Origin of the sequence: Leifsonia poae, assembly GCF_050632865.1 — a bacterium.
Classification (GTDB): Bacteria; Actinomycetota; Actinomycetes; order Actinomycetales; family Microbacteriaceae; genus Leifsonia; species Leifsonia poae_B.
The window spans coordinates 1-56,702 of sequence record NZ_JBODSA010000002.1 but is presented as its reverse complement, the minus strand read 5'-3'; the positions used below and the strand labels follow the sequence as shown (position 1 = coordinate 56,702).

51 protein-coding genes, 3 pseudogenes and 2 riboswitches (1 of these 56 running past the window's edge) are annotated in these 56,702 nt (G+C 70.7%); of the genes and pseudogenes, 25 read left to right on the top strand and 29 right to left on the bottom strand.

What is annotated here, in order from left to right; translation table 11 throughout:
* Window positions 1–494, top strand: the 3' portion of a protein-coding gene (locus ACRAWB_RS07460; protein ID WP_431352776.1) for a class I SAM-dependent methyltransferase. Its footprint begins 253 nt before the window's first position; 494 of the gene's 747 nt are visible here — the last part of the coding sequence; its start codon lies off the left edge, out of view; the stop codon is at window positions 492–494.
* 43 nt (window positions 495–537) lie between these two features.
* Window positions 538–1,610, top strand: a pseudogene (ychF, locus tag ACRAWB_RS07455) (redox-regulated ATPase YchF).
* A gap of 15 nt (window positions 1,611–1,625) precedes the next feature.
* Here the strand turns inward: ychF and ACRAWB_RS07450 are convergent.
* The 3 genes from ACRAWB_RS07450 to ACRAWB_RS07440 form a co-directional block, all read right to left on the bottom strand.
* Window positions 1,626–2,048, bottom strand: a complete 423-nt coding sequence (locus ACRAWB_RS07450) for a hypothetical protein (protein WP_431352775.1) — start codon at window positions 2,046–2,048, stop codon at window positions 1,626–1,628.
* 114 nt (window positions 2,049–2,162) lie between these two features.
* The gene (locus ACRAWB_RS07445; protein WP_431352774.1) at window positions 2,163–3,011 is read right to left on the bottom strand and encodes a hypothetical protein; all 849 of its coding nucleotides are present in this window, start codon (window positions 3,009–3,011) and stop codon (window positions 2,163–2,165) included.
* 4 nt (window positions 3,012–3,015) lie between these two features.
* Complete coding sequence (locus tag ACRAWB_RS07440; protein WP_431352773.1) at window positions 3,016–3,393, bottom strand: antibiotic biosynthesis monooxygenase family protein; 378 nt, start codon at window positions 3,391–3,393, stop codon at window positions 3,016–3,018.
* Window positions 3,394–3,489: 96 nt separating this feature from the next.
* Here ACRAWB_RS07440 and ACRAWB_RS07435 point away from each other — a divergent pair, with 96 nt between their 5' ends.
* Together ACRAWB_RS07435 and ACRAWB_RS07430 are read left to right on the top strand one after the other, a co-directional pair.
* Window positions 3,490–3,630: a hypothetical protein gene (locus tag ACRAWB_RS07435; RefSeq protein WP_431352772.1), complete on the top strand. Its 141-nt coding sequence runs from the start codon at window positions 3,490–3,492 to the stop codon at window positions 3,628–3,630.
* A complete protein-coding gene (locus ACRAWB_RS07430) occupies window positions 3,623–4,465 on the top strand; it encodes a CHAP domain-containing protein (RefSeq protein ID WP_431352771.1) in 843 nt (280 codons plus the stop codon). The genes ACRAWB_RS07435 and ACRAWB_RS07430 overlap by 8 nt, the downstream gene beginning before the upstream one ends.
* Before the next feature lie 9 nt (window positions 4,466–4,474).
* Here the strand turns inward: ACRAWB_RS07430 and ACRAWB_RS07425 are convergent, their stop codons facing one another.
* Complete coding sequence (locus ACRAWB_RS07425) at window positions 4,475–5,014, bottom strand: DapH/DapD/GlmU-related protein (protein WP_431352770.1); 540 nt, start codon at window positions 5,012–5,014, stop codon at window positions 4,475–4,477.
* Window positions 5,015–5,058: 44 nt separating this feature from the next.
* On the opposite strand from ACRAWB_RS07425, the gene ACRAWB_RS07420 reads away from it, so the two are divergent.
* On the top strand, window positions 5,059–5,520 hold the full coding sequence (locus ACRAWB_RS07420) for a phage tail protein (RefSeq protein WP_431352769.1): 462 nt from the start codon (window positions 5,059–5,061) through the stop codon (window positions 5,518–5,520).
* Here the strand turns inward: ACRAWB_RS07420 and ACRAWB_RS07415 are convergent.
* The 4 genes from ACRAWB_RS07415 to ACRAWB_RS07400 all read right to left on the bottom strand — a co-directional run bounded on the left by ACRAWB_RS07415 (window position 5,504) and on the right by ACRAWB_RS07400 (window position 8,804).
* On the bottom strand, window positions 5,504–6,160 hold the full coding sequence (locus ACRAWB_RS07415; protein ID WP_431352768.1) for an alpha/beta hydrolase family protein: 657 nt from the start codon (window positions 6,158–6,160) through the stop codon (window positions 5,504–5,506). The two genes, ACRAWB_RS07420 and ACRAWB_RS07415, sit on opposite strands and share 17 nt — an antisense overlap.
* 320 nt (window positions 6,161–6,480) lie before the next feature.
* A complete protein-coding gene (locus ACRAWB_RS07410) occupies window positions 6,481–7,173 on the bottom strand; it encodes an MgtC/SapB family protein (RefSeq protein ID WP_431352767.1) in 693 nt (230 codons plus the stop codon).
* A 48-nt stretch (window positions 7,174–7,221) separates the two neighbouring features.
* The gene (locus ACRAWB_RS07405) at window positions 7,222–8,532 is read right to left on the bottom strand and encodes an MFS transporter (protein WP_431352766.1); all 1,311 of its coding nucleotides are present in this window, start codon (window positions 8,530–8,532) and stop codon (window positions 7,222–7,224) included.
* 101 nt (window positions 8,533–8,633) lie between these two features.
* Window positions 8,634–8,804: a hypothetical protein gene (locus ACRAWB_RS07400; RefSeq protein ID WP_431352765.1), complete on the bottom strand. Its 171-nt coding sequence runs from the start codon at window positions 8,802–8,804 to the stop codon at window positions 8,634–8,636.
* Window positions 8,805–8,962: 158 nt separating this feature from the next.
* On the opposite strand from ACRAWB_RS07400, the gene ACRAWB_RS07395 reads away from it, so the two are divergent.
* Entirely contained in the window at window positions 8,963–9,340 is a 378-nt protein-coding gene (locus ACRAWB_RS07395) for a hypothetical protein (RefSeq protein ID WP_431352764.1), read from the top strand.
* A 1-nt stretch (window position 9,341) separates the two neighbouring features.
* The gene (locus ACRAWB_RS07390) at window positions 9,342–9,671 is read left to right on the top strand and encodes a hypothetical protein (RefSeq protein WP_431352763.1); all 330 of its coding nucleotides are present in this window, start codon (window positions 9,342–9,344) and stop codon (window positions 9,669–9,671) included.
* Between the two features lie 14 nt (window positions 9,672–9,685).
* On the opposite strand, the gene ACRAWB_RS07385 is transcribed toward ACRAWB_RS07390, so the two are convergent.
* From ACRAWB_RS07385 to ACRAWB_RS07370, 4 genes are all read right to left on the bottom strand, one after another.
* Complete coding sequence (locus ACRAWB_RS07385; protein WP_431352762.1) at window positions 9,686–10,621, bottom strand: NADP-dependent oxidoreductase; 936 nt, start codon at window positions 10,619–10,621, stop codon at window positions 9,686–9,688.
* Between the two features lie 35 nt (window positions 10,622–10,656).
* Window positions 10,657–11,835: an NYN domain-containing protein gene (locus tag ACRAWB_RS07380; RefSeq protein WP_431352761.1), complete on the bottom strand. Its 1,179-nt coding sequence runs from the start codon at window positions 11,833–11,835 to the stop codon at window positions 10,657–10,659.
* A gap of 86 nt (window positions 11,836–11,921) precedes the next feature.
* On the bottom strand, window positions 11,922–13,340 hold the full coding sequence (locus ACRAWB_RS07375; RefSeq protein ID WP_431352760.1) for an aspartate aminotransferase family protein: 1,419 nt from the start codon (window positions 13,338–13,340) through the stop codon (window positions 11,922–11,924).
* Window positions 13,341–13,365: 25 nt separating this feature from the next.
* A complete protein-coding gene (locus ACRAWB_RS07370; RefSeq protein WP_431352759.1) occupies window positions 13,366–14,862 on the bottom strand; it encodes a CoA-acylating methylmalonate-semialdehyde dehydrogenase in 1,497 nt (498 codons plus the stop codon).
* A gap of 93 nt (window positions 14,863–14,955) precedes the next feature.
* On the opposite strand from ACRAWB_RS07370, the gene ACRAWB_RS07365 reads away from it, so the two are divergent.
* Entirely contained in the window at window positions 14,956–15,792 is an 837-nt protein-coding gene (locus ACRAWB_RS07365) for a PucR family transcriptional regulator ligand-binding domain-containing protein (protein WP_431352758.1), read from the top strand.
* Window positions 15,711–16,640, top strand: coding sequence for a PucR family transcriptional regulator (locus tag ACRAWB_RS07360; RefSeq protein WP_431352757.1), 930 nt, complete (start codon window positions 15,711–15,713; stop codon window positions 16,638–16,640). Before ACRAWB_RS07365 ends, ACRAWB_RS07360 begins: the two co-directional genes overlap by 82 nt.
* A 573-nt stretch (window positions 16,641–17,213) precedes the next feature.
* Here ACRAWB_RS07360 and ACRAWB_RS07355 read toward each other — a convergent pair.
* Window positions 17,214–18,629, bottom strand: a complete 1,416-nt coding sequence (locus ACRAWB_RS07355; RefSeq protein WP_431352756.1) for an NAD(P)/FAD-dependent oxidoreductase — start codon at window positions 18,627–18,629, stop codon at window positions 17,214–17,216.
* Between the two features lie 159 nt (window positions 18,630–18,788).
* On the opposite strand from ACRAWB_RS07355, the gene ACRAWB_RS07350 reads away from it, so the two are divergent.
* The 6 genes from ACRAWB_RS07350 to ACRAWB_RS07325 all read left to right on the top strand — a co-directional run bounded on the left by ACRAWB_RS07350 (window position 18,789) and on the right by ACRAWB_RS07325 (window position 25,609).
* On the top strand, window positions 18,789–19,820 hold the full coding sequence (locus ACRAWB_RS07350; RefSeq protein WP_431352755.1) for a LacI family DNA-binding transcriptional regulator: 1,032 nt from the start codon (window positions 18,789–18,791) through the stop codon (window positions 19,818–19,820).
* Between the two features lie 175 nt (window positions 19,821–19,995).
* The gene (locus ACRAWB_RS07345) at window positions 19,996–21,300 is read left to right on the top strand and encodes an ABC transporter substrate-binding protein (protein WP_431352754.1); all 1,305 of its coding nucleotides are present in this window, start codon (window positions 19,996–19,998) and stop codon (window positions 21,298–21,300) included.
* A 79-nt stretch (window positions 21,301–21,379) separates the two neighbouring features.
* Window positions 21,380–22,363 (top strand): carbohydrate ABC transporter permease, encoded by a 984-nt coding sequence (locus ACRAWB_RS07340; RefSeq protein WP_431352753.1) that lies wholly within the window; start codon window positions 21,380–21,382, stop codon window positions 22,361–22,363.
* Window positions 22,356–23,195 carry a carbohydrate ABC transporter permease gene (locus tag ACRAWB_RS07335; protein WP_431352752.1) on the top strand — a complete coding sequence of 280 codons (840 nt, stop codon included), beginning with the start codon at window positions 22,356–22,358 and terminating at the stop codon, window positions 23,193–23,195. The genes ACRAWB_RS07340 and ACRAWB_RS07335 overlap by 8 nt, the downstream gene beginning before the upstream one ends.
* The gene (locus tag ACRAWB_RS07330) at window positions 23,192–25,132 is read left to right on the top strand and encodes a cellulase family glycosylhydrolase (protein WP_431352751.1); all 1,941 of its coding nucleotides are present in this window, start codon (window positions 23,192–23,194) and stop codon (window positions 25,130–25,132) included. Before ACRAWB_RS07335 ends, ACRAWB_RS07330 begins: the two co-directional genes overlap by 4 nt.
* An 81-nt stretch (window positions 25,133–25,213) precedes the next feature.
* Window positions 25,214–25,609 carry a hypothetical protein gene (locus tag ACRAWB_RS07325; protein ID WP_431352750.1) on the top strand — a complete coding sequence of 132 codons (396 nt, stop codon included), beginning with the start codon at window positions 25,214–25,216 and terminating at the stop codon, window positions 25,607–25,609.
* A gap of 9 nt (window positions 25,610–25,618) precedes the next feature.
* Here ACRAWB_RS07325 and ACRAWB_RS07320 read toward each other — a convergent pair whose 3' ends face one another.
* Entirely contained in the window at window positions 25,619–27,616 is a 1,998-nt protein-coding gene (locus tag ACRAWB_RS07320) for a cell wall-binding repeat-containing protein (protein WP_431352749.1), read from the bottom strand.
* A 62-nt stretch (window positions 27,617–27,678) separates the two neighbouring features.
* Window positions 27,679–29,157, bottom strand: coding sequence for a helix-turn-helix domain-containing protein (locus ACRAWB_RS07315; protein ID WP_431352748.1), 1,479 nt, complete (start codon window positions 29,155–29,157; stop codon window positions 27,679–27,681).
* Window positions 29,158–29,280: 123 nt separating this feature from the next.
* Between ACRAWB_RS07315 and aceA the strand changes: the two genes are divergently transcribed.
* Both aceA and aceB read left to right on the top strand, forming a co-directional pair.
* Window positions 29,281–30,588 carry an isocitrate lyase gene (gene aceA / locus ACRAWB_RS07310; protein ID WP_431352747.1) on the top strand — a complete coding sequence of 436 codons (1,308 nt, stop codon included), beginning with the start codon at window positions 29,281–29,283 and terminating at the stop codon, window positions 30,586–30,588.
* 22 nt (window positions 30,589–30,610) lie between these two features.
* Window positions 30,611–32,248, top strand: coding sequence for a malate synthase A (gene aceB / locus ACRAWB_RS07305; RefSeq protein ID WP_431352746.1), 1,638 nt, complete (start codon window positions 30,611–30,613; stop codon window positions 32,246–32,248).
* Window positions 32,249–32,261: 13 nt separating this feature from the next.
* On the opposite strand, the gene ACRAWB_RS07300 is transcribed toward aceB, so the two are convergent.
* From ACRAWB_RS07300 to ACRAWB_RS07285, 4 genes are read right to left on the bottom strand one after another with little or no spacing between them, the layout of a single operon-like run.
* Window positions 32,262–32,621, bottom strand: a complete 360-nt coding sequence (locus ACRAWB_RS07300) for a DUF488 domain-containing protein (RefSeq protein WP_431352745.1) — start codon at window positions 32,619–32,621, stop codon at window positions 32,262–32,264.
* 10 nt (window positions 32,622–32,631) lie between these two features.
* Window positions 32,632–33,576: a PfkB family carbohydrate kinase gene (locus tag ACRAWB_RS07295; RefSeq protein ID WP_431352744.1), complete on the bottom strand. Its 945-nt coding sequence runs from the start codon at window positions 33,574–33,576 to the stop codon at window positions 32,632–32,634.
* Entirely contained in the window at window positions 33,569–34,666 is a 1,098-nt protein-coding gene (locus ACRAWB_RS07290; protein ID WP_431352743.1) for an ADP-ribosylglycohydrolase family protein, read from the bottom strand. Before ACRAWB_RS07290 ends, ACRAWB_RS07295 begins: the two co-directional genes overlap by 8 nt.
* Window positions 34,663–35,235 (bottom strand): peroxidase-related enzyme, encoded by a 573-nt coding sequence (locus ACRAWB_RS07285; protein ID WP_431352742.1) that lies wholly within the window; start codon window positions 35,233–35,235, stop codon window positions 34,663–34,665. The genes ACRAWB_RS07290 and ACRAWB_RS07285 overlap by 4 nt, the downstream gene beginning before the upstream one ends.
* Before the next feature lie 107 nt (window positions 35,236–35,342).
* Here ACRAWB_RS07285 and ACRAWB_RS07280 point away from each other — a divergent pair, with 107 nt between their 5' ends.
* Window positions 35,343–35,894 (top strand): adenylyl-sulfate kinase, encoded by a 552-nt coding sequence (locus tag ACRAWB_RS07280; protein WP_431352741.1) that lies wholly within the window; start codon window positions 35,343–35,345, stop codon window positions 35,892–35,894.
* A gap of 48 nt (window positions 35,895–35,942) precedes the next feature.
* Here ACRAWB_RS07280 and ACRAWB_RS07275 read toward each other — a convergent pair whose 3' ends face one another.
* From ACRAWB_RS07275 to ACRAWB_RS07240, 8 genes and pseudogenes are all read right to left on the bottom strand, one after another.
* The gene (locus ACRAWB_RS07275; RefSeq protein WP_431353156.1) at window positions 35,943–37,427 is read right to left on the bottom strand and encodes an MDR family MFS transporter; all 1,485 of its coding nucleotides are present in this window, start codon (window positions 37,425–37,427) and stop codon (window positions 35,943–35,945) included.
* Window positions 37,428–37,589: 162 nt separating this feature from the next.
* On the bottom strand, window positions 37,590–38,327 hold the full coding sequence (locus tag ACRAWB_RS07270) for a DUF2382 domain-containing protein (protein ID WP_431352740.1): 738 nt from the start codon (window positions 38,325–38,327) through the stop codon (window positions 37,590–37,592).
* A gap of 76 nt (window positions 38,328–38,403) precedes the next feature.
* Window positions 38,404–39,117, bottom strand: coding sequence for a hypothetical protein (locus ACRAWB_RS07265; RefSeq protein ID WP_431352739.1), 714 nt, complete (start codon window positions 39,115–39,117; stop codon window positions 38,404–38,406).
* A gap of 125 nt (window positions 39,118–39,242) precedes the next feature.
* Window positions 39,243–40,382 carry a cysteine desulfurase family protein gene (locus ACRAWB_RS07260; protein ID WP_431352738.1) on the bottom strand — a complete coding sequence of 380 codons (1,140 nt, stop codon included), beginning with the start codon at window positions 40,380–40,382 and terminating at the stop codon, window positions 39,243–39,245.
* Window positions 40,379–41,232: pseudogene (gene nadC / locus ACRAWB_RS07255) on the bottom strand (carboxylating nicotinate-nucleotide diphosphorylase). Before nadC ends, ACRAWB_RS07260 begins: the two are co-directional and overlap by 4 nt.
* Entirely contained in the window at window positions 41,226–42,779 is a 1,554-nt protein-coding gene (gene nadB / locus ACRAWB_RS07250; RefSeq protein WP_431352737.1) for an L-aspartate oxidase, read from the bottom strand. Before nadB ends, nadC begins: the two are co-directional and overlap by 7 nt.
* A 1-nt stretch (window position 42,780) precedes the next feature.
* Window positions 42,781–44,076, bottom strand: a complete 1,296-nt coding sequence (nadA, locus tag ACRAWB_RS07245; RefSeq protein WP_431352736.1) for a quinolinate synthase NadA — start codon at window positions 44,074–44,076, stop codon at window positions 42,781–42,783.
* Complete coding sequence (locus ACRAWB_RS07240) at window positions 44,073–44,804, bottom strand: NUDIX hydrolase (RefSeq protein ID WP_431352735.1); 732 nt, start codon at window positions 44,802–44,804, stop codon at window positions 44,073–44,075. The genes nadA and ACRAWB_RS07240 overlap by 4 nt, the downstream gene beginning before the upstream one ends.
* Before the next feature lie 139 nt (window positions 44,805–44,943).
* Window positions 44,944–45,036: riboswitch (glycine riboswitch) on the top strand.
* Between the two features lies 1 nt (window position 45,037).
* Window positions 45,038–45,135: riboswitch (glycine riboswitch) on the top strand.
* 62 nt (window positions 45,136–45,197) lie between these two features.
* Between ACRAWB_RS07240 and gcvT the strand changes: the two genes are divergently transcribed.
* The 3 genes and pseudogenes from gcvT to gcvP all read left to right on the top strand — a co-directional run bounded on the left by gcvT (window position 45,198) and on the right by gcvP (window position 49,681).
* Complete coding sequence (gene gcvT / locus ACRAWB_RS07235) at window positions 45,198–46,373, top strand: glycine cleavage system aminomethyltransferase GcvT (RefSeq protein WP_431352734.1); 1,176 nt, start codon at window positions 45,198–45,200, stop codon at window positions 46,371–46,373.
* Window positions 46,374–46,375: 2 nt separating this feature from the next.
* Complete coding sequence (gcvH, locus tag ACRAWB_RS07230) at window positions 46,376–46,750, top strand: glycine cleavage system protein GcvH (RefSeq protein ID WP_431352733.1); 375 nt, start codon at window positions 46,376–46,378, stop codon at window positions 46,748–46,750.
* A gap of 16 nt (window positions 46,751–46,766) precedes the next feature.
* Window positions 46,767–49,681: pseudogene (gene gcvP, locus ACRAWB_RS07225) on the top strand (aminomethyl-transferring glycine dehydrogenase).
* 19 nt (window positions 49,682–49,700) lie between these two features.
* Here gcvP and ACRAWB_RS07220 read toward each other — a convergent pair.
* Window positions 49,701–50,495 (bottom strand): CPBP family intramembrane glutamic endopeptidase, encoded by a 795-nt coding sequence (locus tag ACRAWB_RS07220; RefSeq protein WP_431352732.1) that lies wholly within the window; start codon window positions 50,493–50,495, stop codon window positions 49,701–49,703.
* A 211-nt stretch (window positions 50,496–50,706) separates the two neighbouring features.
* Between ACRAWB_RS07220 and ACRAWB_RS07215 the strand changes: the two genes are divergently transcribed.
* The 3 genes from ACRAWB_RS07215 (at window position 50,707) to ACRAWB_RS07205 (ending at window position 55,228) form a co-directional block, all read left to right on the top strand.
* Window positions 50,707–52,497, top strand: coding sequence for an ABC transporter family substrate-binding protein (locus tag ACRAWB_RS07215; protein WP_431352731.1), 1,791 nt, complete (start codon window positions 50,707–50,709; stop codon window positions 52,495–52,497).
* Window positions 52,498–52,685: 188 nt separating this feature from the next.
* Window positions 52,686–54,218 carry an ABC transporter permease gene (locus tag ACRAWB_RS07210; protein WP_431352730.1) on the top strand — a complete coding sequence of 511 codons (1,533 nt, stop codon included), beginning with the start codon at window positions 52,686–52,688 and terminating at the stop codon, window positions 54,216–54,218.
* Window positions 54,218–55,228: an ABC transporter permease gene (locus tag ACRAWB_RS07205; RefSeq protein WP_431352729.1), complete on the top strand. Its 1,011-nt coding sequence runs from the start codon at window positions 54,218–54,220 to the stop codon at window positions 55,226–55,228. Before ACRAWB_RS07210 ends, ACRAWB_RS07205 begins: the two co-directional genes overlap by 1 nt.
* Before the next feature lie 29 nt (window positions 55,229–55,257).
* Here the strand turns inward: ACRAWB_RS07205 and ACRAWB_RS07200 are convergent, their stop codons facing one another.
* Window positions 55,258–55,884 (bottom strand): PH domain-containing protein, encoded by a 627-nt coding sequence (locus ACRAWB_RS07200; protein ID WP_431352728.1) that lies wholly within the window; start codon window positions 55,882–55,884, stop codon window positions 55,258–55,260.
* 47 nt (window positions 55,885–55,931) lie between these two features.
* On the opposite strand from ACRAWB_RS07200, the gene ACRAWB_RS07195 reads away from it, so the two are divergent.
* Window positions 55,932–56,702: ATP-binding cassette domain-containing protein (locus ACRAWB_RS07195; RefSeq protein WP_431352727.1), on the top strand; the 771-nt coding region annotated here is incomplete at its 3' end.

Sequence of the window (56,702 nt, the reverse complement as noted above, 5' to 3'; positions counted from 1 at the left end):
TCCCGGCGCACGAGGGCACCGGCGAACGCCTCCCGCTGCCGGACGCGTCCGCCGGGGTCGTCCTCGTCGCGCAGGCATGGCACTGGCTGGATGCCGAGCGGGCCATCCCGGAGGTCGCCCGCGTGCTCCGTCCCGGCGGCCGCCTCGGCCTGGTCTGGAACGAGCGCGACGAGAGCATCGGCTGGGTGCGCGAGCTGGGTGAGCTGATGGATGCGGGCTCCGCCGCGTTCGACGACGAAGCCGATCCGGTGCTCGCGCCGCCGTTCGGCCCGCTGGAGAAGCACGAGACCCGCTGGGTGCAGGCGCTGGACCACGAGGGCCTGCTCGACCTCGCCCGCTCCCGCAGCTACTTCATCACCAAGGACCCGGACGCCCAGGCCGCCGTCATCGAGTCTCTGCGGCGGCTCATGCGGGAGCATCCCGATCTCGCCGGGCGCGACACGTTCGAGCTGCCGTACGTGACCCGCTCCTACCGCGCCGCCCGCCTGGACTGACCGCGGGCGGCCGCGTCGGACCCGCCCCGTAGAATGGACGACCGTGGCTCTCACTATCGGAATCGTCGGGCTGCCCAACGTGGGCAAGTCCACCCTGTTCAACGCGCTGACCAAGAACGACGCTCTGGCGGCGAACTACCCGTTCGCGACCATCGAGCCGAACGTCGGCGTGGTGAACCTGCCCGACCCGCGGCTCGACCGCCTGGCCGAGCTGTTCCACAGTGAGCGCATCGTCCCCGCTCCGGTGTCCTTCGTCGATATCGCCGGCATCGTGAAGGGCGCCAGCGAGGGGAGGGCCTGGGCAACAAGTTCCTGGCGAACATCCGCGAGGCCGACGCGATCGCCCAGGTCGTGCGCGGTTTCAGCGACGCGGACGTCGTGCACCTGGCGGGCAAGACCGACCCGGCAGGCGACATGGAGACCATCAACACTGAGCTCATCCTCGCCGACCTGCAGACCCTCGAGAAGGCGGAGCAGCGCTACGAGAAGGAGGTCAAGGGCCGCAAGCTCGAGCCGATCGTCCTCGAGACCGCCCGCGCCGCGATCGAATACCTGAACTCCGGCAAGCCCCTGTCGACCTCCTCGATCGACCTCGAGCCGGTGCGCGAGCTCGGTCTGCTGACCGCGAAGCCGTTCATCTACGTGTTCAACGTGGACGAGGACGTCCTGACCGACGAGTCACGCCGCGCCGAGCTTGCCGCGCTGGTGGCCCCCGCGCAGGCGGTCTTCCTCGACGCCAAGCTGGAGTCCGAACTCATCGACCTGGACGCCGCCGATGCCGCCGAACTCCTGGCCTCCACGGGCCAGGACGAGTCGGGTCTGGACCAGCTGGCCCGCATCGGCTTCGACACCCTGGGCCTGCAGACCTACCTCACCGCCGGCCCGAAGGAGTCGCGCGCCTGGACCATCCCCAAGGGCGCGAAGGCTCCCCAGGCGGCGGGCGTCATCCACACCGACTTCGAGAAGGGCTTCATCAAGGCCGAGGTCATCTCCTTCGAGGACCTGATGGATGCGGGAAGCATCGCCGAGGCCCGCTCGCGCGGCAAGGCGCGCATGGAGGGCAAGGACTACGTCATGCAGGACGGGGATGTGGTGGAGTTCCGGTTCAACGTGTGACACCGCGAGCGCTACTCAGGACTGAGAGATCGTGACGTCGATCCCGGACCGGTTCGACGTCCGGGTCTTGTCCTCCGCGCCTGCGACCGGCCCGTTCGCCGTCCACAGGGTGACATACAGCTGCAGGAAGTAGCCGCCTGTGGAGATGGTGGCCCACCCTCTGAGGATCTGACCCTCCTCCACTGAACCCTCCCACCCGTTTCGTTTGGCTCGCTCGACAAGGGTGCGGGCTGCCGCCGTCGAGTCGTCGGTTGCGATCCTCAACGCGACCGTCGGTCCCTCGCCGCTCAACCGTTTCATCTGCCCGCGGTGCTGCTCGATGAGAATCACACCGGCGTGGGTGACGCCGAGCTGTTCGGCCGCCGCGTCGACGAGGTCGTATTCGTAGGGGCTCGGGATCCCCATGCAGCCTGTAAGCGAAGCGGCCAGGAGAACCATGACGGCTCCCGCGGCCGCGACATTCGCGCGTGCTGATCCCCCCGGCATGGGATCACGCTAGCGGCAGGCGGAGCCCGGCGATTCCCCCAACCCGAGGGTGACGCACGAGCCAGGTCACCCCAGATCCAGCTCCCGCCGCGGCCCCGCGAACCGATCCGCGAGGAACCGCCCGCTGACCAGCAAAGCCGCCGCGTCCCGCTCGATCGCGGCGTCCCGCATCGTGCGCGCCGCGGATTCGAGCGCGTCCAGCTGCATGGTCAGCGTCTGAGCCGGGGTGAGTCCGCTGGCCAGCACGTGCTCGGTGGCCCACTCCGCCGGCAGGGCGAGGTACGCACGGAGGGTGTCGGGGAGGTACAGCGTCGCCGCCACGCGCAGCATCACCTCCGGCTCACCCGACCCGGCCACCCGCGGCAGGGTGTCGGCGAGCAGGTCGCCGATGCGCCCGACCGCCGACGCCGCCTCGTCCGGGATGCGGCGCCGGACGCGCGCGGCCAGGGTGCGGAGGTCCTGCGCCAGCGTGGCGTCGTCGACGCGGATCTCCGAGCCCGGCGGGAGGATGCCCAGCGTCTGGAGTGCGCGCGCCGAGTCCGCGGAGTCCTCGGCGGCCTGCACCGCCATGGCGGCGACCAGCCGGGCGAAGGCGGTCAGCCATTGGCTGAGCGTGACCGTGCGGGTGGAGAGGACGACCGATCCGTACAGCTGCTCGACCGTCGGGGTCCAGTGGGGACCGGGCTCCCATCCGAGCGCGAGCGCTTCCGTCTCGCCCGCCAGACGGATCCGGGTGACGACGCCGGGCCGGTGCGCCATCCGGTCGGCCAGCGACCGCGTGAGTTCGACCGAGAGCGCTGTGGATGCGACATCGGCCGGCAGCGCCCGCGCGACGCTGTCGATGAGCTCGCGCAGAAGCGACTCGGGGTCGGAGTCGGGCCACGCCCCGCTCATCCTGTCGAACGGCATGCTCACCCGCTCATCCAAGCACTCCGGGCCCCGCGGCTGTTTCCCCACCCGTCCCCGCGGGCACATGGTCCAGCCCCAGCCCCGCCGTCCCGTATTCGCTGAGCACCTGCCCGATCACGACGCGGTACGGCCCGATCCAGTGCTCGTGGAGGCGCTTGGCCTCGCGGTGCGTATCCATTCCGACCAGCTGGTGAAGCGCGTCGAGGTCACTCCAGTAGTAGACCTCCGAGTGGAGTCCCGTGTCCGGGTTCTCCCACGCCTCCTCGCCGAGGAAGCCCGGGATCGCCCGCGCCCGTGACGCGATCTCATCGTTGAGGCGATGGAAGTCGTCATCGAATTCCTTCGCGCTGAAGATGAAGGTCGACGTGTAGACGGTCGCTGTGGTCATGCGGGCAGCCTAATGACCGGATGCCGTCTCGTGCCGACACCCTCTGCGGTCGTACCATTCGCGTGCGCCCACGATGCACCAGAGACGGGGGATGGCATGACGGACGAGACCGGCGACACCGACGACGACTTCCCGCTCGACGACCTCGGCCTGCTGCCGCCGTTGAACCGGGATAAGACCCCTGCGCCACCGCCCATCAGCACCAGCTACGGCGAGGAGATGCCGGACGATGCCTGAACTGCTCAATCGGTCGCCCGACGAACTGCTCGCCGCCATGGCCCAGTCCTTCGGAACGACGTGGCCCAACCCGTGGTGGCCGAGCGGGAACAGCAACTACGACGACTGCGCTGCGTGCGTCAGCTACTACCTGTTCGGCTTGAACTCCTCGGGGAACCCCCACTACACCTACGTCTCGCAGATCCAGCGCTGGGGACGCGACCGGGGCGTCTGGCACGACGGCTGGGAGGGCGTCCAGCGCGGCGACGTGGTGGCGTTCGACTGGGATGGCGACGGCGACCCGGATCACACCGAGATCGTGGTCGCCGTCTATCCGCGCTCCGGGACCGTCACCACACGCGGCACCAATTCGGGCCCAGGCGACGACCTGCACGACAGCAAGCGCTCCGTCGGGTACATCCTCAGCTACATCCGGCCGCCTTACCTGCAAGGAGATGAGTTCGACATGGCCTCACTCGACGACCTCAACCGCATCGTCAACGACGCCGTCTCGCGGGCGATCGCCGCGACGGCGAGCGCGACGTCCGCCCGCACCAGCGCGATCCGGCGGGAGGGACGCGGTCGGCTCTACTACTGTCCGACCCCGCCGGCCGGGCTGCCCCACTTCATCTGCATCTTCTGGGACCGCACCGCCAACAACATCCTCTACGCCAACGTGGACGCGGACGGCGGCGAGACCCAGGCCCGGCACTGGAACGAGCTGTACTTCCAGACGGCGGACACTGTGGAGCAGGCGAAGGCCAACGCGATCGACCCGGACCGGTTCCAGAAGCTGATCGACTTCGCGCTCGGCCGGGACTCGTCGTTCACGAACCAGCTGGCGACGCCGTCGTGACCGCGGCGGTCACCATGACCGCAGCACGTCCGCTTTCGGCCCCGCGACCAGCGTCCGCGGCGGCACATCGTCCGCGACGACCGCGCCCGCGGCGACCACCGCGTCCCGCCCGATCGTGACGCCGGGCAGGATGGTCGCGCCCGCGCCGATCCACACGTTCTCCTCGATCGTGATCGGGCCGCCGGTGAGCCACACGCGCCGGTCGTCGGTGTCCACCGGGTGGCCGACGGTGATGAAGGTGACGCGCGGCGCCACCATCACCCGTTCGGCCAGCGTGATGCCCGCGTAGTCGAGGAACGTGCAGTTCTGGTTGATGAACACCCGCTCCGCCAGCTCCAGCCGCAGCCCGTGGTCGGTGAAGAACGGCGGGTAGATCGTCACGCGCGGAGGCAGCGGGGCTCCGAGGATCTGCGCGAACAGCGCCGCCTTGCCGCCCTCGTCGTCGAACGGCAGCACGTTGAGGCGCGAGGTCAGCGCGGTCACCTCGAGGACGCGCTCGGACATGGCCTGGAACTCGGGGGAGTGGATGCGCATGAGCAGGTCCGACATCCCATGATCCTCGCACGCGGCCGAGGGGCGCTAGGTTGAGTGCCATGCCGTACGTCGTCGACTTCGTGACCGTGTCCACCACCGGCCTGGAGAGCTCTCCCGTCGCCGAAGCGCTCGCCGGGTTGCGGGCGAACGAGGCGCGGTACTTCCGCAACAAGTACGACCACGAGTTCACGGTCGGCACCGCGGAGGAGGAGGCCGACGCCGTCGCGCGGGTCGCGCGAGTGCTGAAGGAGGAGCGGGACATCGTCATCGCGTCCCCGGCGCTGGAGGCGACGCGGTTCGAGGTCGACGGGATCGACTGGACGTACGTGTTCTACGAGTCGGGGCTGTCCGTCAACCTGCTCTGGACCATCGAGGACGGCGGCAAGCGCGCGGTCGGGTTCAAGCTGTCCGACGGGATGGAGGTCCCGGAGGAGCTGGCCGCGTTCAAGTTCGCGCGGCAGCGGTCGAAGCTCGCAGGGACGATCCGCGGCTCCTACTTCGTCGTCAAGGGCGAGTACTGAGTCCGAGGACGAAGCCGGTCACGGTGTCGGCGACGAGGTCGCGGACCCCGCCGGCGCCCAGCGCGGAGCCCTTGAGTACCTTCATGCCGTGATCGGCGCCGGGCACCTCCACGACTCGGATGCCGACGCGGGCGTCGACCGCGGACACCACGTCCGACGCCGTCCCGAACGTGTCGCGGCCGCCCTGCAGCACGAGCACCGGGATGGTCGGCTCAAGCAGCTCGGCGAACCGCGACTTCTCGGGGCTCCCGGGCGGATGCAGCGGGAACGCCAGGCAGACCACCGCTGCCGCATCCACAGCCGTAGAGGTGCGGCAGGCGACGCGGGCTCCGGCGCTGCGGCCGCCGACGACGAGCGGGAGATCGCCCGCCAGCTCGCGCACGCGCGGCGCCGTCTCCAGCCACGCCGCATCCAGCGCCGCGGGCCGGGCGGCAACGCGTTTGCCGGCGACCCGCCACGGCTGCTCGTAGCGCACAACGGTGATGCCGCGCTCGGGCAGACGCGCCGCCAGCGCCGCGAGGTCGACCGCGTCGATGCCGCCGCCGGCACCGTGGCCGAGCCAGAGCACGGCGGCCGGGTCCGCCGCGGCGGCGACGGTCAGCCTGCCGGGTCCGAGGGCGGTGGGGACGTCCAGCTGCATGATCCGACGCTAGCGGCTCGTGCATCCTGCAGCGACCCGTCGGCCGACTCTTGCTTCCGCAGCGCAGCGGGCGGACCATGGAGGTGGCGAAGCGGGCGCCACGGGGTTGGATGGGGATGGTCGTATGGTCGCGGACGCACGGGTGTGCAAGGAGTGCGGGTCTCCGATCTCCGCAGAGCGGCGGTTGGTGCCGACGTTGCGGGGGTCCTGGGTGACGGTGACGGTTCCGGTCGGGTGCACGAACCCGTTGTGCCGGAATTCGTCGGCCCGGCGTCCGGTGCCGCCGGGAGGCGCGACGCTGGTCGCCTGACGCCCCAGCTTCACTCGCCGAAACGCTCGGTGCGGACGGTCGTGACGCCGTCCACCCCGGCGAGCCGGGCCACGAGCCGCTGCGTCTCCGTTGCGCCCGCGCGCACGCGAACGCGGAGTTCGAGTGCGCCCGTTTCGGGTCCGGGCGTCCGGTGCACGTCGTCGACGATGGTGTGCGCCTTCGACGCGGCGCACGCGTCCAGCACCCGGGTGAGCACGTCACCGGTGTCCTCCGCCTGGACGGTGAGGACGCTGCCCGCGGTCCGCCGGAGCAGGCGCTCGGCCGCGGGCAGGGTGCTGACCGCGACGAGGAGGAGCAGCGTCCCGGCGATCGCGAGCACCGGCAGTCCCGCCGCGCATGCCATCCCGACCGCCGCGGTGACCCAGATGGATGCGGCGGTCGTGAGCCCGACGACGTTGCCGCGGTTGACGAAGATGACGCCGGCGCCGACGAAGCCGATGCCGGTGACTACCTGCGCCGCGATCCGCGACGGATCGGTCGGCGCCAGGCCGAGCGCGGTGAAGCCGTAGGCCGACACCAGGGTGAACATCGCCGAGCCCACCCCGACGAGGATGTGCGTCCGGAGACCTGCGCTCTTCAGCCGGATCTCGCGCTCGACCCCGATGACGGCGCTGAGCACGAAGGCGAGCACCAGCAGCAGCAGCTGCGTCACCAGTTCGTCCCCGCCCAGGCCGAGCGTCATGCCCGGAGTCTAGGAGGGGTGCTCGGGCCTGGGAATGCAGGGAATGCGTCAGCCGGCGGCAGTCTCCGCGGTTGCCGGGCCCCGCCGCGGGCGCACGAAGGTCAGCAGCGCGAGATGCACGACGGCGAGCCCGGTCGCGACGCAGACCGCTGTCAGCCAGCTCGAGCTCGTCGTCCCTCCGCTGAACAGCAGCCCGAGCACGGTCGTCGCCACGATCGCGCCGACGTAGCGGGAGGTCTGGAAGATGCCCGCCGCCACGCCGCTGTCCTCCGGCCGCGCCGCCGAGTAGAGCGCCTGGTTCATCGACAGGCTGACCACGCAGTACGGGATGCCGAGGGCGGCGGTGAGGAGCAGCACCACCCAGGGTGCGGTGGTCGCGGCGGCGACCGCGAGCAGTGCAGCGCCGACGACCAACGCCCCGGCGCCCGCGAGCAGCGTCGGACGCAGCCCTGCCGAGCCGATCGACCGGGCCGCGAGCGGGGTGACCACGATGGTGACCGCCGCCAGCGGGAACATCAGTAATCCGGCGACGCCCGCGGTGTAGCCGCCGTGGGTCTGCAGGTACTGCGGCAGCCCGAAGAACGCCGAGTAGTAGACGACGTTGAAGATCGCGAACGACAGGTAGATCATCAGCAGCCGGCGGTTCGCGGCGAGCAGGCGCAGGTCGAGGAAGGGATGCGCGGTGCGCAGCTCCCGCCACGCGAACAGTCCGCCCGCGGCCGAGGCCAACGGCAGCAGCCACCACAGCGGAACGGGGTGGAGGTCGAGCAGGAAGACGAGCAGCGACGTCAGCGTCGCGACGAACAACAGGATGCCCGGGATGTCCGACTCGGCGAGGGTGCGCCGCAGCGGCACCTTATCGCGCGCCGCATCCCTCGGGGCGAAGAGCCAGACACCGAAGAAGGTGAGCGCGGCGAGCGGCACGTTGATCCAGAAGATCGCCTGCCAGCCGAGGAAGGTCACCAGCGCGCCGCCGAGCACCGGCCCGATCGCCGCCCCAGAGGTGTTGGCGATCTGGATGCGGCCCAGCAGGCGCGGAGTCTGGACGCCGGAGCTCGCGGACAGCGGCCCCAGCATCGCGATCGCCGACGGGAACGCTGTCGCGGTGCCGATCGCCAGCGCCACCCGGCCCAGACACACCGCGAGGAACGACCCCGAGAACGGAGTGAGCGCGCAGGCGATCGCGACCACGACCATCCCGAACAGGAACAGCCGCCGCGGGCCGAACCGGTCGGCGAGCCGGCCCATCAGCGGTTGACCGGCCGCCGACGCCAGGTAGAAGGATGTGATGACCCAGGTGACGGTGGTCACATCCACGTCGAAGTCACGCTGGAGCGACACCAGCGCGACCGCGATCATCGACGAGTTGAGGGGTTGAGCAGCGTCCCCAGGCTGAGTGCTGCGACCGCCGCACCGGTTCGCGGGCGTGCGGGATCGGCGGAGGGGTCACTCCCGCCACGCTACTCGTCGAGATCTTCTGTCGTGACCGGGATCGTGGAGCGGTAGGGGTAGGCCGGCATGGAGGAGTACTCCTCCTCGTCCGCCAGTTCGTAGACGTCGTAGACGAGCGCGCCGGCGAACGTGGTCGCGACGCGGATCTCCCCGGGCGGGCATCCGCCGATGAGGGGCACGACCACGACGCTGTCGAGGGTCCGGCCGTCCTCGTAGAGGGGGCCGCTTTGATGGTTCGCGTGAGAGCGTCCATGACCGGACTTTACGGCGGTTCGCGTACTCGCCTATTGACGGCGCGCGGCTGAGTGGAGAAAGTGTTGTCAGCGGAGGGAGACCAGTGGGAACCCTGATCTACGACGGAGCGGACGGGTTCACGTTCGACGACCGCGTCCTCGCCCACCTGCAGGCGGTCGTCCAGGCGAAGCTGCGACGCCGCGAGGGCTTCCTGTTGATCTGGACGGATCGGACGGCCGACCCGGTCGGTGTGCTCCGCTCGATCTGGATCGACCCGTCCATCTCGCTGCAGTTCGTGTTCGTGGGGCCGGAGCTGCCCGAGCTGAACCGCGAATGGCTCTCGATCCTCAGCGAGCGCGCCAACTCCAACGCGGGGTTGTGGCTCGAGGACGAGCTGCGGGCCGAGATCCGCGAGGAGGTCCCGGAGGGCACGTACCGCGCCAGCAAGGGCACGTCGGGGAAGCAGCGCGAGGGGGCGTGACATGGGTCGCCTGGTCTACGGGTACGCCGCGCAGGAGTACGAGTTCGACGACCGCACCCTGTCGCACGTCAAGATCGCCGTCGTCACGAAGCTGCGGCGGCACGAGAGCTTCCTGCTGAACTGGCAGGTGCCGGACCATCTGGGCGGTGGAAGGGTCAGCATCTGGATCAGCCGCGAGATCCCGCTCGCGTTCGTGTTCGCCGAGTCCGTGCCTCCCAAGCTCAACGAGCGGTGGATGGAGGTGCTGCTGCAGTCGAGTCAGCGCACCGGCGGCATGATGATCGTGTCGGAGGCGGAAGCCGAGGCGCAGCTGGCGCGGCCGGCGCAGTAGGTGGGCTAGGCGGGCTAGAGGATCAGCGCGAGCTTTCCGCCGGAGTGGCCCTCCTTCAGGAACGCCAGGGCCTCCGGCGCCTCCGCCAGCGGGTAGGTGCGTGCGACCGGGACCTGGAGGCGACCGCTGCCGGCGAGCTCCAGGAGCCGGGGGCGCGCGGCGTCGCGGAACGCCTGGCTCTCGGGCTGCGCGCCGAAGACGGCGTGGATGCCCTCCCGCTCGGCGCGCTGCGCATCCACGATGGTGACGATGCGCGTGCGGTCGGGGACCAGCTCCAGCGAGACGTCGAACGCCTCGGAGGTGCCGACGGTGTCGAGCGCGGCGGCGATGGGTCCCTGCGCCGCCTCGGTCACGCGCTCGGCGAGGCCCGGGCCGTACGCGACGGGCAGCCCGCCGAAGCGGCGGACGCGGGCGAAGCTCGACTCGCTCGCCGTGCCGATGACGCGGGCGCCGAGCTCCGCGGCCTGCTGCAGGATGCTCACCCCGACGGCCCCGGAGGCGCCGTGCACGAGGATGGTCTCGCCCTTCCGGACGTCGGTCACGTCGAGCATCTGGGCCGCGGTCGTGCCGACCAGCAGCAGGTTGGCGGCCTCCTCGTCCGCGAGGCGCGGAGGCTTGGCGAAGACGTCCTTCGCGGGCACGGTGACCTCGGTGGCGTAGCCGCCCTGGATGCGGAAGGCGACCACCGCGTCCCCGACGGCCCCGCCGCCGGACGCGATCTCGGTGTCCGGTCCGATCGCCGAGATGGTGCCGGCGGCCTCGTAGCCGATGGGCACGGGCAGGTGCAGGCCCGGACGCGGCGCCGACACGTGCTTGTAGTCGGCCGGGTTGACGCCGGCGGCCGTCACCCGGATGGTGACCTCACCCTGCGTGGGCGCGGGGGTGTCGACCTCCGCGAACTCCCACGTCTCCGGTGCGCCGAACTGAGTCGCTATCCACTGCTTCGCCATGGTGGGCAGTCAAGTCCTGTTGGCTGAGTGCGGGCTTACGACGCCGAGACCGCGTCCGTCGCCCGGCCGCTGTGCCGCGCGCGGCGGGGGCGGGAGGGCGCGAGCCGGAGCATCTGGGCGGTCGAGCTGTCGTCGAGCTCGACGAGGTCGCTGCGGGACTTGATGAAGTCGCTGAACGAACGGAAGCCGAGCGCCTTCTCGCTGAAGGACGGGTCCATGCGCTTCATCTGGCCCTTCACCGCCGAGCTGTGGAGCCAGGGGGAGTCGTCCTTCTCGTGGCCGAGCTGCAGGGCGCGGGCGAGGAGGCGGGTGGCGACGACCTGAGGGTCCTCCTGGGGCTCCTCGGCGGCCGCGTCCTCCTCCTCTTCGGTCGCGGCGGCACGACGGCGGCCACCACGCTTGCGGCCGCGGTCGGGCTCGGGCTCGGCGGCGGTGTCGGCGGGTTCGGCTGACTCGCTGTCGCCGGTGCCTGCGGCGGTCTCCGCAGCGACAGTGTCCGCCGCGGCGTCGGTGGCCGCGCTGCGGGATCCCTTGCGGCGGGAGGATGCGGCACGTGCGGGCGCGGCCGCCTGCTCCGCCTCGGGCTCGTCCGCTTCGGGCTCGTCCGCCTCCGGCTCGTCGGTCGCGGTCGCGTCCGCCGCCTCGTCGCGCGCGATGCCGGGCAGGTCGTCGTAGCTCACGAACTCGTCGCAGGCGGCGGCCAGGGACTTCGCGGTCGACCCGGCCACGCCGATCCCGATGACATAGCGGTTCAGGCGCTTCACCCGCTGCGCGAGAGGGACGTAGTCGGAGTCGCCCGCGACGATCACGACGTGGGTGAGTTCGGGAAGCCGGAACAGATCCTCGACCGCGTCGACAGCGAGCCGGATGTCGGCGCCGTTCTTCGCGTACGCGGCGGCGGGGAACAGCTGCACGAGGTCGACCGCGCGGCCGACCAGCTGGCCCCGGTACTCGGCGTTGACCGCCGACGACCAGTCGGCGTACGCGCGGGTGAGGACGAGCGTCCCGAAGGATGATGCGAAGTCGATGACGGCGCCGAGGTCGACGCGCGCCTCCGCCAGCTTCTCGGCGAACGACGCCTTCGGCTGGGTCGTGCTCGACTTGGGCCGGTCGCGCATGTAGCTGCCCCGGCCGTGCACCTGGTCGTACCGCGAGATGATGATGTTGTCGAAGTCGATGTAGACCGCGACGCGGCCGTCTCCAGGTTCAGTCACCCCTCCAACTTAGCCGCCGACAACAGTGAAGACGTCGCCCGAAGCGGCTTCGGACGACGTTTTCCCTGTGCTCGACGGCTGCCGGGTCAGCGGGCGTAGCGGTCGGCGACGGTGAGGGCCTGGTCGATGGCGGCGAGGCCGCGGCGGAGGTCGTCCTCGGAGATGACCAGCGGCGGCGCGATGTGGACGCGGTTGAAGTGCGTGAACGGCCACACCCCTGCGGCCTTGCACGCGGCGGCGACCTCGGCCATCGGCGCAGCGTCCGCACCGGCCGCGTTGAACGGCACCAGCGGCTCATGCGTCTCGCGGTCGCGCACCAGCTCCAGCGCCCAGAACAGGCCGCGGCCGCGCACCTCTCCGAGCGATGGATGCCGCGAAAGCCACGAGGTGATCTCCGGCTCCACAACCCGCGAGCCCAGGTCGCGCACCCGCTCCAGGATGCCGTCCCGCTCGAAGACCTCGAACGTCGCGACCCCCGCGGCGCACGCGAGCGGGTGCCCGGAGTACGTCAGGCCGCCCTGGAACGCCACGTCGTCGAAGAACGACGCGATCGCGTCCGAGATGACGACGCCGCCCAGCGGGACGTATCCCGAGTTGACGCCCTTCGCGAAGGTGATGAGGTCGGGGACGACGTCGAACGCGTCCACCGCGAACCACTCGCCGACCCGGCCGAAGCCGACCATCACCTCGTCGGCGATGTAGACGATCCCGTACCTGTCGCACAGCTCGCGCACGCCGGCGAGGTACCCGGGCGGCGGGACCAGGAGGCCGTTCGTGCCGACGATCGTCTCGATGATGATCGCCGCGACGGTCGCCGCGCCCTCGAGCACGATGACGTTCTCCAGGTGCTCCAGCGCGCGCTGCGTCTCCTCCTCCGGCGTCGCTGAGTGGAACGCCGAGCGGTAAGGGTAGGGGCCGAAGAAGTGGGCGACGGATCCGTCGCTCGGCTCGTTCGCCCAGCGGCGCGGGTCGCCCGTGAGCGAGATCGCGGTCGCGGTGCCGCCGTGGTACGAGCGGTACATCGACAGCACCTTGCGCCGGCCGGTCACCCGGCGGGCGAGGCGGACCGCGTACTCGTTGGCGTCGGCCCCGCCGTTGGTGAAGAACACCTTGTTCAGCGTCCCGGGGGCGACCTCGGCGATCCGGCGCGCGAGCTCGCCGCGCACGTCGTTGGCCATCGAGGGCTGCACGGTCGCCAGGCGACCCGCCTGCTGCTGGATGGCCGCGATGAGGTCCGGATGCTGGTGCCCGAGGTTCAGGTTGACCAGCTGGGAGCTGAAGTCGAGGTACGCGTTGCCCTCGTAGTCCCAGAACGTCGAGCCCTCACCCGCCGCGATCGGCAGCGGGTCGATCTTCGCCTGCGCGCTCCACGAGTGGAACACGTGGCCGCGGTCGTCGCTGCGCACCTGCTGCTCGGCCGCGGCATCGCCGAAGGGATGCGCGATGCCGTGCCGGTCGGTGTAGCCGGTGCGGGCAGGGGCGGTGGTGGGGATGGTGTCGGTCATGCTCGTGCCTTCGCTTCGCCGTCGATCAGGAGTTGCCCGGGAACGCGAGCTCGATGCGGGAGTGCACCGGGTCGGGCCAGCGCGTCGTCACGACCTTGCTGCGCGTGTAGAAGTGGAACGACTCCGGTCCGTAGATGTGCGAGTCGCCGAACAGGGAGTTCTTCCAGCCGCCGAACGAGTATGCGCCGACCGGCACCGGGATGGGCACGTTGATGCCGACCATGCCGACCTCGACCTCGAACTCGAAGCGGCGCGCCGCGCCGCCGTCGCGGGTGAACAGCGCGACGCCGTTGCCGTACGGGTTGGCGTTGATCAGCTCGACCGCCTCCTCGTAGGTGTCGACGCGGACCACGCTGAGGACCGGGCCGAAGATCTCGTCGTCGTACGCCTTCATCCCGGGCGTGACGTGGTCGAGCAGGCTGACGCCGACGAAGAAGCCGCCGCCGTCGAAGTCGCGCTGCGTGCCGTCGGCGACGACCGTCGCGCCCTCGGCCGCGGCGCCGGTCACGTAGGAGGCGACCTTGTCGCGGTGCTCGCCGGTGATCAGCGGGCCCATCTCGCTGGCGGCGTCGGTTCCTGCGCCGATCTTCAGCGCGTCGAGGCGCGAGTGGATGGCCGGCACCAGCCGGTCGCCTACGTCGCCGACCGCGACGACCACGCTCACGGCCATGCAGCGCTCGCCGGCCGACCCGTACGCGGCCGAGACCGCGGCGTCGGCGGCGGCGTCGATGTCCGCGTCCTCCAGCACGACCATGTGGTTCTTGGCGCCGCCGAGGGCCTGGACACGCTTGCCGCTGGCGCTCGCGCGCTGGTAGATCGAGCGGGCGATCGGGGTGGAGCCGACGAAGCTCACCGCGGCGACGTCGGGGGAGTCGAGGATCGCATCCACCGCCTCCTTGTCGCCGTGCACGACGTTGAGCACGCCGTCGGGCAGTCCCGCCTCGCGGAACAGCTTCGCCAGGTAGACGGATGCGCTCGGGTCCTTCTCGCTGGGCTTGAGGACCACGGTGTTGCCGCACGCGATGGCGCTCGCGACCATCCACAGCGGCACCATGACCGGGAAGTTGAACGGCGTGATGCAGCCGACGACGCCGACGGGCTGCTTGACGCTGTGCACGTCGATGCCGGTGGAGACCTGCTCGCTGTACTCGCCCTTGAGCTTGTCGATGAGGCCGGAAGCGAACTCCACGTTCTCGAGGCCCCGGCCGATTTCGCCCGCGGCGTCGGAGAGCACCTTGCCGTGCTCGCTGGTCACGATCGCGGCGAGCTCGTCGCGGCGCTCGGTGAGGAGGTGGCGGAGGCGGAACATCACGTCCGCGCGCTTGGTCAGGCTGGTGGCGCGCCAGGCCGGAAAGGCGGCCTTCGCGGCGGCGATCGCGGCCTCGGTCTGGGCGGTGTCGGCCAGCGCGACGTCGTGCTGGCGCTCGCCGGTGGCCGGGTTGTAGACGGGACCGGTGCGGTCGGGACGGCTGCCGTCGGCGGGGGCCTCGGCGCCCGCGATGAAGTGTCGGATCAGGGCCACGGGGGTCCTCCAGGTGGATCGTCCCGGACGTTCTGCCCGGGGATGACAGTAGGCTTTCATCCCAATGATCACAGAGCGGAGGCGTGGACAGCGATGCCAGATCGTCGGGACCCGCAGGCGGGCCGCACAGTTCGTCCGGAGGCGGCCGTGGCGGTGACGCCTGCGCACTCGGCCGTGCTGCCGACGGTGCGGGAGGTGCTGCGGATGGAGCCCGTCGCCCGTGCGCTGCCGGAGGTGCTGACCGGGCGAGATCGGCTGGACGCGCCGGTCCGCTGGGTGCACGTCGCCGAGACGGCGGAGGCCGCACGGCTCGGGTCGGGCGGCGAGCTGCTGCTCGCGACCGGGGTCGGCTGGCCGTCCGACGAGGCGGCGCTGCGGCGGCTCGGGCGCGTGCTCATCGAGGCGGATGTCGCGGGCGTCGTTCTGGAGCTCGGGCCGCCGATGCCGGTCGCGCCGGCGGCGCTGGTCGAGGAGTTCCGGACCGCCGGGCTGCCCTTTGCGGTGCTGCACCGGGAGGCGCGGTTCGTCGCGATCACGGAGGCCGTCCACTCCCGGATCATCGCCGAGCAGATGGGTGCGCTGCGGGCGCGGGACGACATCCACGCGCTCTTCACTGACCTCAGCCTGCGCGGGAGTCCGGCCGACTTCATCGTGGAGCAGGCGGCGCGGGTGCTCGGCTCGCCGGTGGTGCTCGAGGACACCGGCCACCGCGTTGTCGCCGCCGCCGGCCTCGATGCGGGCGACCGGGCGGGGAGGAGGCGGAGCTCGCCGACTGGGAGCAGCGGTCGCGCGCCGCGCACCGGGCCGGCGACGGAACGTGGACGATCGTGCCGGTCGAGGCGCGCGGCATGCGCTGGGGGCACCTGGTCGCGCTGCCGGGCGAGCCGCACCCCGCCGGCCGGTCGAACGTGCTGGAGCAGGCGGCGGTAGCGCTCGCGCTGAGCCGGCTGTCCGACCGCGACGACGACGAGTGGACGCGGCGCAGCCACGACGCGCTGCTCACGGCGCTGCTCGGGCGGCGGTTCGCGGGTGAGGGCGGCGTGACCGCGCGGTTCGAGGCGGCGGGGTTCCCGGTGGGCGGGCGGACCGTCGCCGGGGCAGCGCTGCGTCTGCGGTCGGGGACGCTGCCGGTGTCGGCGGCGCCGCGGGTCGTGGAGGCGGCGCGGGCGGCCGGGGCGGACGCGGTCGCGGGACGGTATCCCGAGCAGGCGGGGGTGCTGGTCGTCGCGGTGTCGGCGCGCCCGGGGCGGACGCTGACGGATGCGCTGTTCTCGTCGCTGGCGGATGCGGCGGGGTCGGCACGACTCGACGACCCGGCGGCCGTCGTCGCCGTCGGGTCGGAGGCGCGCGGGATCACCGGGCTGCTCTCGTCGCTGGAGGAGGCGGTCGAGCTGGCCGCCGGCGCCGCCGCCCGGCCGGACGCTCGACTCGGGCGCGGGGTCGTCATCCAGCGCGTCCAGCACCGGCCGCTGCTCCGGCTGGTCAACGCCCTCGGCAACGACCCGCGGATGCTGGAGCACACCGAGCACCTGCTGCGGCCGCTCATCGAGTACGACCTCGCCACCGGCGGCGACCTGGTGGAGGTGCTGCGCGCGTACCTCAGCCACCCCGGCAACCGGACGCGCGCGGCGGCGGCGAGCCACCTGTCCCGGTCGGTGTTCTACCAGCGCATCGCCCTCATCGAGGAACTGCTCGGGATGGACCTCGACGACGGCGAGACCGTCGCCGCCCTGCACGCCGCCGTGCTCGCGCGGCGCCCCACCCCGCCCTCTGGTTGACGCAACACGCCGTGCCGCAGGCACGCATCACGGCGCGTCGCGTCAACCAGCCGGTCCCGTCGGCGCACCTGGTCGGCCCGACTCGCCGTTATGGCCGGTGCCGTAACGGCGTGTCGGGACCAGTAGGTGGATGCAGGGTGCAGCATCCACCTCTATGGGTCGCAACGCGCCGCCATGGCTCGCGCGTAACGGCGCGTTGCGTCCCATCGGCGCACCTGGTCGGCCCGACCCGCCCCTATGGCGGGTGCCGTAACGGCGTGTTGGGACCAGTAGGTGGATGCGGGCTGCAGCATCCACATCCATGGGTCGTGACACGCCGTTATGCGGAGCGGATAGCGGCGTGTTGCGTCCCAAGGTGCACCTGGTCGGCCCGACTCGCCGTTATGGCCGGTGCCGTAACGGCGTGTTGGGACCAGTAGGTGGGGGCGGAGTGCAGCATCCACATCCATGGGTCGTGACACGCCGTTATCGCGTCCGCGTAACGGCGCGTTGCGTCCTATGGACGCTCTGGTTGACGGGACACGCCGTGCGGCGGGCACGCATTGCGGCGTGTTGCGTCAAGAAGAGCCTGGGTCAGGAGTCGAAGCCGAGGCCGACGGCGTCGAGGGTGCGGAGGAAGGCGTTGCGGTGGCCGGCGCGATGGTCGGCGGCGTCCAGGGACCAGCGGGTGAGGTTGATGCCGAGGGACGCGGCGGGCTCCGGCGGGAAGGGGAGGGGACGCGTCCGCACCATCTCGAGCGAGGTGCGCTCGGTCGTGCGGCCGGCCAGCAGGTCCAGCATCACCTGCGCGCCGAAGTGCGTGGCCGCGACCCCGAGCCCGGTGTAGCCGGCGGCGTACGCGACCGTGCCCTGACGCGCCGAGCCGAAGAACGCGCAGAACCGGCTGCACGTGTCGATCGCGCCGGCCCAGCGGTGGGTGAAGGTCAGCCCCTCCAGCTGCGGGAACGTCGTGAAGAAGTGGCTCGCCAGCCGATGGAAGGTCGCCGGCCGGTCCTCGTACTCCGTCCGCACCCGTCCGCCGTAGTGGTACACCGCGTCGTAGCCGCCGAACAGGATGCGGTCGTCGGCGGTCAGCCGGTAGTAGTGGAACTGGTTGGCCGAGTCGCCGATGCCGAAGCGTCCCTCCCAGCCGATCGAGGCCAGCTGGGAGGCGCTGAGCGGTTCGGTCATCAGCACGTAGTCGTACACGGGGACCGTCGCGAGCCGGTTGCGCCGCAGCAGGCTGGGGAAGACGTTGGTCGCCAGCGCCGTGCGCTTCGACCGCAGGGTGCCGGTCGGCGTCTCGAGCACCGTGCCGTCGCCGATGCTCTCGACGGGGCTGTGCTCGAAGATCTCGACGCCCGCGTCCACGCAGGCGCGCGCCAGCGCCCGGGCGAGCTTGGCGGGGTGGACGAGCGCCGAGTCCCGGTGACGCAGCAGCCCGGCCTCGTACGTGGGGGAGTGCACGAGCGCCTGCACGGCGTCGCGGTCGAGGAAGTCCGCATCCGGTCCCGCCGCCGAGAGCAGGTCCGCGACCTGGTACTCCTCTGTCGCCACATCCAGGGCGCCGTTGCGCTCGAACTCCGCGTCCAGCCGGAGTTCGGCGACGGTGGCCTCGATCTCGTCGAGGTTCCGCATCCCGAGCCGCTGGAGTTCGTCGAACTCGCCGGGCCAGCGGGTGCGCCCGTTCTCGTCGCCGTGCGTCAGGCTCGCCTCGCAGAAGCCGCCGTTGCGGCCGGAGGCGGCCCAGCCGATCCGGCGCCCCTCCAGCACGACGACGTGGGCGTCCGGGTCCTCGCGCTTCGCCAGCAGCGCCGTCCACAGCCCGGTGTAGCCGCCGCCGACGACCGCGAGGTCGCAGCCGAGGTCACCACGGAGCCGCGGGTACGGGTCGCCGGGGGCGTCCTCGGTCCAGAACACCGCCTGGCGGCTGGGCGCGAGCGCGTGCCGCACCACCGCCTCGGCGGGTGGGAAGCGCTCGAACACGGTGCTGGTCCGGGTGGGGCTCACGCCGTCATTCTGCCGGAAGCGCCCGCCGCCGATCGTCGCAAGATCGTCGGCCGCCCGGCCAAACCGTCCGGAGGGATGAGCGGCTTCGCAGCGAACCCGCGGGATGCGGAGGACGGACGAGGAAGTAGTCTTGGCCGCGCACGATGAAGGGAGGCGCGCGTGAGCAACGGAGCGGGACGCGTGACCATCGCAGGACTGGCCGAGCGGCTGGGACTGTCGAAGGCCTCCGTGTCGTACGCCCTCAACGGTCTGCCCGGCGTCAGCGATGAGACGCGCGAGCGGGTGCTGGCGCTCGCCGAGCAGCTGGGATGGCATCCCTCGTCCTCCGCGCGCGCCCTGTCCCGGGCCCGGTCGGACACGATCGGCATCGTGCTGCGCCGCGATCCAGCCCTGCTCGGCGCCGAGCCGTACTACATGAGCCTGCTCGCCGGAGTGGAGTCGGAGCTGGCGGAGACCGGCCAGTCGCTACTGCTGCGGATGGTGGGCGCCGACACCGGGCAGGAGGTCGCCGCCTACCGCCGCTGGAGCGCCGAGGCGCGGGTGGACGGCGTCATGCTCTTCGACCTGACCTTCCACGACCCGCGCCCCGCGCTGCTCGACGACCTCGGGCTGGCGTTCGTGCTGCACGGCAACCGCGAGGCGATCGCGCCGGGGAAGGTGCTGCTGTACGACGCGCGGTCGGATGCGACCCTCCTGGTCGACCACCTGGCGTCGCTCGGTCACCGGCGGGCGCTGCACATCGCCGGTCCCGCCGAGTTCGAGCACGAGCTGGACCGCCGCGACGCGGTCGGCGCGCGCGGCCGGGAGCGCGAGATCGAGTTCTCGTTCGCGGCGTCCGACTACACGATGGAGGCGGGGGAGCGGCTGGCCGCCGAGGCGCTGCGGGACGACCCGTCGATCACGGCCGTGCTCACCTCGAACGACCTGCTCGCCCTCGGCGCGCAGGCCGCGCTGCTCCGAGCCGGACGCGAGGATGTCGCGATCGTCAGCTGGGACGACTCGCTGCTCTGCCGTCTCGGGACGCGGCCCATCACCGCGCTCAACCGCTACCCGGAGGAGCAGGGCCGCCGCTCCACGCGGCTTCTGCTCGACCAGCTCAACGGCACGCCGTCGTTCGACCGCCGCGCGCATCCCAGCAAGCTGGTCCCGCGAGCCACCAGCCTCCACGCCGCCCAACCCGCCGCACGCTGACCGAGTCCGAAGCGTTATCGACACGCCCTGGAACGGCGGACGGATCGGTATACCCTCGGACGAGGTGAAGTCCCGCTTGACAGATGAACCGGTTAAGTTAGGCTTCCCCTGGCGCCCTGCGGCCCGGTTCTCGCACCGGCCGGCAGCGCCCCCATCAAGAGACGAAGGAGTCACAATGAGGAAACGCGCCATCGTCGCGGCCGCCGTCGCCGCTGCGGTCTCGCTCGTGGTCGCGGGCTGCAGCAGCTCGGGATCCGGCGGTTCGGCCAGCGGGTCGACCATCACCTACTGGGCCAGCAACCAGGGGACCAGCCTCGACAACGACAAGCAGGTGCTGACGCCTGTGCTCGACGAGTTCACCAAGCAGACCGGGGTCAAGGTGAAGCTCGAAGTCATCGGCTGGAACGACCTGCAGACGCGCATCCAGACCGCCGTCACCTCGGGCCAGGGCCCGGATGTGCTCAACATCGGCAACACGTGGGCCGCCTCGCTGCAGGCGACCGGCGCCTTCCTCCCGTACGACGACGCCAACATGAAAGCGATCGGCGGCAGCGACAAGTTCGTCCCGACCGCGCTCAAGACCGGCGGCGCCGAGGGCAAGCCCGTCACCAGCGTCCCGCTGTACGGACTCGCCTACGGCCTCTACTACAACAAGAAGATGTTCAGCGACGCCGGCATCCAGCCGCCGACCAACTGGGAGGAGCTGGTCAGCGACGCCAAGAAGCTGACCAACGGCACCACCTACGGCTTCTCGCTCGCGGCCGGCAGCTACACCGAGAACGTCCACTTCGCCTTCATCAACGCGTCGCAGAACGGCGGCGAGTGGTTCGACAGCAAGGGCAACCCGACGTTCACCAGCACGGCGAACGTCCAGGGCATCAAGCGCTACCTCGACCTGATGCAGACCGACAAGGTCGTCAACACCTCGAACGCCCAGTACGACAACGGCGTGCAGGCGGTCAACGACTTCGCCACCGGCAAGGTCGGGATGATCCTCAGCCAGAACAACGCCGACGCCTCCATCGTGTCCAACGGCATGAAGAGCGACCAGTACGGCGTCGTGCCCTTCCCGGCTCCCGCGGGTGCCAAGCAGATCGCGACGTTCCCGGCCGGTATCAACCTGTCGATCTTCAAGAACACGAAGAACAAGGATGCGGCGCTCAAGTTCGTCAAGTACATGACGAGCGAGTCCACCCAGAGCAAGCTGGCGAAGCCGTACGCGACGCTCCCGGTGCTCGACGGCGTCAAGCCGACCTTCACGGACAACGCCGATGAGGCCGCGACCTTCCAGAAGATCTACAACGACATGTCCAAGCCGCTGCCGCTGGTGCCGGCCGAGGACCAGTTCGAGAACACCGTCGGCAAGGCGATGAACGACATGTTCGCCAAGATCGCCACCGGCAGCACGGTCTCCGAGTCCGACATCAAGTCGGCGATGCAGAACGCGCAGGACCAGGTCAAGCAGTCCCTGGGCGGCTGATCCGCCGAAACATCGCTCGCCGGGCGGGGCGTGACGCACGCGTCCCGCCCGGCGGTCAGCCACACCTGTAAGGAGACCCATGTCGACGACGACAGACGTCCGCGGCCCCGCCGTCACGGTGCCGGCCGCGGCCGCACCGCCAAAGCCGAAGCGCCGCCGCCCGAAGGGATGGTGGCTGCCGTTCGTCCTGCTCGCCCCGGCGATCATCTTCGAACTGCTCATCCACGTGGTCCCGATGCTGACCGGCATCTGGATCAGCTTCCTCCAGCTCACCAAGTTCTACATCGCCAACTGGGGCGAGGCGCCGTTCGTCGGCCTCAAGAACTACGCCGTCGCGCTCGACTTCTCCGGATCCGTCGGCAAGGGGCTGCTCCAGTCGTTCTTCGTGACGGTGGGCTTCACCATCCTCGTCGTCGGCCTCTCCTGGGTGCTCGGGATGGCCGCGGCCGTCGCCCTGCAGGAGCGGTTCCGGGGGCGCGCGTTCTTCCGCACCCTGTTCCTCGTGCCCTACGCGCTGCCGCTCTACGCCGGCATCATCACCTGGAAGTTCATGTTCCAGAAGGACACGGGCGCGATCAACCACTTCCTGTTCGACAACCTCGGCCTCCCCGGCGACAAGCCGTTCTGGCTGATCGGCGGCAACGCCTTCTGGTCGATCGTCATCGTGGCGATCTGGCGACTGTGGCCGTTCGCCTTCCTGATGCTCATGGCCGGGCTGCAGTCGGTCCCGTCGGAGGTGTACGAGGCCTCCGCGGTGGACGGCGCCAAGCCCTTCCGCCAGTGGCGCTCGATCACCCTGCCGATGCTCCGGCCGGTGAACGCGGTGCTGCTGGTGGTCATGTTCCTGTGGACGTTCAACGACTTCAACACGCCGTACGTCCTGTTCGGAAGCACAGCCCAACCCGCGGCGGGCGACCTGATCTCCTTCCACATCTACAACGCGTCGTTCCTGACCTGGAACTTCGGCTCGGGAGCCGCGATGAGCGTCCTGTTGCTGCTGTTCCTGCTGATCGTCACCGGCGCCTACCTGCTCGTCGTCAACCGGAGGAACCGCAATGCGTGAGACCCGCTCTTCCCACGTCTTCCGCTGGGTGACCATCGCCGTCCTGACGGTGTTCACGGTGGTTCCGCTGTACGTGATGGTCACGTCGTCGGTGAAGCCGCTGTCGGAGGTCCAGGCCGCCTTCACGTGGTGGCCGCAGACGATCACCTTCCAGCCGTTCATCGACATGTGGTCGACCGTGCCGCTGGCGTCCTACTTCGTGAACAGCCTCATCGTCTCGAGCGCCGCGACCCTGATCTCGCTGGTGATCGCCGTGTTCGCCGCCTACGCGGTGTCGCGGTACCGGTTCAAGGGCCGCAACGTCTTCACCACGACCGTGCTGTCGACGCAGATGTTCCCCGGCGTGCTGTTCCTGTTGCCGCTGTTCCTCATCTTCGTGAACATCAATCAGGCCACCGGCATCCAGCTGGTCGGCACCCGCTGGGGCCTCATCATCACGTACTTCACGTTCGTGCTGCCGTTCTCGATCTGGATGCTCGCCGGCTACTTCGACAACATCCCGCACGAGCTCGACGAGGCTGCGAAGGTGGACGGATCGGGCCCGCTGGGCGCGCTGTGGCACGTGGTCATCCCGGCCGCGCGTCCCGGTCTCATCGCCGTGGCGATCTACTCGTTCATGACCAGTTGGGGCGAGGTGCTGTTCGCCTCCGTGATGACGACGGATGAGAACAGGACTCTCGCGGTCGGCCTGCAGCTCTACTCGACGCAGACGAACGTCTACTGGAACCAGATCATGGCGGCGTCGCTGGTGGTGTCCATCCCGATCGTGGTCGCGTTCCTGCTGCTGCAGCGCAACTTCGTGGCAGGGCTGACGGCCGGCGCGGTCAAGTGAGCTCGGATCGTCCGTCGCCGGTCCTCACGGTCGGCGACGCGCCCGTGGTGTGGCTGGGGGCCAACTTCTGGTCGCGCAGCGGAGGTCCGCTCATGTGGACGCGGTACGACGCGGGCCTCGTCCGCGAGGAGCTGCGGGTGCTCGCCGAGCACGGCCTGAACATGACGCGCTCCTTCTTCTACTGGCCGGACTTCCACCCGACCCCGGACTCGCTCGACGAGCAGTGCATGGCCAACTTCGCCGACTTCCTCGATGCGCACAGCGAGGTCGGGATGACGACGGTGCCGACGTTCCTGGTCGGCCACATGTCGGGCGAGAACTGGGACCCGGTGTGGCGGGAGGGCCGCGACCTGTACCGCGACGTCTGGTTCGTCGGCCGGCAGGCCTGGTACGTGCGAGAGCTGACGGCGCGGTTCGCGTCGCATCCCGCCGTCGCCGGCTGGCTGCTGACCAACGAGATGCCGATCTACGGCGGCGAGGCGCCGCGTCCCATCGTGGACGCGTGGGCGTCGCTCCTGGTGGATGCGGTGCGCGCGGGCGGCGGGACGCAACCGGTCGCGGTCGGCGACGGCGCCTGGGGCATCGAGACGACCGGCCACGACAACGGCTTCTCGGTGCGCGACCTGGCCGAGTGCACCGACTTCATCGGTCCGCACGTCTACCGGATGGAGACGGACCAGATCCGTCAGCACCTCAAGGCCGCGTTCATCGCCGAGCTGGCGGCGACGCACGGACTGCCGGTGATCATGGAGGAGTTCGGGCTCACCAGTGACTTCGTGTCGGACGCGGGCGCCGCGTCCTACTACCGGCAGCTGCTGTACTCGACGCTGCTGGCCGGGGCGACCGGCTGGATCGCGTGGAACAACACCGACTACGACGACCTGGCCGATCAGCGTCCGTACTCGCACCATCCGTTCGAGATGCACTTCGGCATCACCGACCGCCACGGGAACCCCAAGCCGCCGCTACGCGAGCTGGCGGCCTTCGCGGCGGATCTGGCGGCGATCGACCTGCCGTCGGTGCGGCGAGCGGCGGTGGATGCGGCCCTCGTCGTGCCGTCGCATCTCGCGGAGGATTACCCGTTCACCAACGAGGACGAGCGGGCGCACATCGTGGCCACCGGCGAGCAGGCGTATGTCGCGGCGCATGAGGCGCACATCCCGGTCGCCGTGGTCCGTGAGAAGGCGGACGGCGGCCTGCCAGCGGGCTACGGACTGTACCTGCTGCCGTCGGTCAAGCAGCTGTGCGCGACGTCGTGGGAGCAGCTGATCGGGCTCGCCCGCGACGGCGCGACGGTCTACGCGTCGTACTCGCACGGGTCGAGCGGCGTGCAGCGCGGGCCGTGGTGGGCGCACACCGAGGAGCTGTTCGGGGTCGGGATGGATTCGGCGTACGGTCTCGCGGAACCCGTGACCGACGACACGGTGGTGCTGCGGTTCACGGAGGACTTCGGGCCGCTCGCCGCGGGGACCGAGTTGTCGTTCGCGGCGGCGGGCAACCGGAACGGGCGGACGTACCTGCCCGTGCGCGCCACCTCCGGACGCGTGGTCGCTGTGGACGCGCACGGCCGTCCGGCGATCGTGGTGCAGGACCACGGGGCAGGACGCGCGGTGCTGTGCGCCTATCCGCTCGAGTTCTTCGCCGCGGAGCAGGGCCGCGTGAACCCCGAGCAGACCTGGCGGCTGTACGACGCGCTCGCCGCGGTCGCGGACGTGGAGCGCGACGTGCGCCTCGACGACCCGCGCGTGTTCACCGACACCCTCGTGCACGACGACGGCCGCCGCTTCGCGGTCTTCGTCTCCCAGCACGAGACGCCCGTCACCGTGACCCCCGAGGTGCCCGCCGGCGGCGAGCTCCGAGCGCTCGACGGCACCCCCGCCCCCACGCTCGACCTCGCCCCCTACGGCGTCGCCCTCCGCCTCCTCGCCCTCGAATAGCTCGCCTCCCCGACCCCGCCCCGCCCCCCGACCCCGCGCCGTCGAGTTCGCACGAAGGCGGGGCGGGGTTAGGGTCGGGGCGTGGCGACTTTCGGAACCAGGGGCGCGAGCGGCGGCGGCTGGCTGAGCGCGGGCTCGTGGATGAGCGGCGTGGGGCGGCCCGCGCGCGTCGACCGCTCGGAGGTGTACCCGGTGCCGGTCGGCGACCTGGAACGCATCATGCGTGCGGCGGTGCGGCGTTCGAAAGACCTGCGAGTGTACGAGCTCGGCCCGGCCGGCGGGAGGCTCTACCGCCGCAGCTTCATGGGCTACGGAGCAGGGACGGTAGAGCTGGGCTTCCTCGCGGACGATGCGGGCTCCCGGGTCGACGCGCTCTCGCACCTCGGGGCCTGGGCGTTCGGGGCGGGCGACGGCACCGAATCAAATGTCCTCACCGGCCTCTTCCGCGACATCGCGGCTGTCATCGCCGAGCAGTAGCGCGCCGCGTCAGCCGCAGGTGCTCAGCGTGTCCAGACTCGACGCGAGCGAGTTGATGCCGCCGATGAGGACGGCCGTCTTGACGCCGACGTTCTCCATTGCTTGCAGCGCGTCCGGCGGGAGGCAGGACTGTGTCGCGATGAGCAACGGTGCCCCCATCCGCCCAGCGAGCGCCGCCCCGGCAAGAGCGTCCGGGAAGTTCAGGCCCGAGGCGATGACGGCGCTGTCGCGGGGGTGGAACGCGCCCACAGCGTACGTCTGCGCCCCGTCCAGTCCGGGAAAGGCATCCTTGGTGATGGCCACCGACGTCGAGAATCGGTCAGGCCCCGACACCCGTCCCACCGAGAGACCAGGGATGCGGGCCAGCGCAGCCTCGTATTGCGAGGAGATCGCGGCAGGACCGCCGACGATCTCGACCTTCGTCACTCCCGTACGCTTCAGCTCTTCCAGAGTCGCCGGGTCGGGCGCCGTGCCGCGGCCGTCGACGAGCAGCACGCCGGCGTGCTTCGAGGTCGCCGCCGCCCCGGCGGAAAGGGCGTCGGGAAAGCCGAAGCCGGACGCGAGAAGAACGGTCTTCGAGCCAGTCGGGAACCCGAACTCCATCAGGGCACGGGAGGTGGCGAAGCGGTCGCTCCCGGCGACCCTGATCACGTCGGCCGGGGATGCGACGTAGTGGGCGAGGCTGCGCGCGACGCTGTCCGACACGGACGCGGTGCCGCCCACGATGACGATCCGGCCGGGTCGAAGGCGGGTGAGCTCCGCGTCGATCGACGCGGGGACGAATCCTTGCGGGACCAACAGGAGCGGCGCGCCCAGCGAACCGGCTACGGGCACCGAGGAGAGTGCGTCGGGGAAGTTCTGGCCGCTCGCGACGAAGACGGTACCGACGCCGGGAGCGTACTCGGACGAGGGCGAGAGGGTGTTGGCGGAGATCGTGGCGGCCGTCGCGTAACGATCCGCGCCGGCCAGTCGCGTGGTCGAGGGGAGAGTGAGTGCCGTCGTGGGCGACGCGAAACCGTATTCGCCGAGGGTGATGGGATCCGACCGGAACGCACCTGCCGCCGGCTGACCGCCGATGTACTCCATGACGCGGTACGTGCCGGGGAACACGCTGAAGGTGTAAGAGCCGTAGTTGCCGATGTAGTCCGCTTTGCGTTCGATGACGGTCTCGGAACCGTCCGGCTGCACCTGGAGCAATTGCGACTCCTGGATGATCGACCCGGACGCGGCGGAGCACCGCGAGCACGGGAAACTCCCTGTGATCTCGGCCATTCCGTAGGCCACCTGGTCGGGCGCGGTCTTGGATGCGCTGGTCGTATCTACCGCGAACGGCTTGGTCTGGAGCGTCCAGGGGACGGGGGACCCGCCGCTCCATGACGTCCCGGATGCCTGGAACGTCACCGAGTACGCGCCAGGGAGCAGACCGCTGATAGCGTATGTGCCGTCCGCCAGCGACCTCACGTTCGGCGCGGTGTCAGCGCGTGCGCTGAACCACTGCCAGGTGTCCGAGCGTTCCGCTGTCAGAGTGCCTTGCTGCGCCGCCGCGCCTGCAGTGGTCACGATTCTGCCGGTGATCGTCGTCGGCAGGGGAAGTGTCTGATCGAAGGAGACATCGGCCGCGGACGGCACAAGCAGATCATCGCCCTCGCCGGGGAGGCCGACGTACCGCGTTCGGTTCCCGTAGACCGACTGGTAGCCACCCGCGCCCAGATACTCCACACGTAGCTCGACGTGTGCCTGCGAGAGTGGGAGCGGCGCCGTCACGGAGTAGTGTCCGGAGGCGTCGGTCAGGACCGGGCTCCCGATCGTGTCGACTTCCGTGCTGAGGTAGGTGGCCACCAGGCTTACTCGCGCCTCCCCGGCTGCCGCCGGATGGGACGAGTCGCCCAGGCTGATGGTGCCGTGGACGACGAGGCTCGAATCCGCGGCGGCGGGTGTCGCGACGGCAAGGCCGCCGACGACGGCCAGCAGGGCGGCAGCGAACACGAGGCGATGGGGGCGCTTCACCGGTTCTCCCTCTGTGGGTGAACTCGGTCACGCACAGCCGAATGTTAGCGCAGCCGTGCGGCTCAAGCCGTCGGCGGTGCGTGGCGGTCGAGGAAGGCGTAGACCTCGGTGGGGTCGACGCCGGGGAAGGTGCCGGTGGGCAGCGCCGCCAGGAGGGATGTGGGCGTGCGGGCGGCGGGCCACGCCTGGCCTTCCCAGCGCTCGGCCAGGGTGCCCGGCGGACGGCGGCAGCACGACTCGTCGGGGCAGCGCGACACGGTGCGGTTGGGCGTCTCCCGCCCGCGGAACCACTTCACGTGCGCGAAGGGCACGCCGACGCTGACCGAGTAGTCGCCCTCCTTGGCCTTCTCGACCCGGGAGGTGCACCAGAACGTGCCGCTCGGCGTGTCCGTGTACTGGTAGTAGGGGCTGAACCGGTCCGCGACGTCGAACACCGTGCGCGCGGTCCAGCTGCGGCACACCGGCGTCCCCTCGACCGCGCCGAGCGCATCCGACGGGAACACCACCGCGTCGTTCTCGTACGCCTTGATGATCGTGCCCGACTCGTGCACCTTCATGAAGTGCACCGGGATGCCGAGCCGGGCGGTCGCGAGGTTGGTGAACCGGTGCGCCGCCGTCTCGTACGAGACCGCGAAGGCGTCGCGCAGGTCCTCCATCGAGATGCGGCGGAAGTTCTTCGCCTCGGTGAGGAACGCGACCGCGTCCTTCTCCGGCAGCAGCAGCGCCGCGGTGAGGTAGTTGGTCTCGACCCGCTGCCGCAGAAAATCGGCGTAGTTTCTCGGCTCGTCGTGCCCGAGCAGGTGCGAGGCGAACGCCTGCAGGATGGGGGAGCGCGAATCCCGCGACGCCGACTGCTCAGTCGGCAGGTAGATGCGCCCGTTGCGCCGGTCGGTCACCGAGCGGGTGGAGTGCGGCAGGTCGCCGACGTAGTGCAGCGAGTATCCGAGATGGTCCGCCATGTCGGTCACGGTCTGATGGGACACCGGCCCACCGGTGTGCCCGACGGCCGCCAGCAGCTCCCCGGCGATCGCCTCGAGCTCGGGGAAGTGGTTGTCGCGCGCGCGCATGGTCGCGCGCAGCTCGGCGTTCGCCCGGCGCGCCTCCTCGGGCGTGGCCGCACGCTCGCGGTGCAGCCGCTCCACCTCCTGGTGCAGCCCCAGGATGGCGCGCAACGTCGCGTCGGGGACGGTCCGCCCGACCCGGGTCGGCTCGATCCCGAGCGCGGCGAACACCGGCCCGCGCTGCGCGCGCTCGACGGCGATCTCGAGGGCCGCGCGCTCATCCGGAGGCTCGGGAGCGAGCAGGTCGTCGACGCTCACCTCCAGCGCTGACGCGATCGCGCGCAGCAGGGCGAGCCGCGGCTCGCGGTTGCCGTTCTCGATCGTGGACACCTGCGACGGCGCGCGGTCCACGGCGGCGGCCAGAGCCTCCAGGGTCATCCCGCGCCGCTGGCGGAACGCGCGGACGCGCCGCCCGAGGGTGAGCGCGTCGGCTTCGGGGCGGTCGTCCTGCACGTCGTCGATGACGGTCATGGTGGCCATGCTGACACCCGGGCGAAGTTCTGGCAAACAGAAGAACGGCCGGATTTCTGTCGATGGATCCGCTCACGGCGGGTTGCGGCGGGCGAAGGATCGAGTCATCCGACACGACCGATGGAGGCTCCGATGACGAAGACACACCGCCCCGGCGACACGACCCAGACCGCCGCCGAGCTGCAGCTCGAGTGGGACGCGGACCCGCGCTGGTCCGGCATCCGCCGCGACTTCACCGCCGCCGACGTCGTCGCGCTGCGCGGCCCGGTCCGCGAGGAGCAGACGCTCGCCCGCCGCGGCGCCGAGCGGCTGTGGGAGCTGATCCAACGCGACAGCACATCCGACGACCCGCGCTGGGTCGCCGCCCTCGGCGCCCTCACCGGCAACCAGGCCGTGCAGCAGGTGCGTGCCGGGCTCGAGGCGATCTACCTGTCCGGCTGGCAGGTCGCCGCCGACGCCAACCTGGCCGGCCAGACGTATCCCGACCAGAGCCTCTACCCGGCCAACTCCGTGCCCGCCGTCGTGCGCCGCATCAACAACGCGCTGCTGCGGGCCGGGCAGGTGGAGGGCACCGACGGCCGGGTCGCCGACTGGATGGCGCCGATCGTCGCCGACGCCGAGGCCGGCTTCGGCGGCCCGCTCAACGCCTACGAGCTCATGCACTCGATGATCCAGGCGGGCGCCGCGGGCGTCCACTGGGAGGACCAGCTCGCCAGCGAGAAGAAGTGCGGACACATGGGCGGCAAGGTGCTCATCCCGACCGGCCAGCACATCCGCACCCTCAACGCCGCCCGCCTGGCCGCCGACGTCGCGGGCGTCCCGACCATCGTGATCGCCCGTACGGATGCGCTCGCCGCGACCCTGCTGACCAGCGACCACGACGAACGCGACCGCCCCTTCGTGACCGGGACGCGCACCGCCGAAGGCTTCTACGAGGTGCAGAACGGCATCGAGCCGGTCATCGCCCGCGGCCTCGCCTACGCGCCCTACGCCGACCTGCTGTGGGTCGAGTCCGCCGAGCCCGACCTGGAGCTCGCGCGCCGGTTCGCCGAGGCCGTCCACGCCCAGTTCCCCGGCAAGAAGCTCGCCTACAACTGCTCGCCGTCGTTCAACTGGCGATCCCACCTCGACGACGACACCATCGCCCGGTTCCAGCGCGAGCTCGCGGCGATGGGGTACGCCTTCCAGTTCATCACCCTGGCCGGCTTCCACGCCCTCAACCACTCCATGTTCACGCTCGCCCGGGACTACTCCACCCGGCACATGAGCGCCTACGTCGACCTGCAGGAGGCGGAATTCGCCTCCGAGGCCGACGGCTACACCGCCACCCGCCACCAGCGGGAGGTCGGCACCGGCTACTTCGACCGGATCGCGACCGCGCTCAACCCCGACAGCGCGACGCTCGCCCTGGTCGGCTCCACCGAAGAGCACCAGTTCTGAACCGACCGAAGGAGACATCATCATGATCGAGATCACCGGCCCCCGCATCGACGGCGCCGACCGCATCCTCTCCCCGGAGGCCATCGCCTTCGTCGACCACCTGCACCAGACCTTCGCCGGACGGCGGCAGGAACTGCTCGCCGAACGGCAGCGCCGCCGCACGGAGGCCGGCAACGGACGCGACCCGCGCTTCCTGAGCACCACGGCCGCCATCCGCGAGGACGACGACTGGCGCGTCGCCGGCGCCGGCCCCGGCCTCGAGGACCGCCGAGTCGAGATCACCGGCCCGACCGACCCCAAGATGGCGATCAACGCGCTCAACTCGGGCGCCCGCGTCTGGCTCGCCGACCTCGAGGACGCGACCAGCCCGACCTGGGGCAACATCGTCGGCGGCCAGGCGACCCTGTTCGACGCCGCGCGCGGAGACCTCGCGTTCACGAGCCCGGAGGGCAAGGACTACCGGGTCACCACGCCGTTCGAGCACACGCCGACCATCGTCATGCGTCCGCGCGGCTGGCACCTGGTCGAGAAGCACCTCGCCTTCACCGACCGGGCCGGGCGCACGGCGCCCGCCAGCGCCTCCCTCACCGACTTCGGCCTGTACTTCTGGCACAACGCGCAGGCGCTCGTGGATGCGGGACGCGGCCCGTACTTCTACCTGCCGAAGCTGGAGTCGCATCTCGAGGCGCGGCTGTGGGACGACATCTTCGTCTTCGCGCAGCAGCGCATCGGGATGCCCGTCGGGACGATCCGCGCGACCGTGCTCATCGAGACCATCCCGGCGGCGTTCGAGATGGAGGAGATCCTGTTCGAGCTGCGCGACCACTGCGCCGGCCTCAACGCGGGCCGCTGGGACTACATCTTCTCGATGATCAAGACCTTCCAGGGCCGCGGGCGACGGTTCGCGTTCGGCGACCGCGACCGCATCACGATGACGGTCCCGTTCATGCGCGCCTACACGGAGCTGCTGGTCGCGACCTGCCACCGCCGGGGCGCGCACGCGATCGGCGGGATGAGCGCGTCCATCCCGAACCGGCGCGACCCGGAGGCGACCGAGCGGGCGCTCGCGAAGGTCGCGGACGACAAGCGCCGGGAGGCCGGCGACGGCTTCGACGGGACCTGGGTCGCACATCCGGACCTCATCCCGACGGCGCTCGCCGAGTTCGACGCGGTGCTGGGGGACCGGCCCAACCAGCTGGCGCGGCAGCGGGACGACGTCATGGTCACGGCCGCCGATCTGCTCGACGTCGGCTCGGCGGATGCGACCGTGACGGATGCCGGGGTGCGGTCGAACGTCTCCGTCGCGCTGCGCTACATCGAAGCGTGGCTGCGCGGCACGGGCGCCGTCGCGATCGACGGGCTGATGGAGGACGCGGCCACGGCGGAGATCTCGCGGTCGCTGCTGCGGCAGTGGATCGAGAACCGGGTGGTCACCGTCGACGGCGCGACCGTGGACGCGGAGGCGGTCGCCCGGCTGATCGACGAGGAGCTGGAGTCCCGGGAGACGGACGGCTCGCGCTTCGCGGACGCCGCCGACGTGCTGCGCGAAGTGGTGCTGGCGGAGGACTTCCCGACCTTCCTCACCATCCCGGCGTATGCGCGGTACCTCGTGGATGCGCGCGACGCCGAGGAGGCGGAGCGGCTGGCGCTCGCCGGGTGATCGCTGGCGCCGCTCACGGATGGTGCTCGAGGTAGTCCTCGAGCACCTTCCCGTGGTCCAGCTCCGGGTCACGAGCGCCGACGAGCAGGGTGATGCGCGGATGCGTCTTCGCCAGCTCTCTCAGCTGGTCGACCGCGGGGTTGCTGTCGAGCTCGTGCTCGTAGCGCGTACGGAACTCGTCGAAGACCTCGGCCTCGGCGCTCGCGTCGTGGTGGAACCAGCGACGCAGCTCGGTCGACGGCGCGACCTCCTTCAGCCAGAGGTCGAGGTGGGCGCGTTCCTTGCTGACACCGCGCGGCCAGAGGCGGTCGACGAGGATGCGGTAGCCGTCCTCGGGAGCCGCCGGGTCGTAGATGCGCTTGACGGTGATCACGGTTCCAGTGTCACGCGCCGGTGCGGTGCGAGGCTAGGAGGGTGTCGGTCTCGGCGGCCGTCGGCGCGGTGGCGGGACCGCGCCGGGTGACCGCCAGCGCTGCGGCCGCGTTCGCGCGGAGGGCCGCGTCCATGGGGCTCAGTCCGCGAGCGAACGCCGCGGCGAGGACGCCGCCGAACGCGTCGCCCGCGCCCGTCGTGTCGACCGCCGTCACCGGGAACGCCGGAAGGTGTCCGGGCGCCGGATCGCCCGTGGCGACCCAGCAGCCGGACGCGCCGTCGCGGACCACCGCGACGCCGCCCTCCCGCAGCATCCCGCGCAGGGCGCCGGCGGCGGGCGCGGGATGCGCGTGGGCGCGCAGGACGCGGGCCTCCCGCGCGTTCGCACTCAGCACGTCGGTGCGCGCGAGGACCGCCTCGAGGAGGTCGCGGTCGAGCGTCCCCACCAGCGGGGACGGGTCGAACACCACGATCGCATCCGCCGCGGGGAGCTCGGTCAGCCAGCCGGCGACGGCGGGGCCCGAGGTGGGGTGCGCCAGGCTGTAGCCCGAGACGTAGACGACGTCGCCGGCGCGGGGATGGATGCGGTCCAGGTCGGTGCGCGTCAGCATCCCTTCGGCGCCGGGGACCGTGACGAAGGTCCGCTCCGCGTCGTCGTCGACGAGGACGACGCAGTACCCGTTGTCGACCGTCTCGATGGGCGGCGTGGCGACCGCGATGCCCTCGGCCCACAGGGCCTCGCCGACGACCTCGCCGAGCGGGCCCGTTCCGGACCGCCCGGCGAACAGCACCTCGGCGCCGTCCCGTGCGGCGGCGGACATCACGTTGAAGCCGCCGCCGGCGGACATTCCGGACGACTCCGCCAGCACGTCGCCGCCGCGCTCGGGGAGCGCGCCGACGCGGAGGACGAGGTCGACGACGACCGTCCCGGTGAAGATGACCCGTCCGTCAGCCATGTCGTCCCCTCACGCGGAGCAGGCCGTCCACCAGCGGCTCCAGTTCCAGTGCGTTGACCCGGCGGATGGTCTCCACCGCCGTGCGCGGCCAGTCCGTGGCGCCGGTCGCGCCGAGGACGGCGCCGGCCATCGCGGCGATCGTGTCGGTGTCCCCGCCGAGCGACGCGGCGCGGCACAGCGCGTCCCAGGCGGCGTCGCCGTCCGGCGCGGCCGAGGCGCCGATCCCGTTGCGTCGCGCCCCGATCCCGTCGTCGGCCGGCCGGTCGCGGTGCGACGAGCCCGTGCCGGCCACCGCCAGGGCGACGAGGGCGAGCGCCGCGACCACCGACTCCTGCGCGGCGACCGACGTCCCCACGACCCCGACGAGGGCGTCATCCTGTTCGCGCGGTGCGAGGTCGAGCAGGTACGGGATGGCCCACTCCAGCCGCGACGCGATGTCCCCGCCCGCGACCCAATGGCCGCGACCGGCGCCCTCGCGCGCGGCGGCGACCGCCACATCCAGCGCTTCCGGCGCGTCCGCACCGTCGAGGCCCGCGCTCACCGCCGCGCCGACCGCGGCCGCGCCGGCGATCCCGAGCCCGGTGTTGTGGGTGAGCGAGCTGACCTGGACGACCGCGTCGACGAAGCCGCCGAGCGGTTCGACCGGCACGGCGATCCCGACCGGGGTGATCCGCATGGCGGCCCCGTTCGTCGCGCCGAAGCGACCCGCCTCCTCGGGCGGCATGCCGTCCTGGAGCCGCTGGAGGGCCGCCCGGGTGCTCGGGCCGAGCAGGTCGAGCGAGCCGCGCGCCTCCATCGCCCGCTCCCAGGCGAGGAGTTCGGCGGCGAGGACCCCGGGCCGTACGGTGCCGTCGCCGTCGATGAGCAGCCGCGCCAGCAGCACGGCCTGCTCGGTGTCGTCGGTGATCGAGCCGGCGGGCATCCCGGCAGCGATCTGCTGGTGCGGTCCGGCCGCGACGAGTCCGCGGATCCGCCCGTGGTCGGCGGCGATCTGTTCGCGGGAGAGGGACTGCGTGGGCATTCCGAGGGCGTCGCCGAGCGCCAGGCCCTGCAGCGCCGCCAGGGCCCGGGAGCGGGTGCTGTCTCTCACAGCGGCGCCACCAGCAGGGCGTCGCGCAGCCGATCGCTGAGCCCCGGCGGCACCTCGACACCGGCCCCGAGCGCCTGGATGGACCGGCTGTAGCAGCTGCGCGCCGCAGCGGCCAGAGTGATGTCGACGATCTCGCGGTCGGTGTAGCCCAGCTCGCGGAGCCGCAGGGTGTCCTCGTCGGTGAGGGAGACGGAGTCGGTGGCGACGCGGGCGGCGTAGTCCATCATGGCGACCTCGGCCTCGCTGAGGTCGGCGTCGTGGTAGTCGCGTGCGATCGCGATCAGTTCGTCCTCGTCCATGATCGTGAGCGTCTTGCGGCCGTGGGCGAGGCGGCAGTGCTGGGAGTGCAGGGCCTGCGCGGCGGCCAGTGTCACGAGCTCGTACCGTCGCTTGCCGAGCTGGGAGACGATCGCGCGCACCAGGTTCTCGAACGCGCGCACCGCTTCCGGGTTGACGGCCATCACCCGGGTGTAGTCGGGGACGTAGCCGAGGTCGTCGATGTCCTCGGCGTAGAGCGCGGCGACCTCGCCGGTCGCCTCCGACGGCTCGGGTGTACGGATCACGGACACGGTGCCTCCTCGAGGTGCGGTTGCCCCATTCTGCCGCCGCCGCGCTGTGGCTGCCAGAGGCGCTGGCCGCAATGGGCCGCGGGCGCGCGATGCGACAGGATGAGCAGATGCAGACTGACACCCCGACGGACGTCATCGTCATCGGCGGCCGCTCGGGAGTGGGGAAGTCCTCGGTGGCCGCCGAGGCCTCCCGGATCCTGGCCCGCGCGGATGTCCGCCACGCGGTGATCGAGGGCGACAACCTCGACCAGGCGTATCCCGAGCCGTGGCGCGACGGCGTCGACCTCGCAGAGCGGAACCTCGCGGCGATGTGGCGGAACTACCGAGCCATCGGATACTCGCGCCTGATCTTCACCAACACCGTGAGCGTTCTGCAGGTCTCCGCGCTGAGCGCGGCGCTCGGCGCAGAGACTCGCGCGACCGCGGTCCTCCTGACGGCGACCGACAAGACCGCAGCTCATCGCCTCGCACAACGGGAGATCGGCAGTGCGCTCGGCGAACACATCGACCGAAGCATTCGCGCGGCGCGGCAACTCGACGCCGCGGGGGACCACGTCCTACGAGTCGCCACCGACGGCCGCACCGTCACCGAGATCGCTCGGGACGTTCTCGTCAGGGCCGGCTGGCTGGACACCCGCGGTACCACCGAGAGCCTTTAGCGAAGGGACGCCGCTGGACCGCCCGCCCCACTGACGCGCACTCCCTACTCAGTGCGCGAACGCCACCTCTGACGGCACATCGGCCGGCTTGCGGACGAAGAACGACCCCACCACGCCGAACAGCGAGATGATCGCGCCCGCGAAGAACGCAGCCCGGATGCCGCCCGCCTGTGCCGCGTCCACCGGTGCCCCACCCGCCGCGAGCACGTTCGACTGCAGTGTCAGCACCGCGATGAGCAGTGCCGTACCGGCCGCGCCGCCCACCTGCTGGATGGTGCCCAGGATGGCGCTGCCGTGCGAATACAGGTGCGGCGGCACCGCACCGAGGCCCGCGGTGAACAGCGGCGTGAACATCATCGCGAGTCCGAGGCTCAGCGTGACGTACGCGGCGATCACCATTCCGACGGGCGTCGTCTCGGTGACCATCGTCAGTCCCCACAGCACAAGGCTCACCAGGATGGACCCTGGCACGACCAGCACGCGCGGATCGAACCGGTCGTAGAGCCGGCCGACGAACGGCGCCGCGAGTCCCATGATGAGGCCGCCCGGAAGCAGGATGAGCCCGGTCGCCAGGGTGTCCAGATGCAGCACGTGCTGGAGGTAGAGCGGGAGCACGATGATGACGCCGAACATCGACGCCGTGGTGATCGCCATCAGCACGATGGACACGGTGAAGATGGGGTACTTGAACGTGCGCAGGTCGAGCAGCGCGCGGTCCTTCCGCTGCAGCAGCAGCTGGCGGGTGATGAACGCGGCCAGACCGACGACGCCCACGATCAGGGAGCCCCACAGCATCAGCGGGCTCGACGACGAGCTGCCGGACTCGCCGGACAGCGTGAGGCCGTAGACCAGTCCGCCGAAGCCGAACGCCGACAGGATGACCGACAGCACGTCGATGCGGACCTTCTTGGGCTCGCTCACGTTCTCGACGAAGCGCATGCCGACGAGCAGCATGACCAGCGCGATCGGCAGCACGATGAGGAAGATCCACCGCCAGGCCAGGAAGTTGAGGATGAGGCCCGAGATCGTCGGGCCGATGGCCGGCGCGACCGAGATCACGATCGAGACGTTGCCCATGGTCCGCCCGCGCAGCGCCGGCGGCACCAGCGTCATGAGCGTGGTCATCAGCAGTGGGATCATGATCGCCGTGCCGGACGCCTGGATCACACGGGCGGCGACGAGCACGATGAAGCCCGGCGCGAGCGCGGCAGAGAGCGTGCCGAGCGAGAACAGCGACATCGCGGCGATGAACATCTGCCGGGTCGAGAACCGCTGCAGCAGGATGCCCGTGATCGGGATGACCACCGCCATGGTCAGCATGAAGGCCGTGGACAGCCACTGCGCCGCGAGGGCGTCGACGTGCAGGTCGTCCATCAGCTTCGGGATGGCGACCGTCATGATCGTCTCGTTGAGGATGACGACGAACGTGGCCGCGAGCAGCAGCCAGATCACCCGCTGGTCGCGCGGCGCGATACGGACGGGCGCTGCCGCTTCCGCGGGCGCGGCGAGGTCGCCGACGTCGACGGATGTCACGGGTGAGGTCTTCTCAGTCACCGGTCCAACCTAGCGAGAGCCACCGACAGTGTGGGTGTCGATCGTGTGAACTGTGGAGAAGTTCGCTCTCCGCAGAACAGGGGAATAAAAAGCGCGAAGCGGGGCGCCCGTCGCCGGGCCGCCCCGCTCCACGAAACAGCCTCAGACCGCGCCGCGCCCGTCGGCCTCGACGTCGATGCGCTCCTTGCGCACCTCTTCGTCGACCGTCTCCGTGTCGGTCACCTCCTGCGCGTCCAACCGCACGCGCTCGACGGGCACCGTCTCCTTCTCGACGACCGGTCGCTCCTCGTGGAGGATCACCTCGTGCTCCTCCTCGCTGATCGCGGGACCGTCGAGTGCGGCGTCCACGTTGGCGTCGGTGATCGGCTCGCGCTCGACCCGGACCTCCTCGCGGGTGACGGGCACCTCGACCTGCTGGTTCTCGGTGACCACGTACTTCCGCAGACGCGCGCGGCCCGTCTCGACCCGCTCCGTGCCCACGTCCAGCCGTTCCTCGGAGCGTGTCATCGCGTCGTCGGTGGTCGGGCCGGAGGTGTCGTAGCCGGCACCGGTGGCCGTTCGGTCCGCGCTGCCACCGCGGTAGTACGCGTACAGCTGGTCCTCCTCGTCGGGGCTGAGCTCCGCGTCGTCCTCGATGCGGGGCGCATCCTTCACGACCGCCTTCTCGAACGGCACACGAAGGCTGTCGCCCTCTTCGACCGCGTCGTCCAGGGGGACGAAGCTCTCGGACGTGCCGAACAGTCCCGTCTTCACCGACGCCCAGTTCGGACGTCCGGTGGACGGGTCGACGTAGACCTGTCCGACGGTGCCGATCTTGTCGCCATCCCGATCGACGACTTTGGCGCCGACGAGTGCCGCGATGTTGTTCTCATTGATCATGGTGTTCCTCCTCGTGATGCCCGCCGCGGCGAGCGTGTCCCCCGCTCGTGCGCCCCGGTTCCGGGGCCCGCCGTGCCTAGCGACCGAGTCCCACCCGGTCGACACGACGGTGGTATCGCATGCCCGCGACGCCGCCCAGGATGGCGCCGAGCAGGCTGACGATGGCGACGATGATCGCCGTCACGATTCCCGTGACCGTCACCGAGCCCTCCCCGAGCGGGATGCGCGGGAAGCTGTTCAGGTTGCCCAGGATGTTGAACTGGCTGCCGAGCGCCAGGCTCAGCACTGCTACGACGACGGCGACGACGATCGCCCACAGCCAGACGGCGATGCCCTGCTTCACACCGTCGAAGCGGGCCATCCGGCCGGCGACGTAGCCGCCGCAGTAGTAGGCGACGAACAGGATGACGACGAGCGCGATGGCACCGACGATGCCGACGGTGGCCGCGTTGGCGTTCGCCTGGTCGGCGGCCTTGTTCGGGTCTCCGCCGGCGGTGCCCAGCCCCACCGCTGCTCCCGCCGCAGCGAGGACCGCCGTCAGCAGCACGGCCATGCCGGTCGCGGCCAGCCAGCCGAAGAAGGCGGATCCGAACTTCATGCCGCCGAATTCGCTCCTCTCCCGCTCGAGGACGTCGTTGCGGAGCGTGTGCGTGCGGTCGACGGGCACGGCGGCCCCGGTGGAGTCGCGGTCGTAGACCGCCTCGCCGGGGTGGCGGTCGGCGGGAACCGTCGTTCGCGGCGGGTCGTCGAGCGGTGCACGGTCGTCGGGGTTCGGCGTTCGATCGGTCATGGCGTCCCTTTTCGCAGTGGCCCGCTCCGATGTCGGGTCTCGTTCCGGTTTCCAGGGACGCTAGGCGGCCGAGAGAGGCGGGCCCAGGTGGTTGACGCCGACGGGGGTCAGGGGGATCCTGTGCCCTATCCGAGCCCCCGCACCGCCCGCACGGCCTCTCCGACCGCCGGCGCGACCGCCGCGAGATCACCGGCCGCGATCTCCGGCCCCCACGAGAACCGCACCGCCGTGCGCGCCACATCCTCCGGGTAGCCGAGCGCCAGCAGCACGTGCGACGCGTCCTCGCTCCCGGCCGCGCACGCCGACCCGCTCGACGACACGATGCCGCGCCGCTCCAGCTCCAGCAGCACCGCCTCGCCGTTCGTCGCGGGGAACACGAACGACGCCGTCCCCGGCAGCCGCGAGGTGGGATGCCCGGTGAGCTCCGCATCCGGGACCTCCGCGAGCACCCCCGCGATGAATCCATCGCGGGCGGCAGCAGCGGCGGACGCGCGGGTCGCTCGATCCGCCACAGCAAGCCGCGCCGCGACCCCGAGCGCCACCGCCCCGGCGACGTTCTCCGTGCCCGACCGCCGCCCGCGCTCCTGCCCGCCGCCGTGGATCAGCGGCTCGACCGGGATGCGGCCGCGCACGTACAACGCCCCGACGCCCTTCGGCGCGCCGATCTTGTGGCCCGACACACTCAGCGCGTCCACCCCGAGCGCGCGGACGTCGAGCGGCAGCCAGCCCGCGGCCTGCACGGCGTCCGTATGGAAACGAGCGCCGACCGCATGTGCCAGCGCCGCGAGCTCGGCCACCGGCTGCACGGTCCCCACCTCGTTGTTGGCCAGCATCACCGACGCCAGGGTCGTGTCCGGTCGCAGCGCGGCCGCGAAGTCCGCGGGCGAGACGAGCCCGTCGCGGCCGACCGGCACGAAGGTGACCGTGAAGCCGTGCAGCCGCACGAGGTAGTCCACTGACTCCAGCACGGCCTCATGCTCGATCGCCGACGTGACGATGTGCCGCCCGCGCGGATCGCCGAGCGCGATGCCTTTGATCGCGAGATTGTCGGCCTCCGTCCCGCCCGAGGTGAACGTCACCTCCGACGCCCGGCAGCCCAGCCACGCGGCGACCGACGCGCGGGCCTCGGCGAGCGCCCGCGCGGCCGACTCTCCGACCGCGTGATGGCTCGACGGGTTGCCGAAGTCGCCGGTGAGGTACGGCCACATCGCCTCCAGCACCTCCCGGCGGACCGGAGAGGTGGCGGCGGCATCGAGGTAGATCACTCGACCACCACGTCCAGTCCGAGGTCGAGCGAGCGGACGCTGTGAGTGAGCGCGCCCGACGAGATCACGTCGACGCCGGTCTCGGCGATGCTCCGGACGGTCGCGAGGCTGACGTTGCCGCTCGCCTCGACGATCGCGCGGCCGGCGACCAGGGCGACGCCCTCGCGCAGCTGGTCGACCGTGAAGTTGTCGAGCATGATCGTGTCGACGCCGGCGGCGAGCACGGGTTCGATCTGGTCGATCCGGTCGACCTCGACCTCCAGGTGGGTCGTGTGGGACAGCTGCTCGCGCACCCGCAGCAGCGCGTCGGTCACCGAGAGCCCGGACTGCGCGGTGAGCACCGCGAGGTGGTTGTCCTTCGCCATGACCGCGTCCGACAGGGAGTAGCGGTGGTTGTGCCCACCGCCTGCCCGCACGGCGTGCCGCTCGAAGGCGCGGAGCCCGGGGTCGTCTTGCGCGTGTCCACGATGCGGGCGGAGGTGCCGGCGACCTCGGCGACGAACGCCGCGGTCAGTGTGGCGATCCCGCTCATCCGCTGGACGAAGTTGAGGGCCACGCGCTCGCCCTGGAGCACCGAGCGGGCCGGGCCGGTCACGGTCGCCAGCGCGTCCCCAGCGGCGAAGGTCGCGCCATCCGGGACGTGCAGGGCCACCTCGACGGACGGATCGGTCAGCGTGAACGCGGCGGCGAACACTTCGCCGCCCGCGAACGTGCCCGGCTCCCGCGCCATGAGCCGCGCGGTCGCGACCGCCGCCTCCGGGATGAGCAGCTGGCTCGTCAGGTCGCCCCACGGCGCATCCTCGATCAGGGCGGCCTGGACGGCGGTCTGGATGATCTGGCGGGTCAGCATGCGGAGGGCACCTCGAGACGGGAGAGCTGGGGGAGCAGGACGGTGTGCGCGGGCTCACCCGCAGCTGTCAGCGGGAAGTCGGAGCGGAAGTGAGCGCCGCGCGACTCCTCGCGCGCGAGTGCGGCCGCGACGACCAGACGGGCGAGGGTGAGGAGGTTGCCGTCCTCCGACGGACCGTCCCCGGGGTCGATGGTCGCCGCGAGTTCGTCGGCGGCCGCCGCCAGCCGCGCGCCGTCGCGGTGCACGCCTGCCGCATCCCAGAGCAGCGCGCCCAGCCGGGCCCGCGAGAACGGACGCGAGGGATGGGCGGGCGCGTGCTCGAGCACGGCCGCGGCCGCACCCTCCCGCACCCATTCCGGGCCGTCGATCCACGGCGCGTCGATCGCGTCGGCCGCCCGGTGCGCGAACACCAGCCCTTCGAGCAGGGAGTTCGACGCCAGCCGGTTGCCGCCGTGCGCACCGGTGCAGGCGACCTCGCCGACGGCGAAGAGCCCGGGGACGCTGGTGCGCCCGTCCGTGTCCGTGGCGACGCCGCCCATCGCGTAGTGGGCCGCGGGCGTCACGGGGATGGGATGCCGCCCCCAGTCGTACCCGGCGGCGCGCGTCGCCGCGTCGATCGTCGGGAAGCGCCGCGCCAGGAAGTCCCCGCCCAGCGCGGTCGCGTCGAGGAGCACTGGACGGCCGCCCTGGGCCGCCATCTCGACCGCGATGCCGCGGGCGACGACGTCGCGCGGCGCGAGTTCCGCATCCGGGTGCACGTCGGTCATGAAGCGCTCGCCGGCCGCGTTCCGCAGCACCGCGCCCTCGCCGCGCACGGCCTCGGACACGAGGAACGCGCCGGCGCCCGCCGCGCCCGGCGCGTGCAGCGCGGTGGGGTGGAACTGCGTGAACTCGAGGTCCGCCAGCACCGCGCCCGCGCGCCAGGCCGCGGCCACGCCGTCGCCGGTCGCGACCGCCGGATTCGTGGTGTGCGCGTACAGCCGGCCCCAGCCTCCGGTTGCCAGGACGACGGCGTCGGCGTCGAGCGCGACGGGCGTCCCGGAGACCAGCAGCGAGACTCCCGCTGCCGCGCCGTCGCGCAGCAGCACGTCCTGCAGGAAGGCGCCCTCCACGACGGGGATGCGCGCCGCGCGCAGCGCAGCGATGAGCGCACGCGAGAGCTCGGCGCCGGTCGCGTCCCCGCCGGCGTGCAGCACGCGTGCGGAGGAGTGCGCCGCTTCGAGCCCCCGCGCCAGCACGTCGCCGTCGCGGTCGAAGGCCGCGCCCAGCGCGATCAGCTCGCGCACGCGCACGGGTCCGTCTGTGCACAGCGCGTCCACCGCGTCCCGGACGTTGAGCCCGGCCCCCGCGCGCAGCGTGTCGGCGACATGCGCCTCGACGCTGTCGTCCGGGAACAGCGCCGCCGCGATGCCGCCCTGCGCGTACCGCGTGCTGCCATCGGACAGCGACGCCTTGGTCACCACCGTGACGTCGTGCCCGAGCGCGTGCGCCCGCAGGGCCGCGGTCAAACCGGCGATCCCGCTCCCGACGACGACCACGCGGCTCATGTCAGGCCGCCATCGTCGTGTCCGGACGCGCGGCGAGCATCCGCTCGAGCGCGACCCGGGCGGGGGCGGCGACCTCGTCCGGCACCGTCACCTGGTTGAGAACGTCGCCGCGGACCAGGCCCTCCAGCACCCACGCGAGGTACCCGGGGTGGATGCGGTACATCGTCGAGCACGGGCAGACGACCGCGTCGAGGCAGAAGATCGTGTGCTGCGGGAACTGCGCCGCCAGCCGCTGGACCAGATTGATCTCGGTCCCGATCGCGAACGTCGAGCCGGCCGGCGCCGCCTGGATCGCCTTCACGATGTAATCGGTCGAGCCGTACTCGTCGGCGGCATCCACCACATCCATCGGGCACTCGGGGTGCACGATCACGCGGACGCCCGGGAACTCGGCGCGCGCGTGCTCGATCTGGCCGACCGTGAAGCGCTTGTGCACCGAGCAGAAGCCGTGCCAGAGGATGACCTGGGCGTCCTGCAGGGTGGACGCGTCGGTCCCGCCCCAGGGCTTGCGCGGGTTCCACAGCGGCATGCGCTCGAGCGGCACGCCCATCGCCTTCGCGGTGTTGCGGCCGAGGTGCTGGTCGGGGAAGAAGAGGACGCGCTGACCTCGCTCGAACGCCCACTCCAGAACCGTCGCGGCGTTGGAGGAGGTGCAGACGATCCCGCCGTGCTCGCCGCAGAACGCCTTCAGCGCCGCGGACGAGTTCATGTACGTGACCGGGATGACCGGCACGCGGCCGTCCGCGTCCGGCTCGGTACCGTACAGCTCCTCCAGCTGCTCCCAGCACTCCTCGACCGAGTCGAGGTCGGCCATGTCGGCCATCGAGCAGCCGGCGGCGAGGTTCGGGAGGATGACGCGCTGCTCCGGCCGCGACACGATGTCGGCGGTCTCGGCCATGAAGTGGACGCCGCAGAACACGATCGCCTCGGCCTCCGGGCGCGCCTTGGCCGCGTTGGCGAGCTGGAACGAGTCGCCGATGAAGTCCGCGTACTGCACGACCTCGTCGCGCTGGTAGAAGTGGCCCATCACCGCGACGCGGTCGCCCAGGGTCTCCTTGGCGGCGCGGATGCGGTCGCCGAGCTCCTGCGCGGACGCGGTGCGGTACTCCTCGGGCAGCTCGCCCTGGCGAGGGGTGTTCACGGGGATGGGGTCGCCCAGCGAGGCGCCCGGCCCGTAGCTCGGCGCGAGGCCGTCGAACTCCCACGGCGCCTCGACAAGGTCGGGCGTGCAGGTCTCGCCGTCGAGCTGCCCGGAGGCGATGAGCTTGATGGTCGTGTCGACCGAGGCGATGGTCATGATTCGCTTCTTCCTTCGAACGGATGCTGCTGCCGGGGGAGCGGCCCCGCGTCGGCGAGGTCGATCCGGTCGTTGTAGCGGTACAGCCGCGGCGGGCGGTGCGGCGTGCCGGTCAGGTACTCGTCGGTCGCGACGACGGCGCCGGAGGCCTCGATGGTGCGGCGGAAGTTCGCCGGGTCGAGCGCCTTGCCGAGCACGGCCTCGTGCACGCCGCGCAGCTGGGCCAGCGTGAAGCGCTCGCCGAGGAAGGCGTGGGCGATGCGCGAGTACTCCATCTTCGTGCGGAGCCGCCACAGGGCGTACTCGACGATGACGTTGTGGTCGAAGGCCAGTTCCGGGAGGTCGTCGGCGGGGAACCAGCGGACGTTCTCGCCCACGCTCGCCCGCTCGGCCTCGTCGCTGCGCACGAGCGCCCAGTACACGACCGAGACGACGCGCTCGGCGCCGGGGGAGCGGTCCGCGTCGCCGAACGCGTACAGCTGCTCGAGGTAGCGCGGCGTGAGCCCGGTAGTGTCGTTGAGCGTGCGGGCGGCGGCGTAGGCCAGGTCTTCGCCAACCCGCAGCGGACCTCCGGGCAGCGCCCACCGGCCTTCGAACGGCTCCCGGATGCGGCGCACCAGCGGCAGCCACACCTGCGGGACGCCGCCGGTCTCGTCGTCGCTGCGCAGCGCGAAGATCACGGTGGACACGGCGAGGATCGCGCTCGCCCGTTCATGCCGTGCCGTCATGGCTGCTCCCGTGGATGGGTAAGAGTCAGAATGACTCTAACGTTGTAGCCATCTTAGTGTCGCGGCGACCAAAACCACAAACACAGCGCCCGGCGGCGCGAGCGGATATGCTGGCCGCACACAACTGAACAACGGCCACGAGGTCGATGCGGGAGAGTCGCGCGCGTGCGCGCGGCACCGAAGGAGCAATCCTCCCCGACAATCTCTCAGGTACGCGTACCGCATCGGACTGGCCACTCTGAAAAGCAGGACGGCATCCGCCGCCCTCGCCCACGGTGAAAGCCGCGTCCACGGACGCGGTGAAACTCTCAGGCCGGATGACAGAGGGGAGTTCTTCCCGGGAGCGGCGACGCTCCCGCAACCCCGGCCGACGGCCGGCGAACCGGAGAACTCATGACCTCAGAAGACAACGGCCGCACCTCGCCGCTCCACGACGCCCACGCGGCGGCCGGCGCCTCCTTCACCGACTTCGCCGGCTGGCAGATGCCGGTGCGCTACTCGTCCGACCTGGCCGAGCACCACGCCGTCCGCACCGCCGCCGGCCTGTTCGACCTCTCGCACATGGCCGAGATCGTGCTGATCGGTCCGGAGGCGGGGCAGGCGCTCGACTACGCGCTCGCCGGCAAGCTGTCCGCACTCAACATCGACCAGGCGAAGTACAGCCTGCTGCTGTCCCGCGCCGGGGGCATCGTCGACGACCTGGTCGTCTACCGCACCGGCGAGGACCGCTACATGGTCGTCGCCAACGCCTCCAACCGGGATGCGGTGGCCCAGGAGCTTCGCGACCGCACCTCGCCGTTCGACGTCGAGGTCTTCGACGAGTCCGACGACATCGCCCTCATCGCCGTCCAGGGTCCGGCCTCTCTGTCCATCCTGCTCGCCACCGAGGGCCTGGCCGCCGACGACGGCGCCCTCGACGGAGAGGACTTCGGCGAGCGCCTGTCGACCCTCAAGTACTACTGGTCGCTCCCGGCCCTCTTCCAGACGCACCCCGTCCTGATCGCCCGCACCGGCTACACCGGCGAGGACGGCTTCGAGCTGTACGTCGCCCCGGACAACGCCCGCGCCCTGTGGGACGCCCTCACCGAGGCCGGCACCGAGCAGGGCCTCGGCCTGGTTCCGGCGGGTCTCGCCTCCCGCGACACCCTCCGTCTGGAGGCCGGGATGCCCCTGTACGGGCACGAGCTCGGCCTCGACACGAAGCCCGCGCAGGCGGGGCTCGGCCGGGTCGTCAACCTGGCGAAGGACACCGACTTCATCGGCCGCGCCGCGAGCGAGGAGGGCCCGCATCCCGAGGCCCGCGTGCTGGTCGGCCTGGTGGGCGAGGGCAAGCGCGCCGCCCGTGCGGGCTACCCGGTCTTCGCCAAGGACACCGCCACGGGCGAGGACGCGGAGGTCGGCGTGGTCACGTCCGGCGCGCTGTCGCCGACGCTGGGCGTGCCGATCGCGATGGCGTACGTCGCGCCGGAGCTGGCCCGCGAGAACACCGTGCTCCACGTGGATGTGCGCGGCACGCGCCTCCCCTACACCGTCACCGCCCTCCCCTTCTACAGCAGAAAGAAGCGCTAGCCATGGCCGCAGAACGAGACCTGAAGTACACGCCCGAGCACGAATGGCTCCTGGTCGAGGGCGACGTCGCGACCGTCGGCATCACCGCCTACGCGGCCGAGAAGCTGGGCGACGTGGTCTTCGTCGAGCTGCCCGACGAGGGCAGCGACGTCACGGCCGGCCGGGTGGTGGGCGAGATCGAGTCGACCAAGTCGGTCGGCGAGCTGTTCGCTCCGGTGGACGGCATCGTCGCCGAGGCGAACTCCGCCGTCGTCGACGCGCCCGAGCTCGTCAACTCCGACCCGTTCGGCGAGGGCTGGCTGGTGAAGGTCCGCTTCACCGAGCTGCCCGACAACCTCCTCAGCTACGACGAGTACGCCGCCCTCACCGGCGAGTAAGGTTCCAGACCTCTTCATGACCGACCTCTTCCCAACGCGTCACATCGGCACCGATGGGGATGCGCAGAGCACCATGCTGTCCGCGATCTCGGCGGCGGCCTCCGCGACTGGTCCTCCGTGGAGGACCTGGTTCACGCGGCCGTGCCGGACTCCATCCGCGTCGACGACGACCGCACCTCGGCGCTGCCCGAACCGCTCGGCGAGCGCGCCGCCCTCCGCGAGCTGCGCGCCCTGGCCGCGCGCAACACGGTCAACCGCAGCCTGATCGGCCTCGGCTACTACGGCACCATCACGCCCGCGGTCGTCAAGCGGAACGTGCTCGAGAACCCGGGCTGGTACACCGCCTACACGCCGTACCAGCCGGAGATCTCGCAGGGCCGGCTGGAGGCGCTGATCAACTTCCAGACCATGGTCTCCGACCTGACCGGGCTCGACACCGCGAACGCGTCGATGCTCGACGAGGGCACCGCGGTGGTCGAGGGGATGCTGCTGGCGCGCCGCGCATCCAAGGCGAAGTCCACGAAGTTCGTCGTGGATGCGGACACCTTCCCGCAGACGCTGGCGCTGCTCCGCAATCGCGCGGAGGCGGTCGGCATCGAGCTCATCGTGACCGACCTCGCCTCCCTCCCCGCCGACGCCCCGGAGCTGTCGGACGCGTTCGGGCTGTTCATCCAGTACCCCGGCGCCTCGGGTCGCGTGTGGGACCCCTCAGCCGCCATCGCCACGGCCAAGGCCGCCGGCGCGGTCGTCGTCGCCGCGGCCGACCTGCTCGCGCTGACGCAGCTGAAGGGCCCGGGCGAGCTGGGCGCGGACGTCGCGGTCGGCACCAGCCAGCGCTTCGGCGTGCCGATGGGCTTCGGCGGGCCGCACGCCGGGTACATGGCCGTCCGCAAGGGTCTCGAGCGCCAGCTCCCCGGCCGTCTGGTCGGCGTCTCGCAGGACGCGGTCGGCAAGCCCGCCTACCGGCTCACGCTGCAGACCCGCGAGCAGCACATCCGCCGCGAGAAGGCGACGTCGAACATCTGCACCGCGCAGGTGCTGCTCGCCGTCATGGCCGCGATGTACGCCGTCTACCACGGCCCGGCCGGCCTGCGCGCGATCGGCAGCCAGGTCCACCTGTCGACCGCGGCCGTCGCGGAGGCGCTGCGCGCGTCCGGCGTCGAGGTCGTCTCGCGCTCGTACTTCGACACCCTCCAGGTCGAGGTGGACGACGCCTCGACCGTCGTCGCCCGCGCCCACGACCGCGGGCTGCTGCTGCACGCCACCGACGCCGGCCTCGTCTCGCTCAGCGTGGACGAGGAGTCGGCGGCCGACCTGCGCGACGGGACCTTCCCGCTCGGCGACCTGATCGAGGTCCTGGGCGGCACGGTGGAGGGCGACCTCGTCCTCGCGCTGCCGTCCGACGCGTCCTTCGACCCGGCTCTGACCCGCGAGTCGACGTACCTCACGCACCCGGTGTTCAACACGCACCACTCCGAGACGGCGATGATGCGCTACCTGCGCCAACTGCAGGACCGCGACTACGCGCTCGACCGCGGCATGATCCCGCTCGGCTCCTGCACGATGAAGCTGAACGCGGCGACCGAGATGGAGGCGGTGACCTGGCCGGAGTTCGCGGCCCTGCATCCCTTCGCTCCGGCCGCGGACGTCGCCGGCTCGCTCGAGCTGATCGACCAGCTCGAGGAGTGGCTGGCGGACGTGACCGGCTACGACACCGTGTCACTGCAGCCGAACGCGGGCAGCCAGGGCGAGCTCGCCGGACTCCTCGCGATCCGCGGCTACCACCGCTCGCGCGGCGACGACCAGCGGACGGTGTGCCTCATCCCGCAGTCGGCGCACGGCACCAACGCAGCGTCCGCGGTGCTCGCCGGCATGAGCGTCGTGGTCGTCGCGACCGACGAGCTCGGCAACGTCGACCTCGACGACCTGCGCGCCAAGATCGCGGAGCACGCCGACACGCTCGCCGCGCTGATGATCACGTACCCGTCCACGCACGGCGTCTACGAGCACGAGGTCGTCGCGATCACCCAGGCGGTGCACGACGCCGGCGGCCAGGTGTACGTGGACGGCGCCAACCTCAACGCCCTGCTCGGCTACGCCCGGTTCGGCGACTTCGGGGGAGACGTCAGCCACCTCAACCTGCACAAGACCTTCTGCATCCCGCACGGCGGCGGCGGCCCCGGCGTCGGTCCCGTCGCGGCCAAGGCGCACCTCGCGCCGTTCCTGCCCGGGCACCCGCTCGCTCAGGATGCGACGCACCCGCTCGCGGGTGGCGGACGCGTGGAGCACGGCGGCGGACCGGTCTCGGCCGCGCCGTACGGCAGCCCGAGCATCCTGCCGATCAGCTGGGCGTACGTCCGCATGATGGGCGCCGAGGGTCTGAAGGACGCGACCGGCGCGGCCGTGCTCGCCGCGAACTACGTCGCCGCCCGCCTGCGCGAGCACTTCCCGGTGCTCTACGCGGGGGAGGACGGCCTGGTCGCGCACGAATGCATCCTCGACCTGCGCCCGCTCACCGAGCGCACCGGCGTGACCGTGGACGACGTGGCCAAGCGCCTCATCGACTACGGCTTCCACGCCCCGACCATGTCGTTCCCGGTCGCCGGCACCCTCATGGTGGAGCCGACGGAGAGCGAGGACCTGGCGGAGCTCGACCGCTTCGTGGCCGCGATGATCGCCATCCGCGAGGAGGCCGACGCGGTGGCGGCGGGGGACTGGCCGTCCGACGACAACCCGCTGCGCAACGCCCCGCACACCGCGGAGTCGGCGGTCTCCTCCGACTGGAGCCACCCGTACTCCCGCGAGCAGGCCGTGTACCCCGTTCCCGCGCTCGTCCGGAACAAGTACTGGCCTCCCGTGCGCCGCATCGACCAGGCCTACGGCGACCGCAACCTCTTCTGCGCCTGCCCGCCTCCCGAGGCCTTCGCCTGACCCGTACGCCGGGTGGCCGTCACGCGAAGATCGACGGCCACCAGGCGACGGCGAGGGGATAGCCGACGAAGGAGACGATGTCGATGATCGTGTGCGCGACCACGAGCGGCATCACGCGGCCCCAGCGGGTGTAGGCCCAACCGAAGACGACGCCCATCACGGCGTTGCCGACGAACGGGCCGAAGCCCTGGTACAGGTGGTAGCTGCCGCGCAGCAGCGCCGAGACGACGATGATCGTCCACGTACCCCAGCCCAGCTGTCGCAGCCGCGTGAAGAGGTAGCCGACGACGATCACCTCCTCCTGCAGCGCGGCGCGCAGCGCGGCCAGGATGAGGACGGGCACCGTCCACCAGTGCGCATCCAGCGTCGAGGCCTGCACGGCGACCGTGATGCCGAGCAGGCGGGTCAGCGCGTAGAACAGGATGCCCGGGATGCCGATCCCGAGGAACAGCAGCAGGCCGCCGCCGAGGTCCCGGCCCGGGCGGGTGAGGTCGAAGCCGATCCGCCGGAAGCCGCTGCGCTGCGGCTGCCAGAGCAGGTAGATCACCAGCGCGACCGCGAACAGCGGGAACAGGTTGCCCAGCACCTGGTACAGGAAGTCGAAGACCTCGCGGTTCGACTGGCTCGGATTCACCTGTGCGGTCTGCTGCGAGAGCGGCGTGCTCTGGGTCGACCGGTCGATGATCGTCACGATCGAGTAGATCGCCGACTGCCCGAGCGAGAGCCCGAGGACGATGGCGATCTCCCACCACAGCCGGGTCCGCTCCGGCCGCGCGACCGGCACCTCCGCCGCGAACGTACGCGTTCCGCTCATAGGGGCATCCTGCCAGATCGTTGCATCCAGCGAACTATTCCACCGTTTTTGTGCGCTTCGTGCAGGATTCCGTCGACTGAGTTACCACTATGTAACGTTTTCCCCGCCTGTTTTGCAATCGCTCCCGGCGATACCTAGGGTCATTCTTATCCCGCGCGGGACAGGCACTCTCGCACGCCTGCACCGTCGCACACTTCGCACAGGAGGAACATTGCACATCAACGGAAGAAGGGTGAGGTACGCGGTCAGCGCGGTCGCCGTCGCAGGCGTCGCAGCACTGGCTCTGTCGGCCTGCACCACGTCCGGCAGCACCAGCACCTCGTCCGCTGCCAAGGGCGGCACCGTGACGGTTGCGGTCGTCAACGACTTCACCTCGTTCAACTCGCAGACCCCGCAGGGCAACCTGGACACCAACGGCCAGGTCGGCTACCTGAACGGGTCGTACGGAACCGGGTTCCAGTACATCGACAACAACTACAAGATCGTCCACGACGACAAGTTCGGCACGTTCGAGAAGACCTCGGACGACCCGCTGACGGTCAAGTACACCCTGAACAAGGACGACAAGTGGTCCGACGGCCAGCCCGTCACCGCTGACGACATGATCCTCGCGTGGGCCATCGCCTCGGGTCACTACGACTCGGCGAAGTTCGACGACTCGGGCAACGTCACCAGCGGAACCCAGTACTTCCAGATCGCGGGCTCCACCGCCGGTATCGACTCCACCGACTTCCCGACGGTGAGCAACGACAACCGCACGATCACCCTGAAGTACGCCACCCCGTACGTGGACTGGGAGCTCGTCAACCCGATCGCGCAGCCCGCGCACATCGTCGCCAAGAAGGCGGGCCTCTCCTCGGCCGCCGACCTGACGAAGCTGCTCAAGGGCCTGCCGAAGGGCGACCCGGCGAACCCGGCCCCGGCCGACCCGACGCTCAAGAAGGCGGCGGACTTCGTCAACACCGGCTACGACGTCACCGCGTTCCCGACCGACAAGGACCTGCTGGTCTCCTCCGGCCCGTTCGTCGTCTCGTCGTGGACCCCGGGTCAGTCGCTGACGATGACGCAGAACAAGTACTACGCGGGCGGCCTCAAGCCGCAGGTCGACAAGATCGTGTTCCGCATCATCCCGGACGCGAACGCCCAGGTCACCGCTCTCCAGAACGGTGAGGTCGACATCATCAACCCGCAGGCGTCCGCCGACACGGTCACCGCGCTCAAGCAGACCAGCGCGAAGATCCTCACCGGTGCGCAGGCGTCGTACGACCACCTCGACCTGAACTTCGGCTCGCCGGTGTTCGCCGACCCGAAGGTCCGTGAGGCGTTCCTCAAGACCATCCCGCGTCAGCAGATCCTCGACTCGATCGTCACCCCGGTCGACTCGAAGGCCAAGGTCCTGGACTCGCAGATCTTCCTGCCGAACCAGGAGCAGTACGAGGGCAGCGTCAAGCAGAACGGCTCCGACAAGTACGACAAGGTCGACATCGAGGGCGCCAAGGCGCTGCTCGCCGGTGCCACCCCGACCGTGCGGATCCTCTACAACACCAACAACCCGAACCGTGTCGACGAGTTCCAGGCGATCTCGGCCTCGGCTGCCAAGGCCGGCTTCAAGGTCGTGGACGCTGGCTCGCCCGACTGGAGCAAGCTGCTCCCGGGTGGCGACTACGACGCCTCGCTCTTCGGCTGGATCAGCCCGGGTGCCGGTACCTCGGCCCTCCCGCAGATCTTCGCGTCGCAGGGTGGCGGTAACTACAACCGTTACACGGGCACGAACGACCTGGCGCTGAAGTCGCAGACCACGCTGGACAAGGACGAGCTGACGAAGATCGAGTACCAGATCGACAAGCAGACCTTCTCCGACGCGTACGGCCTGCCGCTGTTCCAGCTGCCCGGTGTCTTCGGCGCGACCAACCGCGTCGAGAACGTCAAGTACAACGGCAACCAGAACGGTCCGTTCTGGAACTTCTGGGAGTGGTCGGTCAAGTCGTCCTCCTCGAAGTAACAGCTCCGTAAGAGAGAGTGCCCGGGCGAACCCCGGGCACTCTCCCTGCGGCGGGGCGTCGGTTCTCAGCCGGCGCCCCGTATCATGTAGTCGGTGGACGCGATCCGTCCGCCCTTGAGATACGCGCCTGGCGGCACCCCCGCCGCACCCCCCGATCGGCGCGTCCTGTCAGTGAAGGTTTTGAACCTATGGCGAGTTTCATCCTGAGGCGCCTTCTCGTCTCAGTGCTCATCATCATCGCCGCTTCGTTCCTGATGTACATGCTGGTGGCCTACAGCGCCGACCCGCTCCAGGATCTGCGAAGCAGCAATTCCCCCAACAAGACGCAGCTGATCAACGCGCGCATCCAGCTCCTCCAGCTGGACGTCGTGCCGCCGCTGCGCTGGCTGCTCTGGCTGGGCGGTGCGGCCAAGTGCCTCATCCCGTTCGCCAACGCCTGCGACCTGGGGTCCACCGTCTCCAACGCGAAGGTGGTCGACATCCTGCCCCAGGCCCTCGGGTCCACGGTGCAGCTGGTCACCGCCGCTCTGATCCTGGCGATCCTGCTCGGTGTCACGATCGGCATCGTCACGGCCCTTCGGCAGTACAGCGGACTCGACAACGTCGTCACGTTCCTCAGCTTCTTCCTGTACTCCCTGCCGGCCTTCCTCGTCGCGGTGCTCCTCAAGGAGTTCGTCGCGATCGGCTTCAACAACTTCCTCGCTCACCCGGTCATACCGTGGTGGGTGGCGGTGCTCATCGGCGTCGTCGCCGGTCTGATCTGGCAGTCGCTGATCGGCGGTGACCGGCGCCGGCGGCTCCTCACCTTCGTGATCTCGGGCGTCGCGACCGCGGGCGTCCTGCTGCTCATGTCGGCGATGAACTGGTTCCTCATGCCGGGCCTCGGTCCGGTGGTGATGATCATCCTCATCGCGGCGACGGTCATCGGCACGACGGCGCTGATCTCCGGCCTCCAGAACCGGCGGGCGCTGATCTCGGCGGCCATCGCCGGTGCGATCAGCCTGGTCTGCTACTTCGTGCTGCAGCCGCTGTTCGACGTCTCGACGGTCGCCACCATCGTGATCCTCGCGGTCATCGCCATCATCGTGAGCCTCGCGATCGGGTACTTCGTCGGCGGCTACGACCGCGGCCAGAACATGCGCATCGCGGTCATCGTCACCATCGTGTCGGGCTTCCTGATCATCGTCGACCGCTTCATGCAGGCCTGGCCGCAGTACTTCCAGGACACGAACGGCCGCCCGATCGCGACCGTCGGCTCGTCGACGCCAGGACTCGAGGGCGACATGTGGGTCACCGGACTCGACACGTTCACCCACCTGGTGCTGCCGACCATCGCGCTGCTCCTCATCTCGTTCGCCTCCTACACCCGCTACTCGCGAGCCGGGATGCTCGAGGTGCTGAACCAGGACTTCATCCGCACCGCGCGGGCGAAGGGCCTGCCCGAGCGGACCGTCGTGGTGCGCCACGCGTTCCGCAACATGCTCATCCCGATCACCACCCTCGTCGCGTTCGACGTGGGCGCGCTGCTCGGTGGTGCGGTCATCACCGAGCGCGTGTTCGCCATCCCCGGCATGGGCTCGCTGTTCAACCTGGGCCTCAGCCGCGGTGACCTCAACCCCGTCATGGCGTACTTCCTGGTGATCGCGGCGATGGCGATCCTGTTCAACTTCCTGGCAGACCTCGCGTACGCCGCACTCGACCCGAGAGTGAGGGTCCGATAATGGCCGAAACCACCCGTATCGCCGACGAGCTGGAAGCGCCGAGCTCCCCGCCCGTCAGCCAGGGCAAGCTCGTCTGGAAGCGGTTCCTCTCCAACAAGATCGCCGTCGCCAGCGCCATCCTGTTCATCCTGATCCTGATCTTCTCGATCTCCGCGATCGGCCTGGGCCCGATCCCCGGCTGGTGGAAGTACAACTACACGGAGCTGAACGACCAGGTCCGGCAGGGCGCCCCGACCTGGGAGCACCCGTTCGGTCAGGACCGCATCGGCAAGGACTACTTCGCGCTGACGATGCGCGGCATCCAGAACTCCATCCTGGTGATGGTGGTCCTAGGCCTCATCGCGAGCGTCGTCGGCGTCGTCGTCGGCGCTGTCGCCGGGTACTTCCGCGGCGTGACCGACGCCATCCTGATGCGCATCACCGACGTCTTCATCGTCATCCCGGCGCTGGTCATCGGCTCGGTGGTCGGACACGCGTTCGGTGGACTCGGCGCGTTCTTCCTGGCGCTGATGCTCGGCTTCTTCTCGTGGATGGGCATCGCCCGTCTGGTGCGCGGCGAGTTCCTGTCGCTGCGCGAGCGGGAGTTCGTGGAGGCCGCCCGCGTCGCCGGTGCGTCGGACACGCGCATCATCTTCAAGCACATCCTGCCGAACGCCATCGGCGTGGTCATCGTGGCCTCGACGCTGATCATGGCCTCCGCCATCCTGCTCGAGACCGCGTTGTCCTACCTCGGCTACGGCATCCGTCCACCGGACGTCTCGCTCGGCCTCCTGATCAGCTCGAACCAGTCGGCGTTCCAGACCCGGCCGTGGCTGTTCTGGTGGCCCGGCGCGTTCATCGTGACGCTCGCGCTGCTGGTCAACTTCGTCGGCGACGGTCTGCGCGACGCGTTCGACCCGCGCCACCGCCGGTTCAACCTCCGCAAGATGCGGGAGCAGGAGCCGGAGGAGGGCGAGGGCGACGACCGCACGCCGAAGACCGGAGCGGCCCTCGCGGAGGACGTGCTGTGACGACCCGCCCCGCTGCGCTGCTCCCGGTCTCAGGCCAGGAGCAGCGCGGCGACGGTGCCCGCCGCGAGCAGCACCAGCACGGCGAGCGACACGATGTGCCAGCGCACGTGGACCGGCGTCTCGTCGGCACGGCCGGCCTCGATCGCGCCGGAGTCCTGCAGGGCCGCCCAGCGGCGGCGCACCACCTCGGCGGCGGCGCCGGACTCGGTGGCCAGCAGGTCGCCGGGGCGGCGCAGGCTGTCCTCGACGCTCGGCCGTCCGACGCGTCCCCGCGTCTCGTTGCGGGTCGCGCGGAGCGTGCGGGTCGTGCCGGGAGCCGGCGCCGCCCAGACCGGGAACTTGCGGCCGGGCGTGTACAGCGTCAGCGCGTACTTGGTGTCGACCGCGATCAGCGCCTCCCACGGGATGCGGACGCTCTGCGTCACGTTGACGAGCTGCAGCCCGTCGTCGTCGACCACGAGGTTCGGACGCCACAGCATCGCCCAGGCGATGAAGGCCAAGAGCGCCAGCGGCACGATGTAGAGCAGACGGGCGTCATGGACGCTCACCAGCAGGCCGACGGTCAGCGCGGCAGCGGCCGCCCAGACCAGCACGGCAAGGACCCGGTTGAACCGGGACACGAAAACCTCGCGTCCGGCGGGGGAGACGTAGGGCATGGACCCATGCTCTCATCCCCGTCGAACGCTCCCGAAAGGAACCACTGATGACTGCTGAGACCAACACGGTCGGCACGTCCACCGTGACCGGCGGCCCCGTGCTCGAGGTGACCGGCCTCTCCGTCGACTTCGGCGTGGACGGCGTGCGGGTGCCCGCCGCCAAGAACCTGAACTACCAGATCCGCCCGGGCGAAGTGCTCGCCATCGTGGGCGAGTCCGGCTCGGGCAAGAGTGCGAGCTCGATGGCGATCCTCGACCTCCTGCCGAAGAACTCCCGCGTCCAGGGCTCGATCAAGCTGGACGGCCGCGAGCTGACGGGTCTGAGCCAGCCGCAGATGCGCCGGGTCCGCGGACGCCAGGTCGCGGTGATCTTCCAGGAGCCGATGACGGCGCTCAACCCCGTCTACACGGTCGGCTTCCAGATCGTCGAGACGCTGCGCATCCACTTCGGGATGTCGCCGCACGAGGCCAAGGAGCGTGCCCTCGAGCTGCTGGCGATGGTCGAGCTGCCCGACCCGAAGAAGGCGTTCAACTCGTACCCGCACCAGCTCTCGGGCGGCCAGCGTCAGCGCGCCATGATCGCGCAGTCGATCTCGTGCGACCCGAAGCTGCTCATCGCCGACGAGCCGACCACCGCGCTCGACGTGACGGTGCAGGCCGAGATCCTGGAGCTGCTGCGCAGCCTCCGCGACCGGCTCGACAGCGCCATCCTGCTCATCACCCACGACATGGGCGTCGTCGCCGACCTGGCCGACAACATCGTCGTGATGCGCAAGGGCGACATCGTCGAGTCCGGCACGGTGAAGGACGTCTTCGCC

Coding starts and splice junctions, on each gene's coding strand:
- ACRAWB_RS07450 (WP_431352775.1), bottom strand. CDS start 2,048: ATGGTTCTCCTGGCCGCTTCGCTTACAGGCTGCATGGGGATCCCGAGC.
- ACRAWB_RS07440 (WP_431352773.1), bottom strand. CDS start 3,393: ATGACCACAGCGACCGTCTACACGTCGACCTTCATCTTCAGCGCGAAG.
- ACRAWB_RS07435 (WP_431352772.1), top strand. CDS start 3,490: ATGACGGACGAGACCGGCGACACCGACGACGACTTCCCGCTCGACGAC.
- ACRAWB_RS07430 (WP_431352771.1), top strand. CDS start 3,623: ATGCCTGAACTGCTCAATCGGTCGCCCGACGAACTGCTCGCCGCCATG.
- ACRAWB_RS07425 (WP_431352770.1), bottom strand. CDS start 5,014: ATGTCGGACCTGCTCATGCGCATCCACTCCCCCGAGTTCCAGGCCATG.
- ACRAWB_RS07420 (WP_431352769.1), top strand. CDS start 5,059: ATGCCGTACGTCGTCGACTTCGTGACCGTGTCCACCACCGGCCTGGAG.
- ACRAWB_RS07415 (WP_431352768.1), bottom strand. CDS start 6,160: ATGCAGCTGGACGTCCCCACCGCCCTCGGACCCGGCAGGCTGACCGTC.
- ACRAWB_RS07410 (WP_431352767.1), bottom strand. CDS start 7,173: ATGACGCTCGGCCTGGGCGGGGACGAACTGGTGACGCAGCTGCTGCTG.
- ACRAWB_RS07405 (WP_431352766.1), bottom strand. CDS start 8,532: ATGATCGCGGTCGCGCTGGTGTCGCTCCAGCGTGACTTCGACGTGGAT.
- ACRAWB_RS07390 (WP_431352763.1), top strand. CDS start 9,342: ATGGGTCGCCTGGTCTACGGGTACGCCGCGCAGGAGTACGAGTTCGAC.
- ACRAWB_RS07385 (WP_431352762.1), bottom strand. CDS start 10,621: ATGGCGAAGCAGTGGATAGCGACTCAGTTCGGCGCACCGGAGACGTGG.
- ACRAWB_RS07375 (WP_431352760.1), bottom strand. CDS start 13,340: ATGACCGACACCATCCCCACCACCGCCCCTGCCCGCACCGGCTACACC.
- ACRAWB_RS07365 (WP_431352758.1), top strand. CDS start 14,956: ATGCCAGATCGTCGGGACCCGCAGGCGGGCCGCACAGTTCGTCCGGAG.
- ACRAWB_RS07360 (WP_431352757.1), top strand. CDS start 15,711: ATGCGCTGGGGGCACCTGGTCGCGCTGCCGGGCGAGCCGCACCCCGCC.
- ACRAWB_RS07345 (WP_431352754.1), top strand. CDS start 19,996: ATGAGGAAACGCGCCATCGTCGCGGCCGCCGTCGCCGCTGCGGTCTCG.
- ACRAWB_RS07340 (WP_431352753.1), top strand. CDS start 21,380: ATGTCGACGACGACAGACGTCCGCGGCCCCGCCGTCACGGTGCCGGCC.
- ACRAWB_RS07335 (WP_431352752.1), top strand. CDS start 22,356: ATGCGTGAGACCCGCTCTTCCCACGTCTTCCGCTGGGTGACCATCGCC.
- ACRAWB_RS07315 (WP_431352748.1), bottom strand. CDS start 29,157: ATGGCCACCATGACCGTCATCGACGACGTGCAGGACGACCGCCCCGAA.
- aceA (WP_431352747.1), top strand. CDS start 29,281: ATGACGAAGACACACCGCCCCGGCGACACGACCCAGACCGCCGCCGAG.
- aceB (WP_431352746.1), top strand. CDS start 30,611: ATGATCGAGATCACCGGCCCCCGCATCGACGGCGCCGACCGCATCCTC.
- ACRAWB_RS07295 (WP_431352744.1), bottom strand. CDS start 33,576: ATGGCTGACGGACGGGTCATCTTCACCGGGACGGTCGTCGTCGACCTC.
- ACRAWB_RS07280 (WP_431352741.1), top strand. CDS start 35,343: ATGCAGACTGACACCCCGACGGACGTCATCGTCATCGGCGGCCGCTCG.
- ACRAWB_RS07270 (WP_431352740.1), bottom strand. CDS start 38,327: ATGATCAATGAGAACAACATCGCGGCACTCGTCGGCGCCAAAGTCGTC.
- ACRAWB_RS07265 (WP_431352739.1), bottom strand. CDS start 39,117: ATGACCGATCGAACGCCGAACCCCGACGACCGTGCACCGCTCGACGAC.
- nadB (WP_431352737.1), bottom strand. CDS start 42,779: ATGAGCCGCGTGGTCGTCGTCGGGAGCGGGATCGCCGGTTTGACCGCG.
- nadA (WP_431352736.1), bottom strand. CDS start 44,076: ATGACCATCGCCTCGGTCGACACGACCATCAAGCTCATCGCCTCCGGG.
- ACRAWB_RS07240 (WP_431352735.1), bottom strand. CDS start 44,804: ATGACGGCACGGCATGAACGGGCGAGCGCGATCCTCGCCGTGTCCACC.
- gcvT (WP_431352734.1), top strand. CDS start 45,198: ATGACCTCAGAAGACAACGGCCGCACCTCGCCGCTCCACGACGCCCAC.
- gcvH (WP_431352733.1), top strand. CDS start 46,376: ATGGCCGCAGAACGAGACCTGAAGTACACGCCCGAGCACGAATGGCTC.
- ACRAWB_RS07220 (WP_431352732.1), bottom strand. CDS start 50,495: ATGAGCGGAACGCGTACGTTCGCGGCGGAGGTGCCGGTCGCGCGGCCG.
- ACRAWB_RS07210 (WP_431352730.1), top strand. CDS start 52,686: ATGGCGAGTTTCATCCTGAGGCGCCTTCTCGTCTCAGTGCTCATCATC.
- ACRAWB_RS07205 (WP_431352729.1), top strand. CDS start 54,218: ATGGCCGAAACCACCCGTATCGCCGACGAGCTGGAAGCGCCGAGCTCC.
- ACRAWB_RS07200 (WP_431352728.1), bottom strand. CDS start 55,884: ATGCCCTACGTCTCCCCCGCCGGACGCGAGGTTTTCGTGTCCCGGTTC.